The sequence below is a fragment of the Amycolatopsis sp. NPDC049252 genome, from assembly GCF_043197175.1.
In the GTDB taxonomy this organism is placed as follows: domain Bacteria; phylum Actinomycetota; class Actinomycetes; order Mycobacteriales; family Pseudonocardiaceae; genus Amycolatopsis.
On the sequence record NZ_JBICSQ010000056.1, the window covers coordinates 1 to 56,522 of the forward strand.

The window sequence follows — 56,522 nt, forward strand, 5'->3', positions numbered from 1 at the left end:
CCGCTCGCTGTGGCCCTGCCCGTACGCGTCGAGCACCGGGTCGACCCCGGCGGCGACCAGCACCTGCGGGTGCCGGCCGCGCAGGCCGCGCGGCAGGTCCTCCAGCGGGCGGCACTCGAGGCCGAGGGCCTCGGCGTACGCGGCGGGCGTCGCGGCGGAGCCGACCCAGAGCGGGCTGGTGTCGGCGTCGCCGATGAAGTCGGTCTCGTCGGGCTCGGCCGGGCGGGGGACGTAGAGCGTGGCGTGGTGGCTGTCGCCGGCCGGGGTCAGCACCAGGATCGCGCCTTCCCGCTGGCACCCGGTGAGCCAGACGAAGTCGCTGTCGGCGCGGAAGCCGTGGAAGGTGTCGTTGGACCGCACCACGGCGCGCCCGGCCGCGAGGGCGATCCGCTGCCCGGGCAGCGCCGCGGACAGCCGGCCGCGGTGCGCGGCGGCGGCCTCGGCGGTGCCCGCCGGCACGTCGACGGCGTCCGCGGCGGGCTCCCAGCCCTCGCGGATCCAGTTCCGGAAGCCCTTCGCGCCCAGCAGCGCGCGCAGGTCGGGCCGGGTTCGGTCGCCGGTCATCGGCTCCCCTTCCACCTCGTCGAAGACAGCGTCGGGAAGTCAGCGTCACACCGCGAACACCCGGGGCGTAATGGCCCGCGGCGATAGACTCCGGCTATGGCCCTGGAGATCCGGCAGCTGCGGGCGATCTGCGCCATCGCCGAGGCGGGCAGCCTGTCGCAGGCGGCCGCCGCGCTGGGCGTGTCCCAGCCGTCGCTGACGTCCCTGCTGCAGCGGTTCGAGCGGCAGATCGGCACGCCGTTGTTCGTCCGCAGCCACACCGGCGTCACGCCGACCCCGGCCGGCGAGCAGACGCTGCGGCGCGCTTTGGTGCTGCTGCTGGACTTCGACCGGTTCGAGGCCGATCTCCTCGGCTCGGCCGGCACCGGCCCGCTCCGGCTGGGATCGTCTCAAATGGACTGTCTTCCGACGTTCGTCGAGCGGCTGGACGACGCGCTGCCCGGCCTCGAGGTGACCGTCCACTTGGAACCGTCGAGTGCGGTGCTGGCCCGGTCGCTGGCCCGCGCCACGCTCGACATCGCCGTCATCGCCATGTCGGACGACCAGGAGGTGCCGCTGGCCAAGCACCTCGGGCACCGGGTGCTGCTCCCCTGGATCCCGGTCTTCGTCGGGCTGCCCGCGCGGCACCCGCTGGCCGGCCGGGCCGACGTCGACCTGGCCGACCTCGCCGACGAGGCCTGGATCGGGCCGCCCGGCCCCGAGGACGGTTCGCTGACGTCGCTGCGCGCGGCCGCCCACCGCGCCGGGTTCACCCCGCGGATCCGCTTCGAGTGCCCGAACGGCGGCGGCCGCCAGCTGATCGCGGCCGGGCAGGCGGTGCAGCTGGTCGAGCCCACCGCGCCCGAGCTGCCCGGCATGGTCGTGCGCCCCTTGAAGAACGACCCGATGCGCATGCGGCTCGTGCTGGCCTGGCGCAAGGAGCGCGTGACGTGGGACCAGGCCGAGCAGGTCTACCGCGCGGCCATGACGTCCTACACCCGCCACGCGATGGCCTCGGTCCCGTTCCGGTCGTGGTGGACGCGGCGGCGGAACGAGCGGTCCTGGGACGGCCTGGCCGGCTACTTCGGCGAAAGCGGCTGAGCCGTCCGAGCCCTCAGAGGTCGAAGTCCTCGGGCCGCAGCCCGTCGAGCTCGGCGCGGAAGCGGGCGACCTCGGCCTCGGTGTCGAGCGCGTCGGCCGCCGGGCTCTCGGTCTCCTGCTCCTCGACCTCGAGCTGCACCGACGCGACGTCGAGGACCTCCTCGGCGACCCGGATCGGCGCGCCCTGGCGCAGGCCGAGCGCGACCGCGTCGCTCGGGCGGGCCGACACGCGCGTGCCGTCCACGAGCACGAGGTCGGCGTAGAAGATGCCGTCGCGGACCTCGGTCAGCTCGACCGCCGCGACCCCCTGGCCGAACGCCGAGAGCACGTCGCCGAGCAGCTCGATCGTGCCCGGCCGGGGCTGCTCGATCTGCTCGCGGGCCCGGACCAGGGCCTCCGCCTCGCCGTACCCGATCATGATGGCGAGCCAGCGGCGGGCGCCGTCGGGCTCGCGCAACAGCATCAAGGGGGCCTCACCCGGCACCGGGACGGCCATCCCCACAACTTCGATCGGGATCACGCTAACCACCGCACCCTCCGTGTAAGGACCCTCCGCGCGCGAAGTACCCAGAAAATCCCGTTTTACACCCTGCTTTCGGCCGCTACTTTTTCACCAAGTCGGCCTATGCCTCTGACCACGCCGAACACCGGCTCTTCTCCGCTGCGGACAACGCCGGAACCCCTTGCCCGGTGGCGCCGGCCACTGTCACCGTCGAGGTGTGGAACCGACGATTTCGCGCAGCATCGACGTGCCCGTGGACGCGAGCACGGTGTGGTCGTGGGTCACCGACCTGCCGCGGATGGGCGAGCTGAGCCCCGAGAACATCGGCGGCCGCTGGCTCGACGGCACCGGCCCGGCGCTGGGCGCGCGGTTCCGCGGGCGCAACCGCAACGGCCAGCTGCAGTGGTGGACGCGGGTGCTGGTGGTCGCCTGCGAGCCCGACCGCCGGTTCGCCTTCGACGTGCGGACGCCGCTCGGCTCGCGCGTGTCCCGGTGGGAGTACGTGCTGACGCCGACCGCGACCGGCTGCCTGGTCACCGAGAACTGGTACCGGATCGGCAGCTGGGTCGTGCGGAAGTTCATGGGCCCGAAGGTCACCGGCCGGGTCGACCGGCCCGGCTACAACGTCGAGTCGATCGAGCACACCCTCGCGGCGCTCAAGGCGCGCGCGGAGCTGCGGGCCGCGGCGTGAGCTAGGTCGCTCCGAGCAGCTCAGTCTCTTGTTTAAACCCACTCTCCCGACTAGGTTGCTTTTTCAAACCTAGGAGGGACATGCCCGCCACCGCGCCGAAGCCCGGCCTTGTGCTGCTGGTCGTCTCGACGGCGGCCTTCCTGGCCAGCCTCGACACGTTCATCGTCACCATCGCCTTCCCCGGCATCCGGGCCGCGTTCCCGGGCGACGACCTCGCGACGCTGTCGTGGGTGCTCAACGGCTACACGGTCCTGTTCGCCGCCTGCCTCGCGCCCGCCGGTCGCCTCGCCGACCGTTACGGCCGCAAACGGCTGTTCCTCATCGGCGTCGCGGTGTTCACGCTCGCCTCGGCCGCCTGCGCGATCGCGCCGTCGATCCCGGTGCTGATCGGGTTCCGCGCGGTGCAGGCGATCGGCGCGGCGCTCGTCATGCCGACGTCGCTGGCCTTGCTGCTGACGGCGTTCCCGCCGCACCGGCGGCCGATGGCGGTCGGGGTCTGGGCGTCGGTGGGCGCAGCGGCCGCGGCGCTCGGCCCGCCGGTCGGCGGCCTGCTCGTGGAGGCGTCCTGGCGCTGGGTGTTCCTGGTGAACCTGCCGATCTGCGCGGCGACGCTAGTGGCCGGGCCGCGCGTGCTGCGCGAGTCGCGTGACACGAGCACCGGCGTGCCGGACCTGCTCGGCGCGGCCGGGCTTCTCGTCGGCGTCGGGGCCCTGGCCTACGCGCTGGTCGAGGCGCCCGACCACGGCTGGGGCTCCCCCGGGGTGCTGCTCGCGTTCGCGGTGGCCGTCGTCGCGCTGGCCTGGGTGCCGCTGCGGTCGGCGCGCCACGCCGTGCCGGTGCTGGACCTGCCCGCGCTGCGCGTCCCGACGCTGTGGCTGGCCTGCGTGACCACCGGGGTGTTCGCCGCCGGGTTCGCCGCGATGCTGTTCGGCAACGTCCTGTTCCTGACGTCGGTCTGGCACGACTCGGTGCTGCTCGCCGGGCTGTCACTCGCGCCGGGACCGCTGATGGTGGTGCCGGTGTCGATCCTCGGCGGCCGGTTCGTGCACCGCTTCGGACCGGGCCCGATCGTCGCGCTCGGCGGCGTCTCGTTCGGGCTGGGCGTGCTGATCTGGTTGCTGCGCATGGATTCCACGCGCGACTACGCGGGCGCGATGCTCCCCGGCCAGCTGCTGACCGGGATCGGCGTCGGCCTGATCCTGCCGTCGCTGTCCGGCGTGGTGGGCACGGTCCTGCCGGCCGCCCGCTGGGGCGCGGGGTCGTCGATGGTCAACACGACACGCCAGATCGGCACGGTCCTGGGCGTCGCCGTGCTGGTCGCGATCTTCGCGGGAACTCCCGGCTTGACGGACTTCCGCCGCGGCTGGCTCCTGATCCTGGCCACGGCGGCGGCCACCTCGGCGGGTGGCCTGCTCATCGCGGCGCGGCGCCGGACCGACCACCACGTCGAACCACCCAGCCCTGCCGCGGCTCTCGTGAGTGAGAAACCGGGTTAGAACACTGTTTCTCACTCACGACACCCAGGCACGATCCAACGCCGCGAGACCGTCGTCGATCCTTTCCAGGGGGATCGCGCCGTACCCCAGCACCAGCCCCCGCCCTGGATAGCCGCCGCACAGGTCGGAGAGCGTCTGGACTTCCGCCCCGGCAAGGGAAGCGCGGGCCGCGACGGGCTCGAGGTCGTCGTCGGACAGGGCGCACAGGTGCAGGCCCGCCGCCGACGGGACCAGCCGCAGGCGGTCCGCGAACACCCGGTCCAGCGTCCCGGTGATCCGCTCGTGCCGCTCGGCGTAGACCTTCGTCGCGCGGCGGAGGTGGCGGGCGAACAGCCCTTCGTCGATGAACCGTGCAAGTGCCGCCTGCGCGGGCAGGTCACCGTGCCAGTCGGAGAGCTGGCGGGCGTGGTGCAGCGCGTCCCGCAGCGACGCCGGCGCGACCAGGAAACCCAGGCGCAGCATCGGAAGCAGGGTCTTCGAGAACGAGCCGACGTAGGCGACCCGGCCGTCGCGGTCGAGGCTCTGCAGCGGTTCCAGGGGCCGGTCGGAGAAGCGGAACTCGCTGTCGTAGTCGTCCTCGACGATCACCGCGTCCGCGCGCGCGGCCCACGCGAGCAACGCCGTGCGCCGGGCCAGCGACATCGGCGTACCGAGGGGGAACTGGTGTGACGGCGTGACGTACACCAGGCGCGTCCGCGGGGGCAGGGCGGCGACGTCGAGACCTTCACCGTCGACGGGCACACCGACGACTTCCGCGCCGTGCGACGCGAAGAGCAGCTTCGCGAGCCGGTAGCCGGGTTCCTCGACGGCCACCCGGTCCCCCGGTTCGAGCAGCACCCGGCACAGCAGGTCGAGCGCCTGCTGAGCGCCCTGGGTGACGAGCACGTCGTCCGCGCCCGCCCGCACCGAACGCGAGACGCCGACGTGCCGGGCGATGGCCGCGCGCAGGCCGGGGTGACCGGCCGGGTCGACGTAGTGCGCGAACCACGCGGCGTCCCGCAGCTCCCGCGCGAGGAACCGCCGCCAGGTCTCGAGCGGGAACAACCCGGCGTCGGGGATGCCGACGCGGAAGTCGTACCGCGGAACCTGCTTCACCGGCGCGACCGGCGGCGGCAACGAGCGCCACACGGCCTTCGGCTGCGGCCCGGCACCCGAAGGCGCCTTGCGCGGTTTCGCCCGGGCGGGCAGCTCGGCGCACACGAACGTCCCGGCGCCGACGCGCCCGGTGAGGAACCCGTCGGCGGTCAACCGGTCGTAGGCCACCGCGACGGTGTTGCGCGAGACCGCCAGCCGCCGCGCCAGCTCGCGGGTCGGCGGGAGCCGCTCCCCCGCGCGCAGCCTGCCGTCGAGCACGGCGTCCCGCAGCTGCCGGTAGATCCGGACGCTGAGGTCGCCCCGCCCGGCGAGACTCACGTGGAAGTCCATCCGCCGACGCTACATTGGCCCAATCAACCGGACCACAATTGGATCTGGGATCGGGCCAAGTCGCGATCTACCGTTACCCTCATGACAGTGACTCTGGACCGCCCCGCGAAGGCTCCCAAGACCGCGCCCGGACGGTTGCTCGCGGCCGCCCAGCTGGCCGGCTCCCTCGGCGACGGCGCGTTCCTGACCTGCTCGGTCCTGTTCTTCACGCGGATCGTCGGCCTGACGCCGGCCCAGGTCGGGCTCGGCCTCACGCTCGGCTGGGCCGTCGGCTCGGTCGCCGGCGTGCCCCTCGGCCACCTCGCCGACCGCCACGGCGCCCGCGGCTCCGCGGTGCTGCTGGCCCTCGCGACGAGCGTGTCGATCCTCGCCTTCCTGGTCGTCCGGTCGCCGCTGCTGTTCGTCCTGGCCGCGTGCCTCTACGCCGGCTGCCAGACCGGCCTCGCCGCCGCCCGCCAGGCGCTGCTGGCCGCGCTCGCCGACCCGGAGCACCGCACCCGCATCCGCGCGCAGCTGCAGTCCGCGGGCAACGCCGGTCTCGCCATCGGCGCCGGGCTCGGCGGGCTCGCGCTGTCGGCCGACACGGCGCCGGCGTACCTGACGGTCTTCGTGCTCGACGCCGTGACCTTCCTGGTCACCGCGGCGATGCTCTTCGCGCTCCCCTCCGTCATCACCTCGGCGCCGAGGGAAGGCGAGCCGAAACTGGCCGTGCTGCGCGACCGGCCGTACGCCGTGGTGACGCTGCTCAACGCGATCCTGTTGCTGCGCATGCCGTTGCTGAGTGTCGCGATCCCGCTGTGGGTCGTGGAACGCACCGCCGCGCCGGGCTGGACGGTGTCCGCACTGTTCGTGCTCAACACCGTCGTCGTGGTGCTGTTCCAGGTCCGGGTGGCGGGACGGCTGGCGAGCATCGGCTCGGCGGCGCGGATGGTCCGCCGGTCCGGTGTGCTGCTGTTCGCTTCCTGCGTCGCCTTCGCGCTCTCGGCGTCGGGCACCTCGCCGTGGGTCGCGTTCGCCGTGCTGGTCGTCGGCGCGCTGGTGCAGGTGTTCGGCGAGATGCTGCAGTCGGCGGGCACCTGGGAGATCGGCTTCGCACTCGCGCCGGCCGACAAGCAGGGCCAGTACCAGGGGTTCTTCGGCACCGGGACGTCGGTGGCCCGCGCGATCGGCCCGGTGCTGCTGAGCACGGTCGTCATCGGCTGGGGCCTGCCGGGCTGGCTGCTCATGGGCGCGATCTTCCTGGCCGCGGGCTGGGCGATGGGCCCGGCGGTGCGCTGGGCCAAGACTTCAGCTGCCGCGCGTTGAGCCCGTACTGCGCCATCTTGCGGTAGAGCGTCGCGCGGCCCATGCCGAGCCGCGCGGCCGCGTGCACCACCGTCGCGCCCGGCTCGGACAGGCACCGCACGATCTCGTCGCGTTCCAGGGCCTGCAGCCGGCTCAGCCGGTGCCCGACGCCGGTGAACACCTCAGCCGGCAGGTGCTGGGTGTCGACGACGTCCGAGCGCGCCGCGGCTTCGCGCATCACGCGCCGAAGCTGCTTCGCGTTCTCCGGCCAGTCGTAGGCCATCAGCGCACGCGACGCCGCGGACGTGAAGGTGACGTCGCGGCCGCGGTCCCGCCGGGCGAAGTGGTGGGCCAGCGGGAGGACGTCGTCGGGCCGGAACCGCAGCGCCGGCACCTCGACGACCCGGTCGACCAGCGGGCTCAGCGCGGCGGGCAACGCACCGGCGTCCTCCGCGGTGAGCACGAACGGGACCAGACCGCCCACCGCGCGCGCCTCGGTGAACAGCCGCGCCAGCTCCTCCGCCGCCCACGCGGGCAGCGCGTCCACGCCCGACACGATGACGCACGTGTCGTCCTTGGTCAGCTCGGGCGTCCAGAGCGTCAGCCACGTGTCGACGTCGTCGGGCGCGGGCGGGCGCGCGTTGAGCACGCGGTCGCGGGGCCGTACCTCCCGGTGCGCGAGCGCGGCCAGCGCCGTCTTGCCCGCGCCCGGTTCGCCGACGACGGCGACGGCCCGGCCACCCGCCAGCGCCGCCCGCGTCTCGGCGAACGCAGTGGTCCACGCGGGTGAGAGCCGCGGCAGGGTGCCGGGGTCGACGCGGTCGGCGTAGACCCGGAACACCTCGCCGCGAGGAGTCGGGCGGGCGATCCGGCCGGACGCGCGGGCCAGCATCAGCGCCGCGGTGTTCCCGGCCGCGGCCTGGGCCAGCGCCAGCAGCAGCTCGGAAGACTGCTCCGACCAGGTCGTCAGGTTGACGCTCCCGGCGAGCGTGCCGGTGAGCGGGTCCAGCACCGGCACCGCCGCGCAGGTGTATCCGCGCAGGTCGGTGCAGTAGTGCTCACCGCCGCGCACCAGCGACGGCGCCCGGTCGGCGAGCGCCAGGCCGAGCCCGTTGGTGCCCGCGTTGCTCTCGGCGTAGGAGAAACCGGGCGCGAGGTACACCTTGTCGAGCGAGCGGCTGATCGAGGCGTCCGTGCAGAGGCGGTTCAGCACCAGGCCTTCGCTGTCGGTGATCATCAGGCTGATCGGCTCGTTGACCAGGGTCGCCTGCAGGCCGCGCAGCACTTCGGTGCCGCATTCGTAGAGCAGTGAGCCGGTGTCGACCGCGCCCGAGAACACCGGGAGGACCTCGTCCTCGGGCACGCCGTAGCGCTCGCTGCGCTGCCAGGACGCCCGCAGCCGGGGTGCGAACGACCGCGTGACGTGCGCCTGCGGGTTCCCCACCGCGACCTCCGTTGCGTCGGATTCCCCCAGGCTAGGGCCGCCGGGCGCGCCCGCTTGTCTCATATCGAGACACCGGGTGGGTCCCCGAGCGGCGCCCGCGTGCCTACCGTCGCCGGCACGGGCCAACGGAGGTCACGAACGCGGAGGACGCACATGTACAGCAAGGACGGCGAAAACTACTTCATCGTGGACGCCCACGTGGCGCTCTGGGACGCGCGCCCGGAGAACCAGCGCAACATCCACGGCAAGCAGTTCATCGACTGCTTCTACGACTACCACCGCAACCTCAGCCCGGAGTCCGAGGTCTGGCCGTACGAGGACTACCTCTACCAGGGCGGCGAGCGGCTGCTGAAGGACCTGTTCGAGGACGGCTACGTCGACCACGCGATCTTCCAGCCCGCCCACCTCGGCGCGTTCTACCACAACGGTTTCGGCCAGACCGAGGAAGCGTTCGCGCTGACGCGGAAGCACCCGGGCAAACTGACCTACAACCACAACTTCGACCCGCGGCTCGAACAGGCCGGGCTCGACCGGTTCAAGAGCGACGCCGAACGCTTCGGCCTCAAGGGCGTCAAGCTCTACACCGCCGAGTGGCAGGGTGGTTCGCGGGGGTACAAGCTGAACGACCCGTGGACGTACAAGTACCTGGAAGCCTGTCAGGAACTGGGCGTCAAGAACATCCACGTCCACAAGGGACCGACGATCCGGCCCCTCGACCGTGACGCCTTCGACGTCGCCGACGTCGACCACGCGGCCACCGACTTCACCGACCTGAACTTCGTCGTCGAGCACTGCGGGCTGCCGCGGCTGGAGGACTTCTGCTGGATCGCCACGCAGGAGCCGAACGTGCACGCGGGCCTCGCGGTGGCGATGCCGTTCATCCACACCCGGCCGAAGTACTTCGCGCAGATCGTCGGCGAGCTGCTTTACTGGCTGGACGAGGACCGCATCCAGTTCTCCAGCGACTACGCGATCTGGACGCCGAAGTGGCTGGTCGAGCGGTTCGTCGACTTCCAGATCCCGGAGGACCTGCCGGAGTACGCGCCGCTGACGGTGAACCAGAAGAAGAAGATCCTCGGGCTCAACGCGGCGAAGATGTACGACATCCCGGTGCCGTCGGAGCTGCAGCTCGCACCCGTCGAGACCCAGGCCGTCTCGGTGGCCTGAGGTGGACGCCCGCACCGCGCTGGACGCGGTTCTCGACCCGGAGCTCGACGAGCCCATCACCGACCTGGGTTTCGTTCGTTCGGTGGACGTCGACGGCGGCCGCGTCACCGTCCACTTGCGACTCCCGACGTCGTTCTGCGCACCGAACTTCGCCTACCTGATGGCATCGGACGCGAAGGACGTGCTGACGGCGTTGCCCTGGACGACCGAGGTCGTCGTCCTGCTCGACGACCACCACGACTCGGACCTGATCAACCGCGGCCTCGCGGCGGACGCGGGCTATCGCGGCACGTTCGGCCACGAGGCGGAGGAGGACCTCGAAGAGCTGCGGCGGACGTTCCGGCGCAAGGCCCACCAGGCCGCGATGGAACGCGCGCTGACGGTCCTCGTACGCGCGGACGAGCACGTCGACCTGCACGCGGTGACGCTCGCCGACTTACCGGACGTGCCCGCGACTCCCGCTTTGGTGCGCCGTCGCGAGGCGCTCGGGCTGTCGCTCGACCCGTCGGCGCCGGTGCTGGTCGACGAGCACGGGACGCCGTTCCCCCGCGAGGAGATCCCGCTGCGGCTGCGGTTCGCGCGATCGGTCCGGATCTCCATCGAGGGCAACGCGCACTTCTGCCGCGGTTTGCTTCGTACCCGTTACCCGGAGTCCACTGTGGAGGCTTCCTGAAAGCGGTCGCGGTAGCCGACCCCGGACCAGTAGACCGGGGTGAGGCTGCGGATCCGCGCCAAGTCGGTCCGGGTGGTGGCGAAGTCGGCGGTGAACGGGGTCGCGTCGGCTCGGGTGCCGGCCAGCTCGAGGACGGTGACCGGTGATCCACCGGTCACCCTCGCCGGCAGCTGCCGGACGCCGGTCACGCGCGGTGGCGTGTCACCCGGGCGCCAGCCGACGCTCGCGGCGAAAGCCGCTTCGCTGCGGCATTGCTCCTCGCTCGCGGCGACCACGGCGCAGAAGTTCGGCTGCCTGGCCAGCGAAACCGCCGTGGCGAGCAGGGACTCCGCTTCGGCGCGCGACACCGGCTCCGGCAGGTTCGCCGGACCGGCGGGCCGGTCCGGCGAACCGCAGGCGGCGAGGCCGGCGACAACCACGGCGACCGCCGGCCGCACGGCAACCGCGCTTCGGTGCCTTCACGGGCTTCGAGCCTCCTCGGCGGTGGGGCCTCACTGGCTGGGCGGGGCCGCCGGAGCCTGGTGCAGCGAGAGATCCGGACCGGCGGCGGTGTCCTGGGCCCAGGCCCCGGACGCCGCCGTCCACGTCTGGCCGGCGAAGCTCACCTTGTCGACGCCCAGCGCCTCCGCGCGGCCGACCAGCCAGCTCGCGTACGTCCAGCCCTGGGCCGCCGGGTGCGCTCCGCTCAACCGTGAAGTGCCCAGCTCTGCCGTCGCCGAAGCCGCGATGTCCGCGGGCGGCGCCAGGGTCAGGTTGCGGCAGGTCAGCGACGCCGGCCACTGGCCGGTGAACGCCGCCGCCATCGCCCGCGACTGCGGCTCCCACTGCGCGTAGGCGTCCGGGGCCCCCGAGCGCTGGATGGCCTGCGCCGCCTCGGTGATCGGCATCGTCTCCCAGCCCGGCAGCTTCTCGAGCTTCTCGTAGAACGCCGTCGCCGCGTAGACCGGGTCACGCAGCTGCGCGACCGTGCCCCAGCCTTGGCTGGGCCGCTGCTGGAACAGGCCGACCGAGTCGCGGTCGCCGCCCTCCAGGTTCTGCAGCTTCGACTCCTGCAGCGCCGTGGCCAGCGCGATAGTCGCCGCGTGCGGGGCCAGGCCCAGCTTGGTGCCGACGGCCGAGATCGTCGCCGCGTTGGTCATCTGCTCCGGCGTGAACGTGACGGACGTCGCGTTCTCCCCCGGAGGCGTCACCGTGCACCCGGGTGTCCGGACCGGGCTGCGCACGAGCACCGACACCACGACGATCCCCGCCGTCAGCACGACGACCGCCCCCAGGAAGATGGCCACCTTCAGGCCACATCCACGCACACTGCCTCCCCGTCACCCGTTCGCACCAGTCTGCCCTGTCGGAAGACGCGGGACGCGGGGCGGGGTTCAGTGGCCGGTGCCGAGGAAGATCGGGTTGGACATCGCGACCATGGCGTTGGGCATCGTCGTGTTCGGGCCGCCCGACGGACGCCGGACCTCGACGCGCACCCAGCGGCTGTAGCGGGGGTAGGTCGTCCACGTGACGGTCGCCGTGCCGGAGTCGCCGATGGTCTCGGTGTGCTCCGGGCCCAGCTGGTCGAGGAACGTCACCGTCGTGCCCGGCACGCCGCCGACCGCCGCGCCGACCGTCACCGGCGTGCCGATCCCCACCGGGAGCCGGTCGCCGATGCCCGCGGTGCGGCCGCCGCCGGAGACCGTGAAGTCGAGCTGGACCGCGGACGACTCGGCCAGCCACGACCGGCCGGCCTTCAGCCCGGCCAGGAGTTCCTTGCGGCGCAGGCGGTCGGCGTACACGACGGTGTGCGGCAGCGCGACGCGCTGGTCCGGGTTGTGCGCGTCCGAGTCGCCGATCGCCGGGATGAACCGGCCGCCGCGCAGCAGGCCGTCCCAGTGGATGACGCTCGCCTCGTCGTCCTGGGTCCACGGCCCGTTCCACACCTCGACGAGGTCGGCGATCTCGTAGGCGAACTCGTACGTGCAGCCGAAGCAGTTGGCGAACGGGTGCGCGGCGGTGACGAGGCCGCCCGCGCGGTGCACCTGGTCGGTGAACCGGCGGAAGTCCTGCGGATCGGCCGCGCGGTAGCGCCAGTCGATCCAGGTGCCGGCGGGCAGGCCGAGCGCGGGCCAGTGCCCGGAGCGCGTCGTCACCTCTTCGCCGTTGAGGATCAGCAGGTCGTCCGTGGCGTGCTCACCCCACTGCAGCTGCGCGCTGGAGGTGTTGTGGTCGGTCGAGACGATGAAGTCCAGGCCGGCGGCACGGGCGTCGGCGACCAGCTGCTCCGGGGTGCGGCGGCCGTCGGAGTGCACGGTGTGCAGGTGGCCGTCGCCGCGGTACCAGGCGCGGCCCTTCTCGCGGGCGGGCGCGGTCTCCGGCGCCGGGTTCGGCTGGAACGGCGCGCCGTCCGGGCCGAAGGTGAGCGTGATGTCCACTTTGTAGTTCAGGCCCTGCGGCGCGACGGTGTACGGGCCGAGGATGACGTGCCAGCGGCCGGGCTTGACCGGCCCGGCGAGGTAGCCGGGGGTCGCTTCGGACGCGCTGATCGAGAACCGGTCGCGGAACCCGCCGGACCAGCCGCGGAACCCGCGGGCGTTGCCCAGGTCGTGGCCCTCCGGGCCGAACATGCCGATGTCACAGGCGTTCCCGCGGGTGCCGGCGGGCACCTGAGGTTTGTCGTAGGAGTACACGACGTCGATCTGCCTGACCCCGCGCGGGACGTCGACGGGCAGGTAGTACCAGTCCGGGATGTCCGGCTTGAAGGTGCCGGTGACGGTCCGCGTCTGCGTACCGCCTGACTGCTCGGCGAACGCGACGCCCGGGAGCGTCCCCGCGGCCGCGGCCAGCCCGCCCGCTCGCAGCACCGTACGCCTGCTGACATCCATGCCGACCTCCGCATCAGTGACGGCCCGACGCTAGGTCAGGAACGCGAACGCGGACAAGAACCGGCGGTGAACTCTTCACCTCCTCGCCCGCTTGGCGACAACTCTCACCACCGCGACCACGGTGACGGCCGCGGCGAGCCCGAGCCGCGTCAGGTCGAGGGCCGGCACCCACTTCGCGGTGCCGTTCCGCAGGACGAACGCCCCGGCGGGCCGCGCGAGCACCCCGAACCCGGCGCCCTCCCGCAGGGGCAGCGCGTCCGTGTCGCCACCACCCCCGCCCCCGAACACCGCGGCGGCCGGGATCACGACGACACCGTCCCGTTCGACCGGTTCGCCGTAGACCAGCTTCGCGGAGAAGACCGCCCGCGCGGCCGAGGCCAGGTGCCCGAGTTCCATCCGGACATCCTGACGGCGGTTCGCGGGTCGCCGCGTCTCGTCCGCGGCGGAAACCGGTTGCCGCCGCGGACGAGACGCGCGATCCTGTCCGGTTCCGCACCGGGCGGGACGATCGGAGACGACGATGAGCCCGTCGACGCGCGGCCTGGCGGCCAACCCCGCGTTGCCCGCTCCCCTGCTGGACCACTTGGTCGCCACCGCGGACGAGGAGACCGGCCCGGTCCTCGCCGGTCACCCCGGCCTGACGGCCGCCCACGCGTGTGTCCTGGCCGCCCGTGGTGACGCGGAGGTGCTGTACCCGCTGCTGGAACGCGGCCTGATCGCCCCGGCCGACGTGCCGTCCGGGGATCCGTGGCGCGGGCTGGCCGTGCTGGCGCACCCCGACGCCGGCCCCGGGTGGTTCGACCGGCTGGCGGCCGATCCCGACCCGGTGCTCCGGTGCGAGCTGAGCGCCCGGTTCCCGCTCCCGGCGCGGATCGTCGAGCGGCTGCTGACCGACCCGGACCTCGACGTGGTCACCTCGGCGGCCCGGTGCCAGTCGCTCTCCGAGGAGCTCGCCGTCCGGCTGGCTTCCGACGCCCGGCCTGTGGTCCGCCGGGCGGTCGCCGCGAACGAGCACACCCCGCCGGACGTGCTGCTCCGCCTGCTGCCCGACCCGGATCCCCAGGTCATGCACCTGCTGGCCGGCAATCCGGCGATGCCGCCGGACGTGCTGCGGCACCTGGTCGGCGGCCGGTCCGTTCGCGCCGGTCAGCTGACCCGCTGGAAGCTGGCCTCCCGCACCGATCTCGCGGACGACGTCTACGCCGTGCTGGCCGAGGACGACCTGCCCGGCGTCCGCCGGGACCTCGCGGCCAACCCGGCGGCCGTCGCCCTCCTGCCGCGGCTGCTCGCCCGCGACCGCAGCCGCGAAATCCGGCAGCGCGCGGCCGTCAACCCCTTGATCCCCCTGACATCGCTGGTGCGGCTGGCCGCCGAGACGAAGATCGGGGCCGGCCTCGTGCCGCGCGTCGCCACCGCGACCGAGGCGGAGCTGCGCATCCTGGCCGGGGCACCCGCGGCGCAGGTCAGGCGCTTGGCGGCGGCCCGGGAAGACCTGCCGTCCGACCTTCTCGAGCGCTTCACCGCCGACCCCGACGCGGGCGTCGCCAAGGCCGTCGCGGCGAACCCGCGGCTCGGCCCGGCACAGCTGCGGACCCTCGCCCGGCACGGCTCACCCGTGCACGCGCGGCTCGCGGCGAACCCGCGGTGCCCCGGCGACCTCGCCCGGCGGATGCTCGGCGGCGCGTCCGTGCGCACCCTGCGTGAGCTGGCCCGGCAGCCCGGCCTCGCACCGGAGTCCATTGTGGAACTTCTCGGCCACGCCGACGACCGCGTGGTGACGGCGGCCGCGGCCAACCCGGGCCTCCCGGTCGCGGCGATGGCGGACCTCGCGGACGAATTCTTCCCCTCCGGCGTGTGAACCCGGGGTATCCGGGGCATCAACCCTTGACACCTGTGCTCGGGGAGAACGCCCGTACCGAGGGGAGACCGCGATGACTTTCGACTTCGTCAGCCGCTGGAGGGGCCGGCATCGCGAACGGCCCGGAGTCTCCGTGGACCTCGCCTGCGGCGGCCGCGTCACCCTGCGTGAGATCGACGGGCGGCCCGTGCTGGCCATCACCACCGCGCCCGGGCCGGACGGGCGGTGCAGCGTAGCCGCCGTGCCGTTGTCGGAGGCCGAACGCCGGGAACTGGGGCAGGTACTGGAGTCGGACGTGCTGCTGGCCTCCTGAACATAGGGGTGGCAACGAGATGTTTTCCTAGTCACCCCCGGCGTAGGGTTCCCCGTGTGCTTTGTGGCAGTCCTCGCGAGAATCCGGCGTCGCGCAGTGTGGCGCCGGTCGCTTTTTGTGGGGTTCCCACAAAGCATCGCCTCCGGCATGCGCCATGCCGGACATTGGCCCACCGGTCGGTCATCGACCAGGGTGTAGGCAGGTGCAGGCGACGCCCCGGGGCAGGTGCGTCGCCTTCTGTGCGTGGGTACTTGGGAGGCTCAGCCGGTGTTCAGTCGTGTCGCCATCGTCAACCGCGGAGAGGCCGCGATGCGGCTGATCCACGCCGTGCGGGATCTCTCGGCGGAAACCGGGGAGCGGATCGAGACGGTCGCCCTCTACACCGACGCGGACCGCACCGCGACCTTCGTCCGCGAAGCCGACGTGGCCTACAACCTGGGCCTGGCTTCGGCGCGGCCGTACCTCGACCTGGGGGTGCTGGAGAAGGCCCTCGTCGACACGAAGGCCGACGCCGCCTGGGTCGGCTGGGGCTTCGTCGCTGAGGACCCCGCCTTCGCCGAGCTGTGCGAGAAGGTCGGCGTCACGTTCGTCGGGCCGAGCGCCGACGCGATGCGCAAGCTCGGGGACAAGATCGGCGCCAAGCTGATCGCCGAAGAGGTCGGTGTCCCGGTCGCGCCGTGGAGCCGCGGCGAGGTGGCCACCCTCGAGGACGCGCTGCGCGCCGGCGACGAGATCGGCTACCCGCTGATGCTCAAGGCGACCGCGGGCGGCGGCGGGCGCGGCATCCGCATGGTGGCCTCCGGCGAAGACCTCGCCGACGCCTACGAGCGCACCAGCCAGGAAGCGCTGCGCGCGTTCGGCTCCGGTGTCGTGTTCCTGGAGCGCCTGGTCACCGGTGCCCGCCACGTCGAGGTCCAGGTGATCTCCGACGGCGGCACAGCGTGGGCACTGGGTGTGCGCGACTGCTCGGTGCAGCGCCGCAACCAGAAGATCATCGAAGAGTCCGCCTCCCCGGTGCTGGGCCCGGAGCAGACGGCCGAGCTGAAGGCCTCGGCCGAGCGGCTCGCCGTCGCCGTCGGCTACCGCGGCGCCTGCACCGTCGAGTTCCTCTACCACCCGGGCGAGAAGCTGTTCGCCTTCCTCGAGGTCAACACCCGCCTGCAGGTCGAGCACCCGATCACCGAGATCACCACCGGCACCGACCTGGTCAAGCTGCAGCTGCACGTCGCCGGCGGAGGCAAGCTCGAAGGCGAGCAGCCCGCCGAGAGCGGCCACGCCGTCGAGGCACGGCTCAACGCCGAAGACCCCGACCGCGACTTCGCGCCTTCCCCCGGCCGCATCGCCCGGCTGGCGCTGCCCGCCGGCCCCGGCATCCGCGTCGACACCGGGGTCAGCGAAGGCGACACGATCCCGGCCGACTTCGACTCGATGATCGCGAAGATCATCGCCTACGGCCGCGACCGCGAGGAGGCGCTCGCCCGGCTACGCCGCGCGATGGCCGAGACCGTCGTGATCATCGAGGGCGGCGCGACCAACAAGAGCTTCGTGCTCGACCTGCTCGACCAGCCCGAGGTGATCGACGCCAGCGCCGACACCGGCTGGATCGACCGCGTCCGCGCCGAGGGCCGTCTGGTCACCCACCGGCACTCCGCGATCGCGCTGGCCGCGGCGGCCATCGAGGCCTACCAGGACGAGGAAGAGGTTTCCGTCCAGCGGCTGCTGACCACCGCGTACGGCGGCCGCCCGCAGGTGCAGCACGAATCCGGCCGTCCGCTGGACCTCAAGCTGCGCGGTGTCGGCTACCGCGTCACCGTGGCCCGCTGCGGCCAGAAGCGCTTCCGCGTCGGCATCTCGGGCGGCGGCGACGTGCACCCGGCCGACGTCGAGATCGAGCGGTTCGACGCCCACAGCGGCCTGATCGTCGTCAACGGCCAGCGCTTCCGGTTCATCTCCGCCACGCACGGCCCGATTCACCTCGTCGAGGTCGACGGCGTCACGCACCGGATCAGCCGCGACGAAGGCGGCGTCGTCCGCTCCCCCGCGCCCGCGCTGGTCGTCGCGACGCCGCTGTCGGTGGGCGACGAGGTCGAGGCGAACGCGCCGATCCTGGTGCTGGAGAGCATGAAGATGGAGACGGTGCTGCGCGCGCCGTTCCGCGCCCGGGTCCGCGAGTGCCCGGTGTCGGTGGGCAGCCAGGTCGAGACCGGCGCCCCGCTGATGCGGCTCGAGCCGCTGGCCGACGGCGCCGAAGAGGAAGCCGCCACCGAGACCGAGACCGTCGAGATCGAGCTGCCCGCCGAGCCGTCGGGCGTTTCCGCCGAAGCCCGGGTCGAACGCGGCCTGCAGGACCTCCGCAGCCTGCTGCTGGGCTTCGACGTCGACCCGGCCGAGCGCAAGCGCGTGCTGTCGGCCTACCTGGCCGCCCGCGCCGAGCTGGGCCCCCGCCCGCTCGAGGGCGAGCGCGAGCTGCTGACCGTGTTCGCCGACCTGTCCGAGCTGAGCCGCAACAAGCCGGGCGGCGAGCTCGACACCGAGCCGGGCAGCCCGGTGCACAGCGCGCGGGAGTTCTTCCACAGCTACCTGCAGAGCCTCGACGTCGAGCGCGCGGGCGTCACCGAAGGCTTCCAGGCCAAGCTGACGAAGGTCCTCGGCCACTACGGCGTCACCGACCTCGACCGCACGCCGGAGCTGGAAGGCGCGGTCTTCCGGATCTTCCTGGCGCAGCAGCGGATGTCGTCGGACGTCGCCGTCGTCTCCGAGCTGCTGCGGCAGTGGCTGGCCGGCGCCCCGCCGCTCGAGTCGGACAGCGAGCGCGCCGGGCTCACCCTGGAGCACCTGGTCGAGGCGACGCAGGTGCGCTTCCCGACGGTCTCCGACCTGGCCCGCGGCGTGGTGTTCCGCTGGTTCGCCCAGCCGCTGCTGCGCCGCAGCCGCGCCCGCGTCTACGCCGCGGTCCGCGACGAGCTGCGTCATCTCGACCGGAACCCGGACTCGCCGGACCGCGCCGAGCGGATCCAGACCATGGTGGCCAGCGCCGAGCCGCTGGTCCGGCTGATCGGCCAGCGGATCGGGCGGCCCGGCCGCGACCACGCGCCGCTGCTGGAGGTCCTGACCCGCCGCTACTACGGCAACCGCGGGCTGGCCGAGGTCACCGCGCACGACGTCGCGGGCTGCCGGTTCGTCACCGCCGAGCACACCGGGCGCCACGGCGTGACGCGGGTGGTCACCACCGCCGTCGACATCGCCGCCCTGCCCGACGCGATCGGCGCGGTCGGCACGTTCGCCGCCGACGTCCCCGAGCGCGGCCTGGTCGCCGACCTCTACGTCACGTGGGAGGGCCAGCCGGACGCCGACGCGATGGCCGTGCGGCTCGGGGAGATCCTCGCCGGGCAGTCGCTGCCCGCCGGGGTCCGCCGGATCACCACCACCGTGGCCGGCACCAGCGGCGCGGTGATGCACCACCACTTCACCTTCCGCCCCGACGGCGACGGCTTCGCCGAGGACAGGCTGATCCGCGGCCTGCACCCGATGATCGCGCAGCGCCTGCAGCTGCAGCGGCTGCGCGAGTTCGACCTCACCCGGCTGCCGTCGTCGGACGAGGAGATCTACCTCTTCAAGGCGGTCGCCAAGAGCAACCCGGCCGACGAGCGCCTCATCGCGATGGGCCAGGTCCGCGACCTGACCCCGCTGCGGGAAGCCGACGGCCGGCTGGTCTCGCTGCCCGCGGTCGAAGACGCGATCACCGCGTGCCTCGACGCGATCCGCAACATCCAGGCGCAGCGGCCGCAGAACAAGCGGTTCGACACCAACCGGATCATGATGTACGTCTGGCCGTCGACCGAGATCACCCCGGAAGAGCTGAACACGCTGGTCCAGCGCATCCTGCCGACCACGGCGGGCGCCGGGCTGGAGGAGGTCCAGTTCCTGGCGCGGCAGCGCGCCCACTCCGGCGAGCTGTCCGAGATCGCCGTCCGGATCACCCTCGACCCGGGCAACGGCGCGCGCCTGCACGTCGGCGCGCCGACCGACGAGCCGCTGCAGCCGCTGGACGACTACCGCCAGAAGGTGCTGCGCGCGGCGCGGCGCGGCAACGTCTACCCGTACGAGCTGACCGGCCTGCTCTCCGGGCCGGAAGGCAGCTTCGTCGAGCACGACTTCGACGAGGCCGGGGCGCTGGTGCCGGTGGATCGCCCGAAGGGCAAGAACTCCGCGGCGATCATCGCGGGCGTGGTGACCACGCCGACCGAGCGGCACCCCGAGGGCGTCACCCGCGTCGTGCTGCTCGGCGACCCGACGAAGGCGCTGGGCGCGCTGTCGGAGCCGGAGTGCTCGCGGGTCATCGCGGCGCTGGACCTGGCCGAGCGGATGCAGGTCCCGCTCGAGTGGTTCGCGGTGTCCGCGGGCGCCCGGATCTCGATGTCCTCGGGCACCGAGAACATGGACTGGGTCGCCGCGGCGCTGAAGCGGATCGTCACGTTCACCCAGGACGGCGGCGAGATCAACGTCGTGGTCGTCGGCATCAACGTCGGTGCCCAGCCGTACTGGAACGCCGAAGCGACGATGCTCATGCACACCAAGGGCGTCCTGATCATGACGCCGGACTCGGCGATGGTGCTCACCGGCAAGCAGGCGCTGGACTTCTCCGGTGGCGTGTCGGCCGAGGACAACTTCGGCATCGGCGGTTACGACCGCGTGATGGGCCCGAACGGCCAGGCGCAGTACTGGGCGCCGAACCTGACGGCCGCCCGCGACGTGCTGATGTCGCACTACGACCACACCTACGTCGTGCCGGGTGAGACCGGCCCGCGCCGGGCCACCTCGAACGACCCGGTGGACCGCGACGTCTCGCCGTACCCGCACGCGATCGTCGGCAGCGACTTCAAGACGGTCGGCGAGATCTTCTCGGCCGAGCACAACCCGGACCGCAAGAAGGCCTTCGACATCCGCACGGTGATGCGTGCGCTGTCGGACCAGGACCACCCGGTGCTGGAGCGCTGGGCGGGCATGGCCGACGCCGACACCTCGGCGGTGCAGGACGTGCACATCGGCGGCTGGCCGGTCTGCCTGGTCGGCATCGAGTCGCGTTCGGTGCCCCGCCGCGGCTTCCCGCCCACCGACGGCCCGGACGCCTACACCGCGGGCACGCTGTTCCCGCGGTCGTCGAAGAAGACCGCGCGGGCGATCAACGCGGCGTCGGGCAACCGGCCGCTGGTGGTGCTGGCGAACCTCTCCGGGTTCGACGGCTCGCCGGAGTCGCTGCGGAAGCTGCAGCTGGAGTACGGCGCGGAGATCGGCCGGGCGATCGTCAACTTCGACGGCCCGATCGTGTTCTGCGTGATCTCCCGCTACCACGGCGGCGCGTTCGTGGTGTTCTCCAAGGCGCTCAACCCGAACATGACGGTCCTGGCGCTGGAGGGCTCGTTCGCCTCGGTTCTGGGCGGCGCCCCGGCCGCGGCGGTGGTCTTCTCCGGCGAGGTCAACAACCGCACGGCGACCGACCCGCGGGTGACGGAGCTGCAGGCCCGGGTGTCGGCGGCCAGCGGCGCCGAGCGGGCGGCGTTGAACGCCCAGCTGGCGGAGGTCCAGTCCTCGGTGCGCGCCGAGAAGGTCGGCGAGGTGGCCGCGGAGTTCGACCGCGTCCACAACATCCAGCGCGCGGTCGAGGTCGGCTCGGTCGACGCGATCATCAGCGCGGCGGAGCTGCGGCCGCGGATCATCGAGTCGATCGAACACGGCCTGAAGAAGTAGCAACGGCTCGGCGAGGGCGGCACTTTCCCGTGAAAGTGCCGCCCTTGCCGTTGACCGGTTTCGCGACTTTCGGGGGTATGGCGGGTTTGTCCCGCACCGACACACTGTGCGTGCCGGTTCGGTGACCGTGGGCTGCCGGGCCGGGCGCCCATCCGTGCGGCCGTGAGGAGATCCCCCGATGGCGTCAAGGTCCCTGTCCCGGCTCGCCCTGGTGGCGGCCGGCACCCTGCTCGCTTCCCTGCTCGGGAGCAGCGCCACCGCGCAGCCAGCCGACACGCCGGTGTTCTGGCGTGTCCCGGCGACCGCCGCGCAGGCCGCCGCCCTGACGAACGCCGGGTTCGACGTCGAAGAAGGTGACGCCGGTTCGGTGTACGTCGTCGGCGGCAAAACCGTCGCCGCACAGTTGCAGGGCCTCGGCTACCGGCCGAGCTTCTACGACACCGTCTACAAGGAACTGCCCGCGCAGGCGAATTCCCTCGCCGCGGACACCTTCTACGGCGGCTACCGCACCGTCACGGCGCACGAAGCGCACCTCACGAGCGTCGCGGCCGCGCACCCCGACCTGGCCACGAAGTACACGATCGGCCAGTCGTGGAAGAAGCAGCAGGGCCAGGGCGGGCACGACATCCAGGCGATCTGCCTGACCAAGAAGCAGACCGGCGACTGCACGCTCTCGACGACGTCGAAGAAGCCGAAGTTCTTCCTGATGGCCCAGATCCACGCGCGCGAGCTGTCGACCGGTGAGCTCGCCTGGCGCTGGATCGACTACCTCGCCGACGGTTACGCCACCGACGCCACCGCCAAGTCCATTTTGGACACCACCGAGGTCTGGGTGGTGCCGATCTCGAACCCCGACGGCGTCGACATCGTCGCCTCCGGCGGGAACTCGCCGAAGCTGCAGCGCAAGAACGCGAACAACACCCGCGGCGGCTGCTCCGGCACCAACATCGGCATCGACCTCAACCGCAACTCGACGTTCAAGTGGGGCGGCGACTCCAACTCCCCCTGCGCCGAGACCTACCAGGGCGTGAGCGCCGGCTCCGAGCCCGAGGTGAAGGCGCTCGAAGGCCTGGCCCGCTCGATCTTCCCGGACCAGCGCGGCACCGGCAACAACGACCCCGCGCCGACCACCGCCAAGGGCACGATGATCACGTTGCACAGCTACGGCAACGACATCATCATCCCGTGGGGCTTCACGCAGGCCACCTCGCCGAACGACGCGCAGTACCGCAAGCTCGGCGCGAAGTACGCCGCGTCCAACGGTTACCTCGTCGGCACCAACGAGGAGACCGTCGGCTACGACACGAGCGGCACCACCGACGACTTCACCTACGGCGAGCTCGGTGTCGCCAGCGTGACGTTCGAGGTCGGCGGCTCCAGCGGCACCTGCGGCGGGTTCCTGCCGCGCTACACCTGCGTCGACAGCACGTTCTGGCCGAAGAACAAGGGCGCGCTGATCACCGCCGCGAAGGCCGCGGCGGCGCCGTACCAGCAGTGACTCACGCGCGGCAGACGTAGATGCAGTTCTGCGGACGCGGGGAATCGAGCACGTCGACGTGCCGGAACCCCGCGTCCGCGAGCAGTTCCGACGCCTTTTCGGTGCCCCACATCGCGCCCAGTGCCGCGCCGCCCTCGGCGAGCGACGTCGTGGTGCAGTACATCAGGCTGATCGAGTAGCACAGCGCGGCGAGCGGGTTGCCGACGTTCTTCTCCACGTGGCTGGAGAAGTTGGTGTCCACCATGAAGAACAGCCCGTCCGGCGCAAGCGCCCCGCGGATCCGGCGCAGCACGACGTCCGGGCGGTCCTGGTCGTGGATCGCGTCGAACGCGGTGATCAGGTCGTACGGCGGGTCGGCCGTCAGCTCGGCCGCGTCCGCCACCGCGAACTCGGCGTTGGGCAGGTCCGCGTTGGTCTCCTCCGCCTGCGCGACGACGCCGGGATTGATGTCGACGCCGGTGAACCGCGACGCGGGAAACGCGCGGGCGGCGACCGCGATGGCGTTCCCGGTGCCGCAGCCCAGGTCGAGCACGCGCGCGCCCTCGGCCAGCTTCGCCGTCAGGCCGGGGACGGCGCCGAAGAAGCCGTCGACCAGGTGCTCGCGGTAGATGTGCTTCCAGCTGTCGCCGGTCTTCGCGCCGAGCGTCTCGAGGTAGGGCCCGTACGCCGACCGCGGCACCCCGCCGCCCTCGGCGAAGCTGCGCTCGAGGTCGGGCAGGATGCCGGTGAACGCGCTCAACGTCAGCAGCGACGGCAGCTGGTTCGACGCCGTGTCGCCGAGCAGGAACTTCGCGTGCTCGGGCGGGAAGGTGTACTCCCCCGCGTCGCAGGTGAAGATGCCGCCGGTGACCATCGCGCCCAGCCACTCGCGGACGTACCGCTCCCGCAGCCCCGCCCGCTCGGCGAGGCCGGCACTGGTCGCGGGGCCGCGGGCGGCCGCTTCGAGCAGGCCGGTACGGTGCCCGAGCCCGATCAGCATGGTCAGCGCGCTGCCGGTCATGGTCGCGGTCAGGTGCGCCGCGAAGTCCTTTTCCTCCATGCGCACCGAGCTTACCGGGTTTTCAAACCGTCCGATGTGGACGGTCCCGCGCCGGTCGAGGGGCCAGCCGGGCGCCCCCCCCGGGCCCCGCCCCCCCAACCCCAACCCGCCGGGGCCCTCGCCCCCCCCCCCCCCGGAGGAGTCGTTTATAACACCCGGCCTGTGGGGCCCGCCCCCGGCCCGCGCGCGCCCCTGGGGGCCCCCCCCCCCCCCCCTCGACAGCCGAACGCCAAGCGGGCCGCCGCGAGGGGCACCTTCAGGGCTTACGTCTCCCTGAGGGTGCCCCTCACGGTATTGGCGGCCGGGCCGTCAGGCTTCCTCGTCCTCCAGGTCCGCGTCGGCGAGGACCGCGTAGACCCGGCGGCGCGCGTCGGCGAGGATCTTCTTCACTTCGGCTACCTGGGCTTCGTTTCCGCTGTAGCCGACCTGGGCGGCCGCGCCGGACAGCTCTCCCAGCGCGTTCCAGAGCGCGGCGAAACGGTCGGCGTTCGGCTCGTCCTCGGGGGCGCCGTCGGACCACAGGGCGGCGAACTCCTCCTCGCGGCCGTCGACGTGCTCGCGCCCGGCGTCGGTCAGCTCGGCGACGCGCCGGCCGCCCGACTCGACCGTGCGGACCAGGCCCTCGTCCTCCAGCTGCTGCAGGATCGGGTACACCGAACCGGGGCTGGGCCGCCACCGGTCATGGGTGCGCCGCCGGATCTCCTGCATCAGCTGGTAACCGTGCATCGGCTCCTCGGCCAGCAGCGCGAGCACGGCCGGGCGCACCGGACGCGCCGCGGGCCGCCCACCCCGGAAGTCCCGCACCCGCTGGAAGGCGCCGCCGCCCCAGCCACCCGGGCCGCCGAACGACCCCGGCCCGCCCGGGAACCCCGGAAACCCGGGGAAGCCGCCCGGGCCCCCCGGCGGCTGCGGCGGGTGGGGTGGGTGCGGCGGAAAACCACCCGGCGGCCCGCCGCGCGCCAGGTCGGGGCCACCTTCCCAGTCCTCGTGGCCGGGCATCCCGTGCTCGTGGTCCGGGTGCCCGTGGTGTCCCGGGTGTCCTGGATGCCCCGGGTGCCCGTGGCTGCCGAAGGGCTCCCCGCCCCCGAACCCGCCGAACATCCGCCCTGCTCCGGTGTGCATCACCATGGTTGCCTCCTCGGTCGTCGTATCGCCGACATTCGCACGATATATCGCCGTTGGATCGGCCGCAAGGAAGCGTCCCCGTCAGGACCCGGACTTGACCGCCAGCGCCAGCAGCTCCGCGGCCGGTCCGGCCAGCCGGCGGCCCGCCGGCCACACCGCGCGCAGCACCCGGCCGAGCTCGAGGCCGTCGACCGCCACCGGCACCAGGCGGCGCCCGGCCACCTCGCGGACGACGTCGAGGTCGCTGATCACCGCGGGTCCGGCCCCGGCGATCACCGCGTTGCGCACCGCCGACGCCGAACCCAGCTCCAGCAACGGGTTCACCGGCCCGGCGCCCGCGCGGCGCAACGCCGCCTCGACGGTCTCGCGGGTGCCCGACCCGGGTTCGCGCACCACCAGCGGCGTCGCGGCCAGCTCCGCGGCGGTGAGCGGACGGCGTCGCCGCGCCCACTGGTGCCCGGCCGGGACGACCACAACCAGCCGGTCGGTGGCGACCCGGCGCGTGCTCAGGCCCGGCCACGGCCCCGGCGACTCGACGAACCCGAGGTCCACCTTCCCGTGCGTGACGAGGTCGGCGACGTGCTCGGAGTTGACCACCTCGAGCCCGACGTGGGTGTCCGGCCCGGTCCGCTTCACCTCGCCGATCCACGCCGGCACGAAGTGCTCGGCCAGTGTCATGCTCGCCGCGACGCGCAGTTTCGCGCCGCGCTGGGTGCGCAGCGCCTCGGCACCGGTCCGCAGCCCGTCCACCTCGGCCAGCACCCGGTGGGCCCAGCCCGCGATGACCCGGCCGTCCGGGGTCAGCGCGGAGCCCCGTCGCGTCCGGTCCACGAGGGACAGTCCCAGCTGACGCTCCAAAGTGGACAAGCGTTTGCTCGCCGAGGGTTGCGCGATGCCCAGCGCGGTGGCCGCCTGGCCGATGCTGCCGAGGTCGTCGACGAGCACCAGCAGGCGCAGCGAGTCCAGATCCGGTCCGGTCATAGCCCCAGTCTATGACCTGGGCCGGCACGGACGGCTACCGAAACCCGCGCGCCCGGGCGACGCTGGGACCATGGCACTCACGACGGCGAAACCGCTCCTGCCCGGCCTCGTGATCACCGGCCTGGGTGTCGCCGCCGCGTACGCGCTGAGTTCGGCGTGGCCGGTCGCCGGCGCGCTCACCGTCGCCGTCGTGCTCGGCATCGCCGTCGGGAGCACTCCCCTGCTGGCCGACGAGCACCGCCAGGCCGTCGCGCGCGTCACGAAACGCCTGCTGCGCGCGGGGGTCGTCCTGCTCGGGCTGCAGCTCGCCCTGCCGACAGTGCTCAGCCTCGGCGCCGGCACCCTCGCCGCCGTGGTGGTGACGGTCGCGGTCACCTTCCTCGGCACCCTCGGCCTCGGCAAGCTGGTGCGGGTGCCGCGCGGGCTCGCCCTGCTCGTCGCCACCGGCTTCTCGATCTGCGGCGCGTCCGCGATCGCCGCCATGGAGGGCGTCGTCGACCGCGAGGACTCCGACGTCGCGACGGCGGTCGCGCTCGTCACCTGCTACGGCAGCCTCGCGCTCGGCGTACTCCCCTTGCTCGCCCGCTGGCTCGGGCTGGACGCGGTCCGCACCGGCAGCTGGGCCGGGATCTCGGTGCACGAGGTCGCCCAGGTCGTCGCCGCGGCCGGGCCGGCGGGCGCCGGCGCGGTGACGATCGCGATCGTGGTGAAGCTGAGCCGGGTCGTGCTGCTGGCCCCGATGGTCGCGATCGTCGGCGCCACCGAACGCACCCGCCGCGGCGGGCACGCGCCCCTCGTCCCGCTGTTCGTGCTCGGGTTCCTCGCGATGGTCGCCGTCCGCAGCACCGGGCTCGTCCCGGCGTTCGCGCTCGACGTCGCGAAGACCGCGTCCACCCTCCTGCTCGCGGGCGCGCTGTTCGGCCTCGGCTGCGCCGTCCGGCTCGGCCCGCTGCTGCGCGGAGGTGGCCGGGCGCTGCTCCTGGGTCTGCTGTCCACGCTTCTCGTGTTCGCGACCGGCTTCGCCACGCTGGCCGCGTTCACCTGATGTTTTCCCACCGGCCAGGGATATAGCTCGTTATACGCCGGGTTGTACGGGTCTTGTACGGGCCGGGTCGACGCTTCCGCCGAGACGTAGGACGTAGAACGAACTCGTAGGGAGTCCCCACCGTGAAGTTCACCCGTATCGCCAGAGGGCTGCTGGCCGGGCTGCTGGGGTGCGCGGCCGTTGTCGCCGTCCCGGCGGCCATCGGCACCGCGCAGGCCGACGTGGCCAGCACCCTGGTGTTCACCAAGAACACCGAGGGCCACGACTGTTACCGCATCCCCACCATCGTGAAGGCGAACGACGGCGCGCTGCTCGCGTTCGCCGAAGGCCGCAACGACGGTGCCAGTGTCTGCAACGACCTCGGTGCGATCGACCTCGTGATGAAGCGCTCCACCGACGGCGGCAAGACGTGGAGCGCGCTGCAGACCGTCATCAACGCCAACGGCGACACGAAGGGCAACCCGGCCCCGATCGTGATCCCGGGCAGCAACCGGGTGGTGCTGCTGTCGACGATGCAGTGCTACACCAACCCCGCCTGCGGCCGGATCCCGCGCGTGTCCCTCAGTGAGGACAACGGGAAGACGTGGGGCGCGCCGCGCGTGCTGACCACCGAGCTCGGCTTCTCCGCGGCGCCGAGCTGGCTGGCCACCGGGCCGTCGCACGGGATCGTGCTGACCCGCGGCGCGCACCGGGGCCGCCTCGTCGCCGGCATGAGCTACTCGACCGTCGGCGCGCTGGTCTACAGCGACGACAACGGTTCCACCTGGCACCTCGGCGCCACCGACAAGCCGAGCGCGAGCACGATGAACCCGCAGGAGATCAGCGTCACCGAGCTGGCCGACGGCCGGGTCTACGCCGCCGCGCGCAACCAGGCCAACGACGGCGACAAGTGCCTGCTGGACGGAACGCACAACCGGGCGTACGCGATCAGCTCGGACGGCGGCGCGACGTTCAGCACGAAGTTCACCTTCGCCACCGACCTCGTCGCCCCGACCGTCGAGGGCTCGACGGCCCGGATGAGCGCCACCGACACCGGCGGCGAGTACGACCGGATCGTGTTCGCCGCACCGTCCACTTGCGACCGTCGCAAGCAGCTGCGGGTGCACTCCTCGTTCGACGAGGGCGGCAACTGGACGGGCACCGACTCGAGCCTGCTCGTGTGGGGCCAGGACGCGGCGTACTCGGACATGGTCCAGCTTTCGCAGTCGTCGGTCGGCGTGCTGTTCGAGGCCGGCCCGGAGCAGCACGCGAACGACACCATCCGCTTCGCCACGGTGACCGACGACGCGCTGGGCGCCCCGGCCTGCGGTGGCGGTTACGGCGTCATCGACTCGCAGCCGCTCGGCACGGCGGGCACGGCTTACCTGTCCTACAACGCTTCCAACGGGCAGAACTGCGTCAGCACGATGAAGAGCGCGTCCGCCGGGACGGCCACGGCGACCTCGGCGTTCCTGGAGGTCCAGGGCTCGGCGCGGCAGACCGACTCGGGTTCGTTCTCCTACTTCGCCGGCCCGGTCAAGGCGGCCGCGGCGGACAAGTGCGTCAAGTGGGGCGGGACGGCCGGCGGCGTGTCCTACACCAGCGGGTTCGAGCACTGCGGCTGACCCATCGGCGGTGGGGGGGGCCCCCCCCCGCGGCGCCCCCCCCCCCCCCCCCCCCCCCCCGCCCCCCCCCCCCCCCCGCGGGGGGGGGGGGGGGGCGCGTGGGGGGGGGGCCCCGGCCCGGGGGGGGGGCCCCCACCGCCGTCCCCGTACCGCCCGGCCCCCTCGGCCGGGCGGTACGGGCGGTTCAGAAGCCGGTGCAGCTCGCGACGGCGCCCGGTCCCGCCGCGGTCGCCGTCTTCGCGTCCTTGCCGTCCACGACCACCTTGCAGGTCACCGAGCCGCCCTCGGGCCCGGCGGTGGCGGCGAACTGCGCGCCCTCGAGGAACCCGGTGGCCTCGACGGTCTTGGTCCACGGCACCGGGGCGGCCTGCTCGGTGTTGATCAGGATCGTGTGCGCTTCGAAGGTGCTGTAGTCGATGTTCGCGGTCTTCGCGTCCCCGCTCACCTGGTAGGTGATCGTGTGGTGCCGGGTGGCCTGGTCCTGGACGTCGGACACGGCCTTGCCGATCACCACCGCCCACAGGACGCTCACGACCAGGCCGAGCACCGACACGACGATGCCGGCGACGGTGAGTCCCTTGTTGGTCGCCTTCCCGGCGCGGACCCGCGCCAGCCCGGTCGCCGAGAGGATCAGCCCGAGCACCACCAGCGGCCAGGCCACCACCCCGACGAGCGGGATCGGCGAGACCACCAGCCCGAGCAGGCCGAGGACGAAGCCGGCCGTGCCGAGGCCGTTGCGCGGCGGCGCCTGCCGGGGCTGCTGCTGGAGAGTGGGGTTGTCGGTCATCGGGGTTCCTTTCGCCACTGCTTGACGGCGAGAAGGAAAGCAGCGCGACGCCCGGCCCCGCGTCGTCCGCGAGCCTCGACGCCGTACGACTAAAGTCGTCACCACAGCCGGGATGAATCGGCGGAACGGCTGATGGGCACCGCGCGGGCGCCTCGTAGGCTTTCCGCATGGAACGGTCCGGGCTGCGCGTGGTGTGCACCGTGTTCGCGGTCATCGCGTGCGTACTGGTCAGCACCGCGAACTTCGTCTCGGACGCGAGCGTGGCGGGCAGCGAGGACATCCAGCCGACCGCGCTGATGGCGCTGAGCTGGCCCGTCGCGCTGGCCGCCGCGGTGCTGCTGGTGTCGCGCCACCGCTGGCCGGTCGTCGTCACCGGTGCCGCGCTCCTCGCGCCGCTGCTCATGCGCGGCGACTCCCTGGCGGCGCTGATCGCCCTTGCCGCCCTCACCGCACACCACGCCGGCTGGCGGCGCTGGACCGGGACCGCGCTGGTCTTCGTCGCGACCGGGTTCGCCGTCTGGCGCGACGCCGGGCGCGTGACCGACCTGTCGCTCGCGGAGGCGTGGCTGTCCACCGAGACCACGGGGTCGAAGCTGACCGGGGTGATCATCACGGCGCTGGTGTTCACGGCCGTGCCGTTCACCGTCGGGGCCGTGCGGTACAGCATCCTCGAAACCCGCCGCCGCGACGTCGAAGAGCGCGCGCTGCGCGACCAGGTCGCCCGCCGCGAGGAGCAGACGCGGATCGCGCGCGAGATGCACGACGTCCTCGGCCACCGGCTTTCCCTGCTGTCGCTGCAGGCGGGTGCCCTCGAGGTCAACGCGGCCACCACGCCGGACGCGGCGGAGGCGGCCAAGACGGTCCGGACCACGGCCCGGCAGTCCCTCGACGACCTGCGCCAGGTGATCGGCGTGCTGCGCGACAACGGCTTCACCGACCGCGGTCCCGCGGGTCCCGGTGGCCCCGCCGAGCCGCCGCAGCCGACGTTGACCGACGTCCCGGAGCTGATCGCGGGCGCCCGCCGGGCGGGCCTCGCGGCGAACGTCACCATCCTGCTCGACCAGGCCACGACGGCTCCGGCACCGCTCGCCACGGCCGCCTACCGGATCCTGCAGGAGGCCCTGACCAACGTCCTGCGGCACGCGCCGGGCGCGCCCACGGAGGTCACCGTGCGCGGCGGGCCGGGCGCCGGGCTGGGGATCGAGGTCGTCAACGCGCTGCCGCCGCAGCCGGTGCCCTCCCCCGGCTCCGGCACCGGGCTCACCGGCGTCAACGAGCGGATCTCCCTGCTCGGCGGCACCCTCACCGCCGGCCCCGGCGCGGACGGGTTCTTCGCGTTGCGGGCCTGGCTGCCCTGGGTGGCGCCGACGCCCTAGCATGGGCGGGTGAGCGTGCGCGTACTGCTCGTCGACGACGACCCGCTGGTCCGCACCGGCTTGTCGATGATCCTCGCCAGCACCCCCGACCTCGAGGTGGTCGCCGAGGCGGGCGACGGCGACGAGGCCGTCCAGCAGGTCGCCCGGCACGACCCGGACGTCGTGCTCATGGACATCCGGATGCGCCGGATGAACGGCCTCGCCGCGACCGCCGCGGTGCTCGCCCAGCCGCGGCCGCCGAAGGTGCTGATCCTGACGACGTTCGACCTCGACGAGTACGTCTTCGAGGCGCTCGCGGCCGGGGCGAGCGGGTTCCTGCTCAAGGAAGGCTCGCCGCAGGAGATCATCGAAGGCGTCCGGGTGGTGGCGCGTGGCGAGGCGATGCTGTCGCCGCGCACCACGAAGCAGCTGATCGGCCAGTTCGTGGCGGCCCGCGTCAGCCCCCGGCGGGCGCGGGCCCGGGCGGGCCTGGAGCTGCTCAGCGACCGTGAACGGCAGATCGTGACGGCGGTCGCCCAGGGGAAGCCCAACGCCGACATCGCCGGGGAGCTGTTCCTCAGCGAGGCCACGGTGAAGACGCACATCACCCGGACGTTCGCGAAGCTCGACGTCAGCAACCGCGTGCAGCTGACCATCTTCGCCTACGAGGCCGGGCTCGTCACGCCGTGACGCCGACCCGGGTGATCGTCCTCAACGGAGGGTCCAGCTCCGGCAAGTCCACCCTCGCCCGGTGCCTGCAGGCGGTCCTGCCCGACCCGTGGCTCACCTTCGGCACCGACACGCTCGTGGACGCGATGCCCGGGTCCGGCACGGACATCGGCTTCGCCGCCGACGGTGAAGTCACGGTGGGCGAAGACTTCCGCACCCTAGAAGCGGCGTGGATCGAGGGCATCGCCGCGATGGCCCGTGCGGGCGCCCGGGTCGTCGTCGACGAGGTCTTCCTCGGCGGCGCCGGGTCCCAGCGGCGGTGGCAGCGCGCGCTCGGCGACCTGGCCGTGCTCTGGGTCGCCGTCCGCTGCGACCCGGCCGTCGCCGCGGAACGCGAGGCCGGCCGGGGCGACCGGATCCCCGGAATGGCCGCCCGCCAAGCGGACCTCGTCCACCGGGATGTCCACTACGACCTCGAAGTGGACACCACCCGCACCGGACCCGAGGCGTGCGCCCGGAACATCGCCGCAACGGTCATTTCGCGGACGCCGGAGCCGTCGCCACCGCCGAGTCCCCGAACCTGATGCCCTTGGCCTCCTTGCCGATCGCCGTCAGCACCGCGACCGCGATCAGGCCGGGCACCACCGTCCACAGGAGAGCCGACGAGTACCCGTGGGACTCCGCGATCGCCTGCTGGATCGGGAGGTTGAGCGCCGCCAGGAGGTTGCCCAGCTGGTAGGTGACGCCCGGGTAGAACCCGCGGATCGCGTCCGGGGACATCTCCGTGAGGTGCGCGGGGATCACGCCCCACGCGCCCTGGACCATCACCTGCATCAGGAACGACCCCAGCGCCAGCATGCCCGCCCCGTGGTCGAACGCGAAGATCGGGATCACCGGCAGGCCGAGCACCGCCGCCGCGACGATCGTGCGGCGGCGGCCCAGCCGCTCGGACAGCGTGCCGAACGTCAGGCCGCCGATGATCGCGCCGACGTTGTACAGCACCGCTATCCACGTGCTCGTCGTCGCGGACAGGCCGGCGCCGCCGTTGTCGTGCGCCTTGAGGAAGCTCGGGTAGACGTCCTGGGTGCCGTGGCTCATCCAGTTGAACGCCGTCATCAGCAGGATCAGGTACCCGAAGCGGCGGATCACCTTCGGGTTGAGCAGCACGTCCTTGACCGACGTCCGCGTCACGCGCAGCTTCTCGCGGGTCGCCTCCCAGACCTCCGACTCACGCACCCGCGCCCGGATCAGCAGGCTGATCAGCGCCGGGAAGATGCTGAGCACGAAGATCCAGCGCCACTCGAGGTTCAGTGCCGAGTGGACCAGCAGGTACGCGAGCGCGGCCAGCAGGTACCCGATCGAGTACCCCACCTGCAGCAGGCCCGAGAAGAACCCGCGGCGCGCCACCGGGATCTTCTCCATCGCCAGCGCCGCGCCCAGGCCCCATTCGCCGCCCATGCCGACGCCGTAGACGAAGCGCAGGATCAGCAGCACCGTGAAGTTCGGGGCGAACGCGCACAGCAGGCCGGCCACCGAGTACACCAGTACGTCCACGATCAACGGCACCCGGCGCCCGACGCGGTCGGCCCACAGGCCGAACAGGAGCGCGCCGACCGGGCGCATCACCAGCGTCGCCGTCGTGATGAACGCCAGCTGCGTCGCGGTCGCGCCGAACGACTTGTCCTTGGCGATGTCCGCCAGGACGAAGACCACGAGGAAGTAGTCGAAGGAGTCCATGCTCCAGCCGAGCAGCGCCGCGAGGAACGAGTTGCGCTGGTCTGATGTAAGCGCTTTCTTGGCTTGAGCCGGTTCCGCCTGCCGATCCGTCACGTTCGCCCCGTCCCGTCGGTTCTTCACCGGAAGACTGCAGGCTTGGTCTAGCACCGACGACCCCGTGCGGGCAAGGGTCAGTGCGGCACGCCGATGCGCACCCGGCGGCCGACGTCGCGCGCCCAGGCCTTGATCCGGTCCCAGTCGCGGAAGTCGCCGGCGCGGTGCCCCGAGGCCATCAGCCGCGGGATCAGCCCACGCACCGTCGCCGGGTCCAGCCGGCCGCCGAAGGTGGCGGTGCGCTCCGCGTCGATGCGCGCCGCGAGCAGCGCCACGTTCGCCGGCAGGCTGACCTGCTGCGTGGCCGCGCCGGGGCCGCACGGTCCGCTGTGGAACAACCACACCGGACGCTCGGCCAGGTCCCGCGCGTGGTGCTCCAGGAGCCGGACCGCGTCCGGCCGCCACCGGTGGTAGTACAGCGCGCTGCCGACGACCACCGCGGCGTAACCGTCCACGGTGGCGACGTCGGCGGCGTCGCGCAGGTCCACGGTCAGGCCGATGCCGCGGAGCTCCTCGGCGATCACCTCGGCGATCTGCCGGGTGCCGCCGTGGCGTCCGGAGTGGGCGACGAGGACTGCGGTCATGACTCCATTGTCGGCCCTTCCGCCCGAATCGGCGCCGCGGGCCCGGCACGATCCGCCGAACGGGCGCTCCCAGGTCAGTCCGGCGGCAGGAACGCCGGACGGGCCGCGGGATCCGGCTCGTCGTAGTACCGGTGGAACACAGCGGTCTGACCACCCGAAACGGGCGGCACGATCCAGCTCCAGTCGGCCGGGCAGCGGCGCCCGGCGCGCTCCTCCTTCTCCAGGTGCGTCAGGAACCGCCGTGACTCCGTGTGGTGGTCGGCCATCGTCACCCCGGCCGTGTCGAAGGAGTGCTGCACCGCCAGCGTCAGCTCGACGAGCGCCCGGTCGCGCCACAGGGTGCGCTCGGAGCCGGTGTCCAGGCCCATCAGCTCCGCGATGACCGGCAGCAGGTCGTAGCGGTCCTCGTCGGCCAGGTTCCGGGCGCCGATCTCGGTGCCGAGGTACCAGCCGTTGAACGGCGCGGCCGGGTAGGTGACACCGCCGATCTCCAGCGGCATGTTGCTGATGGCCGGCACGGCGTGCCAGCGCAGGCCCAGCCCGGCGAACCAGCGGTGGTCGGGGTGGCTCAGCGGCACCTCCAGCACGGCGTCCGGGGGCAGCGTGAACAGGTGTGGATCGCCGGGGTCCGCCTCGACCAGCAGCGGGAGGACGTCGAAGGAGCCTCGGCGCTCCGGTGGGCGCCAGCCGAGCCGCCGCACCCGGTCGGTGAACTCGGCGTTGCGCGGGTCCCCGAGCACCGAGCCGTCCTCCAGCCGGTACCCGGCGTAGCGGATCAGCTGCTCGTTGTGGATACGAGGGCCCGCGACGACCGGCGTTTCCGGGGCGAAGACGGTGACCGTCGGGCGGATCCGGCCGGCGCGGGTGGCCTGGCGCAGGTGGGCGACGCACTCGCCGGCGATGCCGGCGGGATCGGTGACCCGGCGCCGGTCGCGGACGCGGAGGCTGTTCCAGTAGAGCCGGCCGATGCAGCGGGCCGAGTTGCGCCAGGCGACCCGGGCGCCGTACGCCAGCTCGGCCGGCGTGTGCCGGTAGGTCCCGGTTTCGGCGATTTCGGTGCGCACCTCGGCAAGGCGCGTCTCGAGCCACGTGCCCTGCTCGGCCGCCCCTTCTTCGAACATCAGGTTGAGGAATTCCTCGGCCTCCGCGGAATTGACGCTCTGTTCTCCCGACACCCGTTGGTGGTAAAGTGCCGGCGCGGTTGTCACCCGCTCGGACGTAGCAGTCACCGCACTACCCCACTCTCCGAAATCGTGATCTGCATCCCGACGGGAAGGTTCACCGTTCCTCCGATGGTCGCCGACACCAGTGTCGACCGGAAACACCTGCAGCACGGGCGCTTCCGACCAGGCGGGGGAGAATACCTCACGTTTCGCAGGACGCCGACACCGAATGCCCAGTACGTCTCTCGGCTCCCGAAATATCGCCGCAACCTGGGAAAACGCCGGAAAATAGCCGTTACCAAGCGTTATCCGGACATGTCGCAACGCATTTCCCGTCAATCGATCACATTTGCGCGCGAACCCCGCGTGATTCTTTACCGGGTGCGGATCTTCGGCTTTTCGTGGGTATTCGCCGAACGGCCTTTTCCGGCACCGGTCCCCCGTGTACGCGCGCGTGCGGGCGAGTCGTTTAGAGTCGGGTGATCGGCAGAGGAGGGAGTTTTGTGAGCCGGATCCCCGTGGTCCTCGTCGCCGGGTTCCTCGGCGCGGGCAAGACGACGCTGCTCAACCACCTGCTCGCCAACCGCGAGGGCGCCCGGGTCGGCGTCGTCGTCAACGACTTCGGCAGCGTGAACGTCGACGCGCTGGCCGTGGCCGGGCAGGTCGACACGATGGTCTCGCTCGGCAACGGCTGCCTGTGCTGCGCCGTCGACGCGAGCGGGCTGGACGCGATGCTGGGCAGGCTGTCGTCGGCCGAGGCGGGCATCGACGTCATCGTCGTCGAGGCCAGCGGCATCGCCGAGCCGCGTGACCTGATCCGGCTGATGATCGCCAGCGAGAACCCGGACATCCGCTACGGCGGCCTGGCCGAGGTGGTGGACGCCGCCGAGTTCGAGGCCGCGCGCGAACGCCACCCCGAACTGGCCGACCACCTGCGCCTGGCCGACCTGGTGGTGCTGAACAAGGCCGACCGGGTTTCCGCCGAGGCGCTGGCCAAGGTCACCGCGACGGTGGAGGAACTGGCACCGGGCCGTCCGCTGCTGGTCACCGCCCACGGCCGCGTCGACCCGCGGCTGTTCTTCGACCCCGAGCCGCGCGGCGAGCGGGTGGGCCAGCTGTCCTTCGACGACCTGCGCGAGGACGACCACGACCACGCGCAGCACCTGCACGCGCGCTACGAGACGGTCACCTTCACCGCCGACACCCCGCTGGCGCCGCGCGCGTTCGTCGGCTTCCTGGAACGCCGCCCGGCCGGGCTCTACCGCATGAAGGGCCAGGCCGACTTCGGCGCCGAGACGCGCTTCCGGCTGCACACCGTCGGCGGGTTCGTGCAGGTCGAGCGCTCGGAAGCTCCGCCTCGGACGGAACTGGTGCTGATCGGCGCCGGCCTGGACACCGAAGCGGTGCTGGCCGACCTGCGGGGCTGCGTCGCGCCGGACCCGGACGTGGTCGACGAGCGCGGCCTGCTGCACATCCTCCGCTATCTCCCCGACGAAGCCTGAGTTCCGCTGGCCGCCACGCCGAAGATCGGCAAAACCGCGGATTCCCGCCGGCCGCGACGGAAACTGACGGCATGACGACCACCGAGGTGAGCGCACCACGCTGGTACCTGGTCGGCGTGCTGCCCGAAGAGGTGCCGCAGGCGCACCTGATGACCCGCTCAGGCGACCTCCGCTACCGGCGTTCGGCCTGCGGCGAGCGCGAGTCCCGCAGCTGGAAGCCGGTCGACTTGACGACATCCGAGGTAGCACCGTGTCCGGCGTGTGTCGCCACGCTGCCCGCTCCCCCGGCGGGCCTGCGAGTGGCCCCGGCGGACGTGGACCGAGGCCAGCTGTCCCTCGAACTGGAGATCTAGCCGCGGCGAGGGGGTCGATGACCGGGGGCACCTGGCCCGCGGAGTCACCTGGCTCGTGCACATTCTCCCGCTCTCCTCAGCGCACACGAGCCGGAGACCCGGTCCGCGGCAAGGGCTCGATCGTGAGGACCGTCCGCTGCTCGGGCCTGCCATCCGCTCCCGCGCCGAGCCGCGTGGATCGCTACGCCAGCGCCTTCTCGTAACAAACCGACTCCGGGTCGGCCTCGTGGGGCGGGAAGTTCGGCACCCGCCGAAAGCCCGCGCGCTCGTACAACCGCATCGCCGCCGGTTGGCGCGTTCCCGTCTCCAGGCGGATGCGGGCCTCGCCGGCCGCGCGGGCCAGGCGTTCGGACGAGGTCACCAAGGCGCTCGACACTCCCGTCCCGCGGGCGTCCGGGGCGACGAACATGCGCTTCAGCTCGTACAGGCCCGGCTCGACCGGTTCCACCGCGCAGCAGCCGATCGCCCGGTCGCCGTCGCGGGCCAGGAGGTAGCGGGTCTGCGGGTGCAGGGGTGGCGGTTGCGCGTCGACCGGCAGGTTGTAGACCACCACCAGCTCGGCCGTCATCGCGGTGACCAGTGCGCGCAGGAAACCGTCGTCGGCCGCGCACTCGGCGACGGTGGCCACCTCAGGCCTTCTTCGCCCGGCTCGGTGCGACGCGGGGCGGTTCGTTCGGCATCTTCGGGTAGACCGGCGGCCACGGGGCGTCCATCAGCCCGGCGGCCAGGTCGGCCTCCGACATCGCCAGCAGCGGCTCGATCGACTGCGGCCGCTCCCCCGCTCCCGCCCACGGGTCGCCCCGCTCGGCCAGGCGGGCCGGCACCGTGCTCAGGGTGAACGTGTCGGGCTCGACGCCGTCCAGCTCGTCCCACGAGATCGGCGTCGACACCTGGCCGCCGACGCGCGGGCGCACGCACCACGTGCCGAACACGGTCTTGTGCGGCGCGTTCTGGTTGAAGTCGACGAACACGCGCGAGCCACGCTCCTCCTTCCACCACTGCGCCGTGATCTTCGCCGGGTGACGGCGCTCCAGCGCCCGCGCCAGGGCGACCGCCGCGGCCCGCACCTGGAAGCTGTCCCAGCGCGGCTCCAGCAGCACGTACAGGTGCAGGCCCCGCGACCCGGACGTCTTGAGGTGGCCTTCGATGCCGTGTTCACCCAGGAATTCGCGGGTCAGCACCGCGGCCTCGCGCAGGTCGTCGAAGCCGATGCCCGGGGACGGGTCGAGGTCGACGCGCAGCTCGTCGGCGACCTCCGGGGTGTGGGCGCGGTACGGCCACACGTGGAAGCCGAGGCAGCCGAGGTTCACCGCCCACAGGATGTGGGCCAGGTCCTTCGCGACCAGCGCGTCACTCGTCGTGCCGTTCGGCGTCGACACCACCGCGGTGCTCAGCCACGGCGGCACCCCCTTCGGGACGCGCTTCTGGAACCAGTTCTTGCCGCCCGCGCCGTCCGGGTAGCGCTCCAGCAGCAGCGGACGGCCGCCGAGCCGGGCCAGCAGCGGTCCGGAGACCGCCCGGTAGTACTCGACGAGGTCCCGCTTCGTCTGGCCCCGCTCCGGGAAGTAGACCTTGTCCGGGCTGCTGATCTTGACCTCGACGCCGCCGACGTCGAGCACCATCGCCTCGCTCATCTCGCCTCCCCGAACAGCTTCGCGAGCTCGGCGGGCGGCGCCTCGTCGAGCTGGGCGTACGTGCACGACTCCGGGGTGCGGTCGGGCCGGAACCGGACCAGCCGCCCGCCGTGGCGGAACCGGCCGCCCTGCAGGTGCTCGTAGCGGACCTCGGCCACCCACTCGGGGCGCAGCGCCTCCCAGGAGAGGTCCTTCTGCGGCGCCCAGCGGCTGTTCGCGCCCGGTTGCCTGCCGGGTTCGGGCTCGTATTCGGCCCACTTGCGCCACGGGTGGTTCTCCAGGGCGTTCTCGCGCAGCGGCGCCAGCTCCTCGACCAGCTCGGCCCGCCGCGCCTTGGTGAAGCTGCTGGCCACGCCGACGTGGTGCAGCACGCCTTCGTCGTCGAACAGGCCGAGCAGCAGCGAGCCGACGCCGGCGCCGTCCTTGTGCCAGCGGAACCCGGTGACGACGCAGTCGGCCGTGCGCTCGTGCTTGACCTTGAGCATCACGCGCTTGTCCTGCTCGTACGGCAGGTCGGCGGGCTTGGCCATGACGCCGTCGAAGCCCGCGCCCTCGAACCGGGTGAACCAGTCTTCGGCCTGCGCGGGGTCGTCGCTGAGCGGGGTCAGGTGGACGCGCTGCAGGCCTTCGGCGTTACTGGCGAGGACGTTCTCCAGCTGCTTGCGCCGCTCGCGGAACGGCTCCCCGGTGAGGTCGGTGTCGCCAAGGGCGAGCAGGTCGAACGCGATGAAGCTGGCCGGGGTCTCCTCGGCCAGCTTGCGCACGCGCGAGGCCGCCGGGTGCAGCCGCAGCTGCAGCACCTCGAAGTCCAGGCCGGCCGGGGTGACCAGGACGATCTCGCCGTCGACCACGCACCTCGGCGGCAGCGCGGCGGCCAGCAGCTCCACCAGCTCCGGGAAGTAGCGGGTCAGCGGGCGGTCGTTGCGGGAGCCGAGCTCGATCTCGTCGCCGTCGCGGAAGACGACGCAGCGGAAGCCGTCCCACTTGGGCTCGTAGAGCAGCCCCGGGTCACGAGGCACCTCGTGCACGGCTTTCGCGAGCATCGGCCGCACGGGCGGCATGACGGGCAAGTCCACCGCGTGAGCTTAAATCACCGGTACGACATTCCCGGGCGTGATACACACTGTCGGTGACCACCGAACGCCCCGAGCCGCCCCTGGTCGGGGGCGAGCGCGCAATGCTGCGCACGTTCCTCGACTTCCACCGCGCCACCCTCGCCATGAAGTGCGACGGGCTGTCCGACGAGGACCTGCGCCGCGCGTCCAGCCCGCCGTCCACGCTGTCCCTGCTCGGCCTGGTCCGGCACATGGCCGAGGTCGAGCGCACCTGGTTCCGGCGGGTGATCAACGCCGAGGACGTTCCGCTGCGGTGGTCGGCCGAGGGCGACTTCCAGGCCGCCTACGACGCGAGCACCTCCACGCGCGCGGAGGCGTTCGAGGCGTGGCAGGCCGAAGTGGAGCAGTCCCGCAAGATCGAAGAAGCCGCCGAGTCCCTGGACGTCACCGGGCACCAGGCCCGCTGGGGCGAGGACGTCTCGCTGCGGCTGGTGATGCTCCACCTGATCCACGAGTACGCCCGCCACAACGGCCACGCGGACTTCCTCCGGGAAGCCATCGACGGCGTCACGGGGGCCTGATGGACGTGCTCGCCTGGCTGCGCGACTCCGATCCGGCCCTGCGCTGGCAGGTCGAACGCGACCTGCTGGGCGAGCCGCCGCCGGTGTGGGAGGCCACCCGGGCCCGAGTGGCGACCGAGGGTTTCGGCGCGCGGCTGCTGGAAAAACAGGATCCGGACGGCCGGTGGGCCGGCGGCGCGTTCTTCCCGGCGGGCTTCGACTTCGCGAGCATGAAGACCGACGGCCAGCCGTGGACGGCGACCACCTGGGTGCTCAACGACCTGCGCGAGTGGGGCGTCGACGCCGCTGCTCTGCAGGGGACGGCCGAACTGCTCGCCGAGAACGCCCGCTGGGAGTACGACGACCTGCCGTACTGGGGCGGCGAGGTCGACTGCTGCATCAACGCGTGGACCCTGATGAACGGCCGGTGGCTCGGCGCCGACGTCGCCGGGATCGCCGAGTGGTTCGTCGAGCACCGGCAGCCGGACGGCGGCTGGAACTGCGAATGGGTCGAAGGCTCGAAGCGCTCCTCGGTCCACTCGACGCTCAACGCCCTCAAGGGCCTGCTCGCGTGGGACACCTCGACCGGCGGCTCGTCGGCAACCCGGTCGGCCCGCCGCGGCGGCGAGGAGTACCTGCTGGAGCGCGGGCTCTTCCGGCGGTTGTCGACGGGTGAGCCGGTGGCGCCGTGGGTGAGCCGGTTCGCCTACCCGTTCCGCTGGCACTACGACGTGCTCAACGCGGCCGACTACTTCCGCCAGGCGTGTCAGCTCGACGGCACGCCCCCGGACCCGCGGATGGCGGAGGCGATCGAGCTGATCCGCGCGGCCTGGCAGCCGGACGGCACGTGGCTGCAGGGCCGGCGGCAGCCCGGCCGGGTGTGGTTCGAGGTCGACGTCCCGGAGGGCGAGCCGTCGAAGTGGCTGACGCTCGCCGGCACCCGCGTCCTGAACTGGTGGGACGCCCGCTAAAGCGCCGCCAGGACCAAGCCGCTGCGAGGCTTCGGCGTGAAGTACGTGGCCTTCCGCGGCATCCGGCGGCCCGCCGCGTGCACCGCCAGGACGTCGGCGTACGCCACCGGAGCCGGCAGGACCACCGCGTCCGCGTCGGCCGGCACGGGGCGCCCGTCCGGGAGCGGGCGGACGTGCGGGCCGTCCGGGTCGACGCCGAGCGCCTCGGCGAACAGGACGCGCTCGACGATCTCGTGGTCGATCACCGGGCCCGGCCAGTCCTGCTTCGGCAGCGGGACCCGCAGCACCGCCGCGCCCGCACGCACCACCACCTCGCCCCGCACCGGGACCGCGTGGTCGTCGAAGCGGACGTCGAGGCCGGCCGCGCACCAGCGTGACACCAGCTCCTCGGCGTCGAAGCCGGTGCCGGTCAGCACCCGGTTGATCGCGCCGATCCGCAGCTGCGGACCCGCGGTGACCAGGGCGAGGAGCGCGCCGTTGCCGGCCGCCACGGCCGCGGCCACCCGGTGGTTGCCGTCGGCGACCAGCAGGTCGGCGGCCGCGACCGCGGCCAGCAGCCGGTGCTGCAGCGGCCCTTCGGGCACCACCCACAGCTCGTGCCGGCGGCCCGCGGCGTCCGAAGTGGACAGATCGGGCAGGCCGAGGCCGGCGCACGCGCGGTCGACCTGCTCGGTCAGCAGGTCGCCGTCGACGGCCGGGACGAGCAGCGCCGCGCTGGTCGCGCAGCCCAGCCCGGCCAGCACGGCGGCCCGCTCGGCGACGACGTCCGGGTAGACGTCCTCGGTGTGGCGCACCCGGGCGGACCCGTCGTCGGTCACCGCCGCCGGATCGACCAGGCAGAGCAGACCCAGCGCCACGCCGTCCGGACCCTCGATCCGATACGGCGCGACGAACCGCCGCACCGGCCGGTAGAAGCGCTTGCGGAGCCGTTCGAGCACGGCACGGGCGATCGGGACCGCCGCGGCCAGGTCGAGCCCGCGGGCCAGCGCCGCCGGGGTGCGCGCCGGGTGCTGCACGGCCAGCAGGCCGTCCGCGGCACCGGGGGCGGCCAGCGCGGCGATCACGCGGTCGGGCTCGGCGAACTCGTCGACGTCCGGGCCGGGAACCGCGTCGCGGGCCACCCACCCCTGCTCGATCGGCCGGATCCAGTCGCTCATCCTGTCCATCTTGCGCGCCCAAGGCGGTGACCGAAATTCGCTGGGGTGCGGGCCACCCCGATGGAATGCTTAGGGCGGCAAAGCAGTTGACTCCGGTCATGGCCACCCCGAGGAGCACGCCACCCATGACGACCCCGGCCCCCGCCAGCGTGAAAGGGGTCGGCTTCCGGTCCGAACGCGGCCCGGTGCTGATCGCGGTCATGCTCAGCACGGCGCTGGTCGCGCTGGACAGCACGATCATCGCGACCGCGGTGCCCTCGGTGGTGCGGGACCTCGGCGGCTTCTCGCAGTTCCCGTGGCTGTTCTCGGTCTACCTGCTGACCCAGGCGGTCACCGTCCCGCTCTACGGCAAGTTCGCCGACGTGCTGGGCCGCCGCCCGGTGATGTTCTTCGGGATCGCGGCGTTCCTCGTCGGCTCGGTGCTCTGCGGCGCCGCGTGGAGCATGCCGGTGCTGATCGCCGCCCGCGCGGTCCAGGGCATCGGCGCCGGCGCGATCCAGCCGATGTCGATGACGGTCATCGGCGACCTCTATTCGGTGGAGGAACGCGCCCGCGTCCAGGGGTACGTCGCGAGCGTGTGGGGCGTCGCGTCGGTCGTCGGGCCGACGCTCGGCGGGGTCTTCGCGGAGTACCTGGACTGGCGCTGGATCTTCTTCATCAACCTGCCGCTGGGCGCGATCGCCGCGTTCATGCTGCACCGGAACTTCGCCGAGAAGGTCGAGCGCAAGGCGCACAAGGTCGACTACACCGGCGCGGCGCTGCTCACGATCGGCTGCTCGCTGGTGATCCTCGGCCTGCTCGAAGGCGGCGTCGCGTGGGGCTGGGGTTCGGTGCCGAGCGTGGCGATCTTCGTGGTGGGCGCGGCGCTGCTCGTGGCGTTCGTGCTGGTGGAGAAGCGGGTCGCCGAGCCGGTGCTGCCGCTGTGGGTGTTCGCCCGGCGGGTGCTGGTGGGCGGCAACCTCGTCGCGGTGGTCGTCGGCGCGGTCCTCATGGGCCTGACGTCCTACCTGCCGACGTACGCCCAGGGCGTGCTGGGCGCGGGCGCGCTGGTGGCCGGGTTCGCGGTGGCCGCGCTGACCGTCGGCTGGCCGCTCTCGGCGTCGCTGGCCGGCAAGATCTACCTGAAGATCGGCTTCCGCGACACGGCCCTGATCGGCAGCGCGTTCGTCATCGCGGGCGGCGTGCTGGTGGCGATGCTGAACGCGGAGTCGTCGCTCTGGGCGGCGGCCTTCGCGGCGTTCGTGCTGGGCCTGGGCCTGGGCCTGTCCTCCAGCCCGACGCTGGTGGCCGTGCAGTCGGTGGTGGGCTGGGACCGGCGGGGCGTGGTGACCGGGACGAACCTGTTCAGCCGCTCGCTGGGCAGCGCGGTCGGCGCGGCCGTCTTCGGGGCGATCGCCAACGCGACCCTGGCGTCCCGGTTCGCGAACCCGCCCGCGGAGGTGGCGGGGAAGCTGCCGCCGTCGGTGGACGCGACGAGCCTGGCCCTGAGCGGCCACGCGGACGACCCGGTGTCGAGGTTCGTCCGCGGCGCGCTGGCGGACGCGACGCACCACGTGTTCGTCGGCCTGCTGGTAGTGGCGGCGTTCTCCGTGGTGGCGCTGCTGCTCATGCCGAGGAAGACGGAACAGCTGGAGTTCTAGCGGCCCGGTAGCCACCGGGAGCGACACCGAACTGGCGTTTGAACGCGTGTGAGAACGCGAACGGCGAGCCGTAGCCCGCCTTCGCGGCGATCGACGGCAGCGGCAGATCGGTGTCCAGGAGCAGCCTCGCCGCCGTGGTCAGGCGCCACCACGTGAGGTAGGCCATCGGCGGCTGCCCGGTCAGCGCCGTGAACCGGCGGGCCAGGGTCGCGCGCGACAGGCCGACCCGGGCGGCGAGGTCCTCGATCCGCCACGACGCCGCCGGGTTCGCGTGCAGTTCCGCCAGCGCGGCGGCGATTTCACGGTCACGCAGCGCCTGCGGCCAGCCCGCGTCCGGGTGGCCGTCGAGCCAGGCGCGGATCAGGAGCACCAGCAGGAGGTCGAGCAGGCCGGCGAGCGCGGTCGCCCGCCCCGGCCGCCGTTCGGCGACCTCGGCGCCGAGCAGGTCGATGGCCGCCCGCAGCCCGGGGTGGCGGCCGACCCCGGCCGGCAGGTGGACGACCTCCGGCAGGCCAGCGAGCACCGGGTGCCGCCGGGTGTGGTCCAGCCGGTACTTGCCGCAGAGGAACTCGGTCCGGCCGCCGGGTTCGGGCACCGCCGTCTCGAACGGGACCGCGCCGGCCGCGTCCGGCGTGGCGGACAGCGTGTGGGCGCTGCCGTGCGGGACCAGGACGGCGTCTCCGGCGCCGAGCGGCACCGGCTCACCCTCGTCGGGCACCAGCCAGCCGCTCCCCCGCAGCAGCACGTGGAAGCCCGCGCCGTCGTAGGGCGCGAAGCGGTAGCACCACGACGTGCCGGCGCACAGCCGGTTCGACGTCGGCTGCCCGATCCGCACCGCGGCGATCGCGTCGCTCAGCAGGTCCACGCGGCCATCGTAGTCCTGAGACGATCGCGCATCATCCTGAGCATTTCAGCCATGGAAACGCTCATCCGTGCGTTCTAGGTTGGCGGGATGAACATCGGTGACGTCGAAGTGCTGAAGGTCGTCGAGTGGCAGGGCGAGATCGCCCCGGCGCGGACCATCGTGCCGGGCAGCCCGCCCGGGCTCTGGGCGGACAACGCGTCCTGGCTCGCGCCCGACCACTGGAACCCGGAGACCGGCGGCTACCGCGGCGCCGTCCAGACGTGGGTGCTGCGCAGCGAAGGCCGGACCATCCTGGTCGACACCGGCGTCGGGAACGACCGGCAGCGCCCGCAGATCCCGCTGTTCGACCACCTGCGCACGGACTTCCCGGCCCGGCTGGCCGCGGCCGGCGTCCGGCCCAAGGACGTCGACGTGGTCGTCAACACGCACATCCACTACGACCACGTCGGCTGGAACACCGAGCTGCGCGACGGCGACTGGGTGCCGGCGTTCCCGAACGCGACCTACCTCATTCCCCGCGCCGACCAGGTGTACTTCGACCCCCGCAACGCCCACCGCCGCCCCGCGCCGCGCGACGAGCGCGAACAGCTGCGCCGCGACGGGAGCCTGCTGGTCTACGCCGACAGCGTCGCCCCCGTGCTGGGCCGCGCGGTGCCGTGGGAAGGCAGCCACCGCATCGACGGCAACCTGACGCTCGAAGCCGCGCCCGGCCACACCCCGGGCTCATCGGTGCTGCGCGTGGCGTCCGGCTCCGACCGCGCGGTGTTCGTCGGGGACCTGCTGCACAGCCCGGTGCAGATCCTCGAGCCGGAGCACAGCAGCTGCTTCTGCGAAGACCCTGCGGAAGCGGCGAAAACGCGCCGGGAGGTCCTGGAACGCGCGGCCGACCACCGGGAACTGGTCGTCCCGGCCCATTTCGGCGGCTCCGGCGCGGCCGAAGTGCGCCGCGACGGCAGCCGGTTCTCGATCCGCCGCTGGGCCTAGTTCTGCAGCGGCACCAGCTCGGCCTGGAACTTCTCCAGGAAGCCGTCGAAATCCCCATGTCCGGGCCGGATCACGAACTTGCTGAGCCCGGCCTCGATGTACTGCTCCACCAGCCGTCGCGCCTCGGGCCAGCTCGTCGCGATCAGGTCCGTCACCGGCGTGTCCGGGCTGCGGCGGGCGGCGAGGGCCGTCAGCTCCGGCGGGAGGCCCTTGTCCGCGACCACCAGGCTCAGGCCGAAGTGGTCCTCTTCGATCTCGCGCCCGGCGTCGGCCGCCGCGCGCTGGATCGCGACGCGGGCGTCGCGGGCCTGGGACGGCGTGTGGAAGCTGCCGAGCCAGCCGTCCGCCAGGCGGCCCGCCCGGACCAGCGCCGCCGGGGCCGTCCCGCCCAGCCAGACGTCGAGGCGCTTACCCGGCCGGGGGCCGAGTTTGACGCCGGAGACCTGGAAGAACTCGCCCTCGAAGGACACCTCGTCCTCTTCCAGCAGGCGGCGGAGCAGGGTCAGGGACTCGTCGAACACCGCCGCGCGGCGACCGGCGGGCACCGGGAAGAGATCGGCCTCGGCCGGGCGGGCCGGGCGCAGGCCGAACACCGGCAGCACCCGCTTCGGCGCCAGCCCGGCCAGCGTCAGCAGCTGCTTGGCGACCAGGACCGGGTGCCGGCCCGGCAGGATCGCGACGCCGGTGCCGACCTTCAGCTTCGACGTCCGGGCCAGCGCGTGCGCCATCCCGATCATCGGGTCGACTTCCGGCGAGTAGACCAGCTCCGACAGCCACAGCGAGTCGACGCCCGCCGCCTCGAGCCGTTCCGCCAGCCCGGCGAACTCCGCCGGCCCGCTCCCCGGCGCCGGTGCGACGCCCAGCCTGACCTTCAGCACTACTGCCCCCTAACCCTGCCCCCTGGCTCGACTACCAAGCACAACGCGCGAGACGGCCCGGCATTCCGCTCAAGCCGTGGCGGCGATGACCCGGCCGAGCGCCGCGTGCAGGGCTTCCAGCTCGGCCACCTCCATGCCGAGCGTCTCCACGACGCGGTACGGGATCTTCTCCGCCTCCGCCCGCAGCGCGCGCCCCTTGTCCGTGAGCTCGACGGTCAGCCGGCGCTCGTCGGACCGGCTGCGGGCGCGCGTGACGTAGCCCAGCGCCTCCAGCCGCTTGAGTAGCGGGGACAGCGTCGCCGGCTCGTGACGCAGCGACGCGCCGATGTCCTTGACCGAGCGTGGCGAGCGTTCCCACAACGCCAGCATCACCAGGTACTGCGGGTGGGTGAGCCCGTGCGGCTCCAGCAGCGGCCGGTAGATCGCGATCACGCTGCGGGAAGCCACCGACAGCGCGAAGCACACCTGCCGGTCCAGCTTCAGCGGGTCTTCGCCCAGATCGATCATGCCCGGATCCTATCGTGTCGGCCGTCGCACTAACGATTAGTGCACTAAGTATTAGGGTACACTCGATGTCATGGAACGACCTGGAGTGCTTCGCTGGTTCGGTTACGCCGTCGGCGTGCGGCTGCCCGCTCGCTACGCGGACTGGGTGCTGCACGACGCGACGTCGAAACACTGGCGAGCCCGGTACGTGCTCGAGCGGTCGACCGGCATCGTGCCGCTGTGTCTCGTCTGGCTGCTGCTGCCCGGCCCGCTCGGGCTCCGGCTCTCGCTGGTCCTCATGGCGGCGCTGGTCGCGTACTTCTACTCCTGCGCGTACATGGAGGAGAGCATCGAGCACCGCCTCGGCAAGCACGGCTTCCCGCACGGCACCGGCCGGCGTCTCCGGGCCGAAGCGGCCGAGGCCGCCCACGCCGAGGCCACCGCCCGGTACGTCGCGCGCTACCGGACCCACCCGGAGGGTTAGCTACAGTCGGGGCACGATGAGACGCAAGCTCCGGCCGCCGATCCCGCCCCGCCACGGGCTCGACCCCGCCCGGCTGAAACTGCCCGCCGAGGGTGCGTGGCCGACCCTGCTGGCCCACCTCGTCGACCGGCTGCCGCGGGAGACGCCGTCCCGCATCGAGCAGATGCTGCGCGAAGAGCGCATCCACGGCGTCGACGGCCCGCTGGGCGTCGACACGCCCTTCGAGCCGGGCTCGTTCATCTGGTTCCACCGCGACCTGCCCGTCGAGGTGCCGGTGCCGTTCACCATCGACGTCGTGCACCGCGACGAACACCTGCTGGTCGTCGACAAGCCGCACTTCCTGGCCACCATCCCGCGCGGCAAGCACATCCTCGAGACGGCACTCGTGCGCCTGCGCCGCGACCTCGACCTGCCGCAGCTGTCCCCCGCGCACCGGCTGGACCGCGTCACCGCCGGGCTGGTGATGTTCGTGATCACCCCGGAGATGCGCGGCAAGTACCAGACGCTGTTCCGGGATCGCAAGGTGCACAAGGAATACGAGGCGATCGCGCCGTACGACCCGGCGCTCGCGCTGCCGCGGACCGTGCGGAGCCGGATCCTCAAGGAACGCGGGGTGCTCGCCGCGCAGGAAGTCCCCGGCGAGCCGAACGCCGAGACGTACGTCGAGCTGCTCGAACACCGCGACGGCCTGGGCCGCTACCGCCTCGCGCCGTCGACCGGCCGGACGCACCAGCTGCGGGTGCACCTGAGCGGCCTGGGCATCCCGATCCTCGGCGACGACTTCTACCCCGACCTGGTCGAGAACCCGCTCGACGACTTCACGAAGCCGTTGCAGCTGCTGGCGAAGGTGCTCGACTTCGACGACCCGGTGACGGGCGCGCACCGCCGGTTCACCAGCCGGCGCCGCCTGACCGCCTGGGACGACCTCGAGGCGTGGGCGGCGCCCCCGGCGTGAACCGGGGACCCCGGACCCGCTCCAGCGCCGCGCCCGGTTCGCCACGCCGTCGATCGGCCATGCGCAGCAACTCCACCCAGCCGGCTTGGCTGCGGTAGCCGGGGGCTTCGTATTTCCACCGCAGCCAAGGGGTCGGCCGGTGCCCTGGTCCGGCCGTCAGGTGCCGTCTCCCCGGAGAGCATCCCCAGCCGCTGATCACCCCGGGCTCGCGACGGCTGGTTCGAGTGTCCCTTGTTCCACTCGGTTTCCGACGTCCGGATCTCCGACCTGCAGGGAACGAGCAGCTCCGCCGTACCCGCCCGGTCTATGCTCTGCCGGTGGCGATCGACTCCCCCGCGCTGAAGGCCCGCCTGGCACGGCCCAGGGACTGGGTTCCACAGTGGTCGACGCCCGCCGCTCTGCGCGCGGTCCGCGCCACCCTCGTGGTGCCCGCGCTGTTCGCGTTCAGCATCAAGGTGCTCGGCGACCTGCAGGTGGCCACGTTCGCCGCGTTCGGCGGGTTCGCCACGCTGGTCCTGGCATCGTTCGGCGGCGACCGGGCAGACAAGCTGCGAGCCCACCTCGGGCTCGCCGTCACCGGCAGCGTCCTGCTGGTCGTCGGCACCGCCGCCAGTGCGTCCCTGCCGCTGGCGGCCGTGGTGACGCTGATCGTCACCTTCCTGGTGCTCTTCGGCGGCGTCGCGGGACCGAACGCGGCCTCGGGCGGCACCGCCGCCCTGCTCGCCTACGTTCTCCCGGCCGCCTCACCCGGCACGATGAGCATGGTGCCCGCCCGCCTCGGCGGCTGGTGGCTGGCGTCGGTGGTGGGCACGGCCGCCGTCCTGCTGCTGTCTCCGCGGTCCCCCGCCACGGCCCTGCGCGACGCGACGGCCCGGGCCGCCGGCACCATGGCCGACTACCTCGACGCGGCCCTGCGCGGCGACCCCGGCGTGAACACCGCGCGTGAGGCGGCCATCGAGGCCAAACACCGCCTGATCGACGAGTTCACCGCGACGCCTTACCGCCCCACCGGCCTGGCCACCGCCGACCAAGCCCTCAACAGCCTGGTCGGGTTGCTCGAGTGGTGCGGTTCGGTCATCGCCGACGCCTTGCACGAGTACCCGGACCTCAGCGGGGCACCCGAGGTCGAGCGCAAGCTACTCGCCGACGCCACCGCCGGCCTGCGAACGGTCGACCGGTTGCTCTCCGGTGAACCGGCCGCGCCCGATCCGGAGGAACTCGAACGGAGCGTCCGGCGGAGCGTGGCGTGGCTCCGCGACCTGAGCTCCGACGATCCGCGCTACGCCGACGCGGTGCACCTGTCCTTCCACGCCCGCACCACGGCCTTCGCCGTCGGCACCGCGATCGTGGAGGCCCTCGCCGCGACTCCCGGCCGGGCGCGCGTCATCCGGCCCGGCGTCCTCTCCTTGGCCTCACTGACCCGGGTCGCGTCCCCTCAGGCCAGTATCCGGTCCGTCTGGTTCGTCAACAGCCTCCGCGGTGCCGCGGCGCTGACCGCGGCGGTGGTCGTCGCCGGGGTGAGCGGCGTCGAGCACGGGTTCTGGGTGGTGCTCGGGACGTTGTCGGTACTGCGCGGCAACGCGGCGGCGACCGGGTCGACCGCCCTGCGCGCCTTGGCGGGGACCGCGCTGGGTGTCGTCATCGGCGCACTGCTGTTGCTGGTCATCGGCACCAGCGCGCCCGCGCTGTGGATCGCCCTCCCGATCGCGGTGCTGGTCGCCGCCTACGCTCCGGGTGCCCTGCCCTTCACGGCCGGCCAGGCGGCCTTCACCCTGACGGTGTCGGTGCTGTTCAACCTGCTCGCCCCGGCCGGGTGGCAGATCGGGGTCGTGCGGATCGAAGACGTCGCGATCGGCTGTGCGGTGAGCCTCGTGGTGGGTGCGCTCTTCTGGCCCCGCGGCGCCGGAGCCGTGGTCGCCGACGACCTCGCCGACGCGTTCCGCACCGGTGGCGCGTACCTGGCCGCGGCCGCGAACTGGGCGCTGGGTCTGCGCCACGACCCGCCCGCGCCGGCCGCGGCGACCGCGGCCGGCGCCCGGCTCGACGACGCGCTCCGCGGATTCCTCAGCGAACAGGGCACCAAGCACGTGCCCAAGTCCGACCTGTGGCGGCTGGTCATGGGGACGCTCCGGGCCCGGCTGACCGCGAACTCCCTGGCCGGCCTGCCCAACCCCCACGTCGACGCGGACCCGTTCCGCCGGATGCTCGGCGAACAGGCGGGCCAGCTCGCCGCCTGGTACGACCACCTGGCCTCCCGCCTGGACCGCACCGACCACGGCGACGTGCCCATGCTCGCCCCACCCGAGTTCGCCGACCCCCTCCAGACCCCCGGTGCCTCGGTCCGCGACCTCGCCTGCGCGCTCTGGGTTCACGAGCACATCAAGCACATCACGCCCCGGCTCGCCGAACTCGTCGAGCCGGCCGGCGTGGTGGCGGCCCAGCGCCACCGGCCCTGGTGGCGATAGCTCACCGCGATCGGGATCAGTCGCGGCGGCCTCGTCGAGTACGCCGTGCCACGCGCCGCCGTGCCGCGTTGTCGATGATCGCGTGACCTCGCAGGGTCCGCCGGCTTCACCGAAGCTGCGCGATCCACGCTCGGGGGGTGAACGCACCACGGCGGGCCTTGAGACGATCAGGTGACTCTCGTACACGCAGTTGTCCGCCGGCTCGGCCGGTTCGAGCGCCAGGCCAGGACCGCCGGCGCGGCGCCGTTGGCGATGACGGTGTTGATCACCTCGAACGCGTCAGAGCCGACCCGAACTACTTGAACCGGATACGCCAGATTGCGGCGGTAATCGCCACCACGCATTGAACGTTAATTTCCTTCGCCAGATGCGATTGAGGAATTTTGCCACCTGGCCATGTCGCCCGTAACGACCTCTCTCACGTCGCCGATTCAGGGGAAGGTGTGCGAGCCAAGAAGGGGCGGCAGCCTGACGTCTTCTTGGACGCGCAGAGGGGGGTCATGGAGTCGCGAGTTTTCGACCTGGGCAAGGTCCGCAAGAATTCCGTGGTGACCGTTCTGCTGCGCGCTTCCGCGAACGTCAGGCTCATGACCAGGTCGAACTATCGAGCATACCAACAGCGACAGTTCTACAAAATGCTCGGCGGCGTCGCTGTCACTCCGATGTTCAAGCTGACAATTCCGTCGAACGGGCATTGGGTGGTGGTCGTCGACGTCGACGGATTGACGTCGCCACTGCTGCGGCCCCGAGTCCAGGTGGACGAGGAACAACCATAGCCCCGTCCAGGCCGGCCGTTTCGTGGCGGCAGGCTGCGCACCCGCGGACATCACCGAGTGCGCAGCTTCCCGGCCGGACCAGGTTTCGGCCGGAAACCTCCGATCCCTGACCGCCGCTCAAGCGGATTTGACGTCCACCGGCAGGCGTTTCACGCTGACGATCACCGCCGGGTTCTGGAACTCCACTCCGTCGTCAGAAGCGACGGCGAGATCCCGGTAGCGTTCGAACAGCACCTCGAACGCCACCCGGCCCTCGAGGCGGGCCAGCGGGGCGCCGAAGCAGAAGTGGATGCCGTGCCCGAAGGTGAGGTGCGGGTTCGGACTGCGGCGCGCGTCGAACTCGGCGGGCCGGTCGAAGTGCGCCGGGTCGCGGTTGGCCGCGGCCAGGTCGGCCATCACGATCGAGTTCGCCGGGATGACGCGGCCGCCCAGGTCGAGGTCCGACGTCGTGCGCCGGCCCAGCTCGGGGAACGGCGGCAGCATCCGGAGCACCTCCTCCAGCGCGGTCGGCAGGCCCGCGGGTGCCGCGCGCAACACGGCCGCGGCGTGCGGGTGCCGGTCGAAGCTGACCACGGCGTTGCCCAGCAGCGCGGTCGTCGTGATGTGCCCGGCGATCAGCAGCAGCGCCACGAACCCGACGATCTCCTGGTCCTCCAGGCGTTCGCCGTTGAACTCCGCCTGCACGAGCCGGCTGGTGAGCCCGTCACCGGGGCGGGCCCGGTGCTGCCGGATGTGGTCGAGGATGTAGGCGTTCATCTCGCGGATCGTCGGGGCGATGGCGTCCAGCGCACGCTGGATGTCGGCCATGTCGGCCGACTCCCCCAGCTGGTCCCCGCTGAACAGCACCTGGGCCCACCGGGTGAACAGCGGCCGGTCGGCGACCGGGACGCCGAGCAGCTCGGCGATCACGATGATGGGCAGCGGGTACGCGAGCGCGTCGACGACGTCGATCCGGGACGCGCCGTCGACCTCGTCGAGCAGCTCTCCGGCGATGGCCCGGATCCGGGGTTCGAGGCCGGCCACCACACGCGGGGTGAACGCCTGGGTGACCAGGGTCCGCAGCTTGCGGTGATCGGGCGGGTCCATCCCCACGAAGTTGCCCTTGCGGAAGGTCTCGAAGTCCTCCTGGACCGGGGTGAGCCCGCTGAAGTCCGAGGAGAACGCGGCGGGGTCGGACAACACGCGCGAGACGGTCGGGTGGTCGAGCGCCCGCCAGATGCCCCGCTCCTCGTCGTGGTGCACCGGGCCGCCGCGTTCTCGCAGCTCGGCCGACCGCGCCAGCAGGTCTTCGAAGGCGAAAGCGACGCCGGGCGTGCCCGACAGGTCCTGGGTACTCATGGCTGGTTCTCCTCGGTGGTGGTCGGGCCGTCGGCGGGGTGGGCGCCGCCGACCGGCTGCGGTTCGGCCGGGCCGGCGGTGAGGGTGTCGCTGCGGGGGAAGTGGCGCAGGGTGGGGCTGACGGTGACGACCAGGGTCACGAGGGCGATCCCCGCGGTGCACAGCACGACGGCGCCGCCACCGGGCACGGCCTGCACCAGCAGGCCGCCGAACGCGGGTCCGGTCGCGGCGGACACCCCGCCGATCACGCCCATGACGCTGGTCAGCCGCCCGCGCAGCCGGTCGGGGGTGAGCAGCAGCTGGTAGGTGCCGATCGTCGTGTTGGCGGTCGGCGGGAGCAGAGCCATGGCGACGAACAGGGCACCCATCAGGTAGCCGTCGTCGATGACGGCCGCGAGCGGTGTGAGCAGGGTGAGCACCCAGAACACGCTCATGATCGACACGTACGGGCTGAGCCGGCGCTGCAGCCAGGGCGCGATCAGCGAGCCGACCACCCCGCCGACGCCGAGCATCGCGGCCATCACGCCGATCTCGCCCGCGGTGATGCCGCGGTCGCGCGCCAGGACGACGACCACGATGTAGTAGGCGCTGAAGAAGAAGTTCAGGCTCACCGCGCACAGCACGGTGACGCGCACGTGCCGTTCGCCCCACACCCAGCGCAGGCCCTCGGCCATCTCCCGGCCCAGGTGCCCTTCGCCGCGCGGCACGGTCTCGTGGTGCGGGGCCCGGACGAAGCACAGGGCGACGAACGAGACCGCGTGGGCGAGCACGTCGAACGCGAACGGGACGGCCCGCGCGAGGCCGTAGAGGAACCCGCCGATCGCGGTGCCCGAGAGCTGGCCGAACGCGCCGCGCGCCGAGTTCATCGCCACCGCGGTGGGCAGCTGGGCGGCGGGCACGATCCGGGCCAGCGTCGCGCCTTCGGCCGGGCCGAACAGCGAGCGGCAGCACCCCAGCACGGCCGCGACCGCGATCAGCTGGGGGATGCTCACGACGTTCCACCAGACGGTCGCCACCAGGCTCGCCACCGCCAGCGAATAGACGGCCTCGCAGCCGAGCATGAGCTTCTTGCGGTTCCAGCGGTCCGCCAGCGCGCCGGCGGGCAGCCCGGCGACCAGCTGGGCCATCGCGTCCACGCCGAGCACCAGCCCGGACAGCGCCGGCGAGCCGGTCACCGCGAGCACCAGCAGCGGCAACGCGATGACCGACGCGGCGAAGCCGGCCTCCGACAGCGCCTGGCTGCCCCACAGCAGGCGGTAGTCCCGGTTCCGGGACAGCGGCGGCGCGGTCATCGGCGCCCGTCCCGGCTGTCGGCGGCGATCTGCCGCAGGGCGCCGGCGAAGTCGGCGGCGACCGCCTCGACGGTCCGGCGGTCGTGGCGACCGGGTTCGTGGATCAGGGAGAACACCAGCTCGCCGTCCTGGACCGCGCCGACCAGGTCGAGCAGGTACGGGCGGTGCTCGGCCGGGTCGTGGTCGTGGCCGAGCGAGCCGTGCAGGGCGGCGTAGAGGCTCTCCGCCGCCGTCCCGGCGGCCCCCGCGCCGTCCCACTGGCCGAGGTAGTTGAACGAGATCCCGGGCCGCGGCCCGGTCTCGGCCAGCTTCCGGCGCACGTCCGGGGCGCCGAGGTGCCGCAGCGCGCCGTAGCCGAACCCGTTGCCCGGCACGGCCCGCAGCTGCTTGCGGACGGACTTGACCAGCGTCCGCCAGTCCGGCCGGTCCGCGCCGTCCACGGTCAGGGCGACCGGGTACAGCGTGGTGAACCAGCCGGTGGTCCGGGTCAGGTCGACGCCGTCGAGGACGTCTTCGCGGCCGTGGCCCTCCAGGGCGATCGACACGTCGGGCCGGCCGGTCCACCGCGCCAGCGCCCAGGCCAGCGCCGCCAGGAGGACGTCGTTGACGCGGGTGCGGTAGGCCGCGGGGGCCGAGCGCAGCAGGGCGTGGGTGTCCTCGGCGTCGAGGACCACGGTGACTTCGTCCGTTCCCGAGGTGCCGCCGTCGTGGTCCACCGGCAGCGCGCCGGCGGCGGGAAGGCCCGTCCAGTAAGGGATTTCGTCGTCGAAACCGCCGGCGCGCACGTGCTCGGCGAGCCGGTGCGACCAGTCGCGGAACGACGTCGTGCGCGGACCGAGGTCGACCGGGACGTGCCGGGCGGCCTGCCGGTAGGCGGTGTCGAGGTCGTCGAGCAGGATGCGCCAGGAGACCGCGTCGACCACGACGTGGTGCGCCGCCAGGAAGAGCTTCGGCCGCCGGCCCGGTTCCGCGGTGACCAGGACGGCGCCGAGCAGCGGGCCGCGGGTCAGGTCGAAGCCGGCGTGGACGGCGTCGGCGATCCGCTCCAGCGCCGCCGGGCGGTCGGCGTCGGCGACGCCGGTCAGGTCGTCGTGGCGCAGCTCGGGTGCCGGATCGAGGCCGGCGTTGTGCTGCTGCCAGCCGTCGGCGGTGTGCTCGAACCGCATCCGCAGGGCGTCGTGGTGGGCCCACACCGCGGCCAGGGCGGCCCGGAGCGCGCCGGCGTCGAAGCCGTCGGCGAGGTCGACGAGCATGGACTGGTTGAAGTGGTGCGGGTTGACGGTGTGGATCCCGAAGAACCAGTCCTGGATCGGGGTCAGCGGCACCGGCCCGACGACCGGCCCGTCGGGCTCCGTCGTGTCGGACACGGCGGTCGCCCGCGGGGCCAGCGTGGCGATGGTCTGGTGCAGGAACATGTCCTTCGCGCTCAGCCGCAGCCCGGCCTGCCGGGCCCGGGACACGACCTGCATGCTCAGGATGGAATCGCCGCCCAGCTCGAAGAAGTTGTCCTCCGTGCCGACCCGGTCCAGGCCCAGCACCTGCGCCCACACCTCGGCGAGCACGCGCTCGGCCGGCGTCACCGGTTCGACGTGGCGGGCGGCCGGCTCGACGGCGGCGGTGACCACGGGCAGGGCCCGCCGGTCGACCTTGCCGCTCGGGCCGAGCGGAAGCGCGGCCACCGGCTGGAACGCCGACGGCACGAGGTGCCCCGGCAGCGACCGGCCCAGGAACTCGCGCAGCTCGGCGGCGGCGGGCGGGTCGTCCGGCACGGCCGCGACGAAGCACGCGACCAGGCGCTTGTGCCCGGACTCGTCCTGCTGCACGGCGGCGAGGGCGGCGCCGATGCCGGGGTGGCGCAGCAGCGCCGATTCCACCTCGCCCAGTTCGATCCGGAAGCCGCGGACCTTGACCTGGTCGTCGGCCCGGCCGGTGAACTCGAGCTGCCCGGCCGCGCTCCAGCGGACGACGTCGCCGGTGCGGTACATCCGCTCCCCCGGCGCGCCGAACGGGTTGGCCGGGAACCGGTCGGCGGTCAGGCCCGGCCGGTCGAGGTAGCCGCGGGCCAGGCTCGGCCCGGCGACGTACAGCTCGCCCGCGACCCCGATGGGGACCGGCATGAGCGCGTCGTCGAGGACGTAGCCGCGGGTGTTCGGGATCGGCCGGCCGATCGGCGGCGCCACGCCCGGGGTGAGCGGGTCGCTCCAGGTCGCGACGACCGTGGATTCGGTGGGGCCGTAGGCGTTGATCATCCGCCGTCCGGGTGCCCAGCGGTCCACCAGCTCCGCCGCGCAGGCGTCGCCGCCCACGACGAGCGTGCGCAGGTGCGGCAGGGGCC

The 56,522-nt window shown here is 72.8% G+C and carries 51 protein-coding genes (1 of these 51 running past the window's edge); 26 read left to right on the forward strand and 25 right to left on the reverse strand.

Going from position 1 to position 56,522, the window contains the following annotated elements; translation table 11 throughout:
• Window positions 1-564 (reverse strand): aminopeptidase P N-terminal domain-containing protein (locus ACGFMK_RS35675; protein ID WP_392772909.1); only part of this gene is annotated, 564 nt, incomplete at its 3' end.
• Window positions 565-660: 96 nt separating this feature from the next.
• Here ACGFMK_RS35675 and ACGFMK_RS35680 point away from each other — a divergent pair.
• The gene (locus ACGFMK_RS35680) at window positions 661-1,644 is read left to right on the forward strand and encodes a LysR family transcriptional regulator (protein WP_392772912.1); all 984 of its coding nucleotides are present in this window, start codon (window positions 661-663) and stop codon (window positions 1,642-1,644) included.
• 13 nt (window positions 1,645-1,657) lie between these two features.
• Here the strand turns inward: ACGFMK_RS35680 and ACGFMK_RS35685 are convergent, their stop codons facing one another.
• Window positions 1,658-2,173, reverse strand: a complete 516-nt coding sequence (locus ACGFMK_RS35685; RefSeq protein ID WP_392772915.1) for a bifunctional nuclease family protein — start codon at window positions 2,171-2,173, stop codon at window positions 1,658-1,660.
• Between the two features lie 190 nt (window positions 2,174-2,363).
• Here ACGFMK_RS35685 and ACGFMK_RS35690 point away from each other — a divergent pair, with 190 nt between their 5' ends.
• Window positions 2,364-2,837 (forward strand): SRPBCC family protein, encoded by a 474-nt coding sequence (locus tag ACGFMK_RS35690; protein ID WP_392772918.1) that lies wholly within the window; start codon window positions 2,364-2,366, stop codon window positions 2,835-2,837.
• Between the two features lie 80 nt (window positions 2,838-2,917).
• Complete coding sequence (locus ACGFMK_RS35695) at window positions 2,918-4,333, forward strand: MFS transporter (RefSeq protein ID WP_392772921.1); 1,416 nt, start codon at window positions 2,918-2,920, stop codon at window positions 4,331-4,333.
• A 15-nt stretch (window positions 4,334-4,348) separates the two neighbouring features.
• On the opposite strand, the gene ACGFMK_RS35700 is transcribed toward ACGFMK_RS35695, so the two are convergent.
• Window positions 4,349-5,758 (reverse strand): PLP-dependent aminotransferase family protein, encoded by a 1,410-nt coding sequence (locus ACGFMK_RS35700; RefSeq protein WP_392772923.1) that lies wholly within the window; start codon window positions 5,756-5,758, stop codon window positions 4,349-4,351.
• Window positions 5,759-5,839: 81 nt separating this feature from the next.
• Here ACGFMK_RS35700 and ACGFMK_RS35705 point away from each other — a divergent pair, with 81 nt between their 5' ends.
• Window positions 5,840-7,063, forward strand: a complete 1,224-nt coding sequence (locus ACGFMK_RS35705; RefSeq protein WP_392772926.1) for an MFS transporter — start codon at window positions 5,840-5,842, stop codon at window positions 7,061-7,063.
• Here ACGFMK_RS35705 and ACGFMK_RS35710 read toward each other — a convergent pair.
• Window positions 6,981-8,486, reverse strand: coding sequence for a helix-turn-helix domain-containing protein (locus ACGFMK_RS35710; protein ID WP_392772929.1), 1,506 nt, complete (start codon window positions 8,484-8,486; stop codon window positions 6,981-6,983). The genes ACGFMK_RS35705 and ACGFMK_RS35710 overlap by 83 nt on opposite strands.
• Before the next feature lie 153 nt (window positions 8,487-8,639).
• On the opposite strand from ACGFMK_RS35710, the gene ACGFMK_RS35715 reads away from it, so the two are divergent.
• A complete protein-coding gene (locus ACGFMK_RS35715; protein WP_392772932.1) occupies window positions 8,640-9,653 on the forward strand; it encodes an amidohydrolase family protein in 1,014 nt (337 codons plus the stop codon).
• A gap of 1 nt (window position 9,654) precedes the next feature.
• Window positions 9,655-10,326 (forward strand): iron-sulfur cluster assembly protein, encoded by a 672-nt coding sequence (locus ACGFMK_RS35720; RefSeq protein ID WP_392772935.1) that lies wholly within the window; start codon window positions 9,655-9,657, stop codon window positions 10,324-10,326.
• On the opposite strand, the gene ACGFMK_RS35725 is transcribed toward ACGFMK_RS35720, so the two are convergent.
• From ACGFMK_RS35725 to ACGFMK_RS35740, 4 genes are all read right to left on the reverse strand, one after another.
• The gene (locus tag ACGFMK_RS35725) at window positions 10,296-10,745 is read right to left on the reverse strand and encodes a hypothetical protein (protein WP_392772939.1); all 450 of its coding nucleotides are present in this window, start codon (window positions 10,743-10,745) and stop codon (window positions 10,296-10,298) included. The genes ACGFMK_RS35720 and ACGFMK_RS35725 overlap by 31 nt on opposite strands.
• Window positions 10,746-10,817: 72 nt before the next feature.
• A complete protein-coding gene (locus tag ACGFMK_RS35730; RefSeq protein ID WP_392773047.1) occupies window positions 10,818-11,606 on the reverse strand; it encodes a hypothetical protein in 789 nt (262 codons plus the stop codon).
• A 93-nt stretch (window positions 11,607-11,699) separates the two neighbouring features.
• Window positions 11,700-13,193, reverse strand: coding sequence for a CehA/McbA family metallohydrolase (locus ACGFMK_RS35735; RefSeq protein ID WP_392772942.1), 1,494 nt, complete (start codon window positions 13,191-13,193; stop codon window positions 11,700-11,702).
• A gap of 75 nt (window positions 13,194-13,268) precedes the next feature.
• Window positions 13,269-13,589, reverse strand: coding sequence for a hypothetical protein (locus ACGFMK_RS35740; RefSeq protein ID WP_392772945.1), 321 nt, complete (start codon window positions 13,587-13,589; stop codon window positions 13,269-13,271).
• A 124-nt stretch (window positions 13,590-13,713) separates the two neighbouring features.
• Here ACGFMK_RS35740 and ACGFMK_RS35745 point away from each other — a divergent pair, with 124 nt between their 5' ends.
• From ACGFMK_RS35745 to ACGFMK_RS35760, 4 genes are all read left to right on the forward strand, one after another.
• Window positions 13,714-15,051 carry a hypothetical protein gene (locus ACGFMK_RS35745; protein WP_392772948.1) on the forward strand — a complete coding sequence of 446 codons (1,338 nt, stop codon included), beginning with the start codon at window positions 13,714-13,716 and terminating at the stop codon, window positions 15,049-15,051.
• A 73-nt stretch (window positions 15,052-15,124) separates the two neighbouring features.
• Complete coding sequence (locus tag ACGFMK_RS35750) at window positions 15,125-15,364, forward strand: hypothetical protein (protein ID WP_392772951.1); 240 nt, start codon at window positions 15,125-15,127, stop codon at window positions 15,362-15,364.
• Between the two features lie 267 nt (window positions 15,365-15,631).
• Window positions 15,632-21,112: a carboxyl transferase domain-containing protein gene (locus ACGFMK_RS35755; protein ID WP_392772954.1), complete on the forward strand. Its 5,481-nt coding sequence runs from the start codon at window positions 15,632-15,634 to the stop codon at window positions 21,110-21,112.
• A 178-nt stretch (window positions 21,113-21,290) separates the two neighbouring features.
• Window positions 21,291-22,610, forward strand: coding sequence for a M14 family zinc carboxypeptidase (locus ACGFMK_RS35760; RefSeq protein WP_392772957.1), 1,320 nt, complete (start codon window positions 21,291-21,293; stop codon window positions 22,608-22,610).
• Between the two features lies 1 nt (window position 22,611).
• On the opposite strand, the gene ACGFMK_RS35765 is transcribed toward ACGFMK_RS35760, so the two are convergent.
• The 3 genes from ACGFMK_RS35765 to ACGFMK_RS35775 all read right to left on the reverse strand — a co-directional run bounded on the left by ACGFMK_RS35765 (window position 22,612) and on the right by ACGFMK_RS35775 (window position 25,755).
• Entirely contained in the window at window positions 22,612-23,649 is a 1,038-nt protein-coding gene (locus tag ACGFMK_RS35765; protein ID WP_392772960.1) for a class I SAM-dependent methyltransferase, read from the reverse strand.
• Between the two features lie 309 nt (window positions 23,650-23,958).
• Window positions 23,959-24,777 carry a PadR family transcriptional regulator gene (locus ACGFMK_RS35770; protein WP_392772963.1) on the reverse strand — a complete coding sequence of 273 codons (819 nt, stop codon included), beginning with the start codon at window positions 24,775-24,777 and terminating at the stop codon, window positions 23,959-23,961.
• Between the two features lie 78 nt (window positions 24,778-24,855).
• Window positions 24,856-25,755 carry a LysR family transcriptional regulator gene (locus tag ACGFMK_RS35775; protein WP_392772965.1) on the reverse strand — a complete coding sequence of 300 codons (900 nt, stop codon included), beginning with the start codon at window positions 25,753-25,755 and terminating at the stop codon, window positions 24,856-24,858.
• Window positions 25,756-25,825: 70 nt separating this feature from the next.
• Here ACGFMK_RS35775 and ACGFMK_RS35780 point away from each other — a divergent pair, with 70 nt between their 5' ends.
• Window positions 25,826-26,800, forward strand: coding sequence for a YeiH family protein (locus ACGFMK_RS35780; RefSeq protein WP_392772968.1), 975 nt, complete (start codon window positions 25,826-25,828; stop codon window positions 26,798-26,800).
• 122 nt (window positions 26,801-26,922) lie between these two features.
• Window positions 26,923-28,404 (forward strand): exo-alpha-sialidase, encoded by a 1,482-nt coding sequence (locus tag ACGFMK_RS35785; protein ID WP_392772971.1) that lies wholly within the window; start codon window positions 26,923-26,925, stop codon window positions 28,402-28,404.
• 184 nt (window positions 28,405-28,588) lie between these two features.
• On the opposite strand, the gene ACGFMK_RS35790 is transcribed toward ACGFMK_RS35785, so the two are convergent.
• Complete coding sequence (locus ACGFMK_RS35790) at window positions 28,589-29,191, reverse strand: MmpS family transport accessory protein (RefSeq protein ID WP_392772974.1); 603 nt, start codon at window positions 29,189-29,191, stop codon at window positions 28,589-28,591.
• Window positions 29,192-29,358: 167 nt separating this feature from the next.
• Here ACGFMK_RS35790 and ACGFMK_RS35795 point away from each other — a divergent pair, with 167 nt between their 5' ends.
• The 3 genes from ACGFMK_RS35795 to cpt are packed head-to-tail and all read left to right on the forward strand — an operon-like array spanning window position 29,359 to window position 31,799.
• Window positions 29,359-30,567, forward strand: coding sequence for a sensor histidine kinase (locus ACGFMK_RS35795; protein ID WP_392772977.1), 1,209 nt, complete (start codon window positions 29,359-29,361; stop codon window positions 30,565-30,567).
• 9 nt (window positions 30,568-30,576) lie between these two features.
• Window positions 30,577-31,236, forward strand: coding sequence for a response regulator (locus ACGFMK_RS35800; protein ID WP_392772979.1), 660 nt, complete (start codon window positions 30,577-30,579; stop codon window positions 31,234-31,236).
• A complete protein-coding gene (gene cpt, locus ACGFMK_RS35805; RefSeq protein WP_392772981.1) occupies window positions 31,233-31,799 on the forward strand; it encodes a chloramphenicol phosphotransferase CPT in 567 nt (188 codons plus the stop codon). The genes ACGFMK_RS35800 and cpt overlap by 4 nt, the downstream gene beginning before the upstream one ends.
• Here cpt and ACGFMK_RS35810 read toward each other — a convergent pair.
• From ACGFMK_RS35810 to ACGFMK_RS35820, 3 genes are all read right to left on the reverse strand, one after another.
• Complete coding sequence (locus ACGFMK_RS35810; RefSeq protein ID WP_392772984.1) at window positions 31,750-33,072, reverse strand: MFS transporter; 1,323 nt, start codon at window positions 33,070-33,072, stop codon at window positions 31,750-31,752. The two genes, cpt and ACGFMK_RS35810, sit on opposite strands and share 50 nt — an antisense overlap.
• Window positions 33,073-33,122: 50 nt before the next feature.
• The gene (locus ACGFMK_RS35815; RefSeq protein WP_392772986.1) at window positions 33,123-33,629 is read right to left on the reverse strand and encodes a flavodoxin domain-containing protein; all 507 of its coding nucleotides are present in this window, start codon (window positions 33,627-33,629) and stop codon (window positions 33,123-33,125) included.
• 74 nt (window positions 33,630-33,703) lie between these two features.
• A complete protein-coding gene (locus tag ACGFMK_RS35820) occupies window positions 33,704-34,804 on the reverse strand; it encodes a nitric oxide synthase oxygenase (RefSeq protein ID WP_392772988.1) in 1,101 nt (366 codons plus the stop codon).
• Window positions 34,805-34,921: 117 nt separating this feature from the next.
• Here ACGFMK_RS35820 and ACGFMK_RS35825 point away from each other — a divergent pair, with 117 nt between their 5' ends.
• The 3 genes from ACGFMK_RS35825 (at window position 34,922) to ACGFMK_RS35835 (ending at window position 36,647) form a co-directional block, all read left to right on the forward strand.
• Complete coding sequence (locus tag ACGFMK_RS35825) at window positions 34,922-35,275, forward strand: hypothetical protein (protein WP_392772991.1); 354 nt, start codon at window positions 34,922-34,924, stop codon at window positions 35,273-35,275.
• A 20-nt stretch (window positions 35,276-35,295) separates the two neighbouring features.
• Window positions 35,296-36,294, forward strand: coding sequence for a CobW family GTP-binding protein (locus ACGFMK_RS35830; RefSeq protein ID WP_392772993.1), 999 nt, complete (start codon window positions 35,296-35,298; stop codon window positions 36,292-36,294).
• A gap of 71 nt (window positions 36,295-36,365) precedes the next feature.
• The gene (locus ACGFMK_RS35835; RefSeq protein WP_392772996.1) at window positions 36,366-36,647 is read left to right on the forward strand and encodes a hypothetical protein; all 282 of its coding nucleotides are present in this window, start codon (window positions 36,366-36,368) and stop codon (window positions 36,645-36,647) included.
• 181 nt (window positions 36,648-36,828) lie between these two features.
• On the opposite strand, the gene ACGFMK_RS35840 is transcribed toward ACGFMK_RS35835, so the two are convergent.
• The 3 genes from ACGFMK_RS35840 to ACGFMK_RS35850 are packed head-to-tail and all read right to left on the reverse strand — an operon-like array spanning window position 36,829 to window position 39,357.
• Window positions 36,829-37,275 (reverse strand): GNAT family N-acetyltransferase, encoded by a 447-nt coding sequence (locus tag ACGFMK_RS35840; protein WP_392772999.1) that lies wholly within the window; start codon window positions 37,273-37,275, stop codon window positions 36,829-36,831.
• Between the two features lies 1 nt (window position 37,276).
• Complete coding sequence (ligD, locus tag ACGFMK_RS35845; RefSeq protein ID WP_392773002.1) at window positions 37,277-38,281, reverse strand: non-homologous end-joining DNA ligase; 1,005 nt, start codon at window positions 38,279-38,281, stop codon at window positions 37,277-37,279.
• Entirely contained in the window at window positions 38,278-39,357 is a 1,080-nt protein-coding gene (locus tag ACGFMK_RS35850) for an ATP-dependent DNA ligase (protein ID WP_392773005.1), read from the reverse strand. The genes ligD and ACGFMK_RS35850 overlap by 4 nt, the downstream gene beginning before the upstream one ends.
• A 53-nt stretch (window positions 39,358-39,410) precedes the next feature.
• Here ACGFMK_RS35850 and ACGFMK_RS35855 point away from each other — a divergent pair, with 53 nt between their 5' ends.
• Entirely contained in the window at window positions 39,411-39,917 is a 507-nt protein-coding gene (locus ACGFMK_RS35855; RefSeq protein WP_392773008.1) for a DinB family protein, read from the forward strand.
• Window positions 39,917-40,867: a squalene cyclase gene (locus ACGFMK_RS35860; RefSeq protein WP_392773011.1), complete on the forward strand. Its 951-nt coding sequence runs from the start codon at window positions 39,917-39,919 to the stop codon at window positions 40,865-40,867. The genes ACGFMK_RS35855 and ACGFMK_RS35860 overlap by 1 nt, the downstream gene beginning before the upstream one ends.
• On the opposite strand, the gene ACGFMK_RS35865 is transcribed toward ACGFMK_RS35860, so the two are convergent.
• Entirely contained in the window at window positions 40,864-42,024 is a 1,161-nt protein-coding gene (locus ACGFMK_RS35865) for a DUF1015 family protein (RefSeq protein WP_392773014.1), read from the reverse strand. The genes ACGFMK_RS35860 and ACGFMK_RS35865 overlap by 4 nt on opposite strands.
• A gap of 125 nt (window positions 42,025-42,149) precedes the next feature.
• Between ACGFMK_RS35865 and ACGFMK_RS35870 the strand changes: the two genes are divergently transcribed.
• Entirely contained in the window at window positions 42,150-43,664 is a 1,515-nt protein-coding gene (locus tag ACGFMK_RS35870) for an MDR family MFS transporter (protein ID WP_392773017.1), read from the forward strand.
• Here the strand turns inward: ACGFMK_RS35870 and ACGFMK_RS35875 are convergent.
• Complete coding sequence (locus ACGFMK_RS35875; protein ID WP_392773020.1) at window positions 43,630-44,529, reverse strand: AraC family transcriptional regulator; 900 nt, start codon at window positions 44,527-44,529, stop codon at window positions 43,630-43,632. The two genes, ACGFMK_RS35870 and ACGFMK_RS35875, sit on opposite strands and share 35 nt — an antisense overlap.
• Before the next feature lie 87 nt (window positions 44,530-44,616).
• Here ACGFMK_RS35875 and ACGFMK_RS35880 point away from each other — a divergent pair, with 87 nt between their 5' ends.
• Window positions 44,617-45,513, forward strand: coding sequence for an MBL fold metallo-hydrolase (locus ACGFMK_RS35880; RefSeq protein WP_392773023.1), 897 nt, complete (start codon window positions 44,617-44,619; stop codon window positions 45,511-45,513).
• Here the strand turns inward: ACGFMK_RS35880 and ACGFMK_RS35885 are convergent.
• On the reverse strand, window positions 45,510-46,391 hold the full coding sequence (locus tag ACGFMK_RS35885) for a TIGR03854 family LLM class F420-dependent oxidoreductase (RefSeq protein ID WP_392773025.1): 882 nt from the start codon (window positions 46,389-46,391) through the stop codon (window positions 45,510-45,512). The two genes, ACGFMK_RS35880 and ACGFMK_RS35885, sit on opposite strands and share 4 nt — an antisense overlap.
• 69 nt (window positions 46,392-46,460) lie before the next feature.
• A complete protein-coding gene (locus tag ACGFMK_RS35890) occupies window positions 46,461-46,898 on the reverse strand; it encodes a MarR family winged helix-turn-helix transcriptional regulator (RefSeq protein ID WP_392773028.1) in 438 nt (145 codons plus the stop codon).
• A gap of 70 nt (window positions 46,899-46,968) precedes the next feature.
• Here ACGFMK_RS35890 and ACGFMK_RS35895 point away from each other — a divergent pair, with 70 nt between their 5' ends.
• From ACGFMK_RS35895 to ACGFMK_RS35910, 4 genes are all read left to right on the forward strand, one after another.
• The gene (locus ACGFMK_RS35895; RefSeq protein WP_392773031.1) at window positions 46,969-47,361 is read left to right on the forward strand and encodes a DUF5313 family protein; all 393 of its coding nucleotides are present in this window, start codon (window positions 46,969-46,971) and stop codon (window positions 47,359-47,361) included.
• Window positions 47,362-47,377: 16 nt separating this feature from the next.
• Window positions 47,378-48,316, forward strand: a complete 939-nt coding sequence (locus tag ACGFMK_RS35900; protein ID WP_392773033.1) for an RluA family pseudouridine synthase — start codon at window positions 47,378-47,380, stop codon at window positions 48,314-48,316.
• Between the two features lie 317 nt (window positions 48,317-48,633).
• Window positions 48,634-50,781 (forward strand): FUSC family protein, encoded by a 2,148-nt coding sequence (locus ACGFMK_RS35905; protein ID WP_392773035.1) that lies wholly within the window; start codon window positions 48,634-48,636, stop codon window positions 50,779-50,781.
• A 500-nt stretch (window positions 50,782-51,281) separates the two neighbouring features.
• Complete coding sequence (locus tag ACGFMK_RS35910; protein WP_392773049.1) at window positions 51,282-51,557, forward strand: DUF1883 domain-containing protein; 276 nt, start codon at window positions 51,282-51,284, stop codon at window positions 51,555-51,557.
• A gap of 117 nt (window positions 51,558-51,674) precedes the next feature.
• Here the strand turns inward: ACGFMK_RS35910 and ACGFMK_RS35915 are convergent, their stop codons facing one another.
• The 3 genes from ACGFMK_RS35915 to ACGFMK_RS35925 all read right to left on the reverse strand — a co-directional run.
• Window positions 51,675-52,895, reverse strand: coding sequence for a cytochrome P450 (locus ACGFMK_RS35915; RefSeq protein WP_392773039.1), 1,221 nt, complete (start codon window positions 52,893-52,895; stop codon window positions 51,675-51,677).
• Complete coding sequence (locus tag ACGFMK_RS35920) at window positions 52,892-54,187, reverse strand: MFS transporter (protein WP_392773042.1); 1,296 nt, start codon at window positions 54,185-54,187, stop codon at window positions 52,892-52,894. The genes ACGFMK_RS35915 and ACGFMK_RS35920 overlap by 4 nt, the downstream gene beginning before the upstream one ends.
• Window positions 54,184-56,522, reverse strand: part of the annotated coding region (locus tag ACGFMK_RS35925) for an amino acid adenylation domain-containing protein (protein ID WP_392773045.1) (this coding region is incomplete at its 5' end). 2,139 nt of the annotated region lie beyond the right edge of the window; 2,339 of its 4,478 annotated nt are in view. The genes ACGFMK_RS35920 and ACGFMK_RS35925, both read right to left, overlap by 4 nt.

What these genes read in the sequence shown, in the direction of transcription:
- ACGFMK_RS35760 (WP_392772957.1), top strand. Translation starts at nt 21,291, where the DNA reads ATGGCGTCAAGGTCCCTGTCCCGGCTCGCCCTGGTGGCGGCCGGCACC.
- ACGFMK_RS35835 (WP_392772996.1), top strand. Translation starts at nt 36,366, where the DNA reads ATGACGACCACCGAGGTGAGCGCACCACGCTGGTACCTGGTCGGCGTG.
- ACGFMK_RS35910 (WP_392773049.1), top strand. Translation starts at nt 51,282, where the DNA reads ATGGAGTCGCGAGTTTTCGACCTGGGCAAGGTCCGCAAGAATTCCGTG.
- ACGFMK_RS35780 (WP_392772968.1), top strand. Translation starts at nt 25,826, where the DNA reads ATGGCACTCACGACGGCGAAACCGCTCCTGCCCGGCCTCGTGATCACC.
- ACGFMK_RS35895 (WP_392773031.1), top strand. Translation starts at nt 46,969, where the DNA reads ATGGAACGACCTGGAGTGCTTCGCTGGTTCGGTTACGCCGTCGGCGTG.
- ACGFMK_RS35740 (WP_392772945.1), bottom strand. Translation starts at nt 13,589, where the DNA reads ATGGAACTCGGGCACCTGGCCTCGGCCGCGCGGGCGGTCTTCTCCGCG.
- ACGFMK_RS35750 (WP_392772951.1), top strand. Translation starts at nt 15,125, where the DNA reads ATGACTTTCGACTTCGTCAGCCGCTGGAGGGGCCGGCATCGCGAACGG.
- ACGFMK_RS35695 (WP_392772921.1), top strand. Translation starts at nt 2,918, where the DNA reads ATGCCCGCCACCGCGCCGAAGCCCGGCCTTGTGCTGCTGGTCGTCTCG.
- ACGFMK_RS35815 (WP_392772986.1), bottom strand. Translation starts at nt 33,629, where the DNA reads ATGACCGCAGTCCTCGTCGCCCACTCCGGACGCCACGGCGGCACCCGG.
- ACGFMK_RS35920 (WP_392773042.1), bottom strand. Translation starts at nt 54,187, where the DNA reads ATGACCGCGCCGCCGCTGTCCCGGAACCGGGACTACCGCCTGCTGTGG.
- ACGFMK_RS35705 (WP_392772926.1), top strand. Translation starts at nt 5,840, where the DNA reads ATGACAGTGACTCTGGACCGCCCCGCGAAGGCTCCCAAGACCGCGCCC.
- ACGFMK_RS35870 (WP_392773017.1), top strand. Translation starts at nt 42,150, where the DNA reads ATGACGACCCCGGCCCCCGCCAGCGTGAAAGGGGTCGGCTTCCGGTCC.
- ACGFMK_RS35880 (WP_392773023.1), top strand. Translation starts at nt 44,617, where the DNA reads ATGAACATCGGTGACGTCGAAGTGCTGAAGGTCGTCGAGTGGCAGGGC.
- ligD (WP_392773002.1), bottom strand. Translation starts at nt 38,281, where the DNA reads ATGAGCGAGGCGATGGTGCTCGACGTCGGCGGCGTCGAGGTCAAGATC.
- ACGFMK_RS35890 (WP_392773028.1), bottom strand. Translation starts at nt 46,898, where the DNA reads ATGATCGATCTGGGCGAAGACCCGCTGAAGCTGGACCGGCAGGTGTGC.
- ACGFMK_RS35825 (WP_392772991.1), top strand. Translation starts at nt 34,922, where the DNA reads ATGGTCGCCGACACCAGTGTCGACCGGAAACACCTGCAGCACGGGCGC.
- ACGFMK_RS35865 (WP_392773014.1), bottom strand. Translation starts at nt 42,024, where the DNA reads ATGAGCGACTGGATCCGGCCGATCGAGCAGGGGTGGGTGGCCCGCGAC.
- ACGFMK_RS35735 (WP_392772942.1), bottom strand. Translation starts at nt 13,193, where the DNA reads ATGGATGTCAGCAGGCGTACGGTGCTGCGAGCGGGCGGGCTGGCCGCG.
- ACGFMK_RS35765 (WP_392772960.1), bottom strand. Translation starts at nt 23,649, where the DNA reads ATGGAGGAAAAGGACTTCGCGGCGCACCTGACCGCGACCATGACCGGC.
- ACGFMK_RS35900 (WP_392773033.1), top strand. Translation starts at nt 47,378, where the DNA reads ATGAGACGCAAGCTCCGGCCGCCGATCCCGCCCCGCCACGGGCTCGAC.
- ACGFMK_RS35715 (WP_392772932.1), top strand. Translation starts at nt 8,640, where the DNA reads ATGTACAGCAAGGACGGCGAAAACTACTTCATCGTGGACGCCCACGTG.
- ACGFMK_RS35770 (WP_392772963.1), bottom strand. Translation starts at nt 24,777, where the DNA reads ATGGTGATGCACACCGGAGCAGGGCGGATGTTCGGCGGGTTCGGGGGC.
- ACGFMK_RS35745 (WP_392772948.1), top strand. Translation starts at nt 13,714, where the DNA reads ATGAGCCCGTCGACGCGCGGCCTGGCGGCCAACCCCGCGTTGCCCGCT.
- ACGFMK_RS35860 (WP_392773011.1), top strand. Translation starts at nt 39,917, where the DNA reads ATGGACGTGCTCGCCTGGCTGCGCGACTCCGATCCGGCCCTGCGCTGG.
- ACGFMK_RS35700 (WP_392772923.1), bottom strand. Translation starts at nt 5,758, where the DNA reads ATGGACTTCCACGTGAGTCTCGCCGGGCGGGGCGACCTCAGCGTCCGG.
- ACGFMK_RS35680 (WP_392772912.1), top strand. Translation starts at nt 661, where the DNA reads ATGGCCCTGGAGATCCGGCAGCTGCGGGCGATCTGCGCCATCGCCGAG.
- ACGFMK_RS35795 (WP_392772977.1), top strand. Translation starts at nt 29,359, where the DNA reads ATGGAACGGTCCGGGCTGCGCGTGGTGTGCACCGTGTTCGCGGTCATC.
- ACGFMK_RS35775 (WP_392772965.1), bottom strand. Translation starts at nt 25,755, where the DNA reads ATGACCGGACCGGATCTGGACTCGCTGCGCCTGCTGGTGCTCGTCGAC.
- ACGFMK_RS35790 (WP_392772974.1), bottom strand. Translation starts at nt 29,191, where the DNA reads ATGACCGACAACCCCACTCTCCAGCAGCAGCCCCGGCAGGCGCCGCCG.
- ACGFMK_RS35915 (WP_392773039.1), bottom strand. Translation starts at nt 52,895, where the DNA reads ATGAGTACCCAGGACCTGTCGGGCACGCCCGGCGTCGCTTTCGCCTTC.